Below are 55,168 nucleotides of genomic sequence, written 5' to 3'. Positions count from 1 at the left end.
GACCGCGCCGCCGCGCAGATCAAGACGCAGCGTTTGCTGGCGACGGTCGCCGTGGCCCGCTCTTTGGGTGCCGGCTGGCAGCCGGATGGCGAGCTGGCCAAGCTGGCATCCGCGCCCGCCGCGAAGGTTCAATAAGGACCCTGGTTACGTGAGCGTGGCCGGTGGCGGTGTCGCCGCCGGCCCGTAGCGTTCCAGCAGAAAATCGATGAAGGTCGTCAGCTTCGGCGTGGGCTGGCGGTCGCGCGGATACAGCACATGCATCAGGCGCGGCGCCGGCACGTAATCGGTCAATAGCGGAACTAGTCTTCCCGCGGCGATATCGTCGGCCAGTAAAATCTCCGCCTGCATGACGATGCCGAAGCCGTGCAGGGCCGCCATGCGCAGCGCCTGCCCATTGTTCGAACGGAAGCGGCTCTCGACTGTCGCGTCATCGTGGCGCGCTTCCTTGCCGCTCAGGCGCCAGCGCATGTGGCGCGCCCACTGCATGAAATCCACGCACTCGTGCCGCGCCAGGTCATCCGGCGTGCGCGGCGTGCCATGTTTTGCCAGGTAGGCGGGCGAGGCGCAAATGACCATCGCGTAGTGCCGCAAGGGCCGCGCCACCATGCCGGAGTCTTCCAGCGCACCGATGCGGATGGCCGCATCAAAACCTTCCTCCACCAGATCCACCATCCTGTCGTTCAGGTTCAGTTCCACGCTCACGTCCGGATACGCGGTCAGGTAGTCGGCCAGCAGCGGCGCGATGCGTTCGCTGCCGAAGGACACGGGCGCCGTGATTTTCAGCTTGCCGCGCGGCGTGGCGCGCATCGCTTCGGCGCCCGTTTCCGCCGCCGCGATCTGCGCCAGGATCTGCCGGCACTGTTCCGCATATTGCCGGCCGATTTCCGTCAGGCTTTGCCGACGCGTCGTGCGCGCCAGCAATCGCGTGCCCAGCCGCTCTTCCAGCTGCCTGATGTGCTTGCCCACCATCACGGGCGAGATGCGGAAGGTCTCGGCGGCCGCAGTGAAACTGCCCTGGTCGACGACGGCGACAAAGATTTCCATGCTGCGCAGCTTGTCCATGGGAGTCGATTCCGAACTGTGGGTTGGTAATCTTGTAAATTCTAGCGTATTTATTCCTTTTTGGAAGCGGCGCATACTGGCTCCATCGTTCAACCCAGACAGGAAAACAGCATGAAAATCGTCATCATCGGCGCCAGCGGCACCATCGGCAAGGCCGTCTCGGCACAACTGGCGCAGCGCCATGAAATCATTGAAGTGGGCAGCCGCACGGGCGCGCACCAGGCCGACATGGGCGACATCGCGCAAGTGCGCGCCCTGTTCCAGCGCATCGGCAAGGTCGACGCCGTCGTCGTCACGGCCGGCAAGCTGCATTTCGGCCCGCTGGCCGAATTTACGCCTGAACAGTTCCAGCTGGGCCTGGACAGCAAACTGATGGGCCAGGTCAACGTGGCCCTGGTGGCACAGGAATACCTGAACGACGGCGGTTCGATCACGCTCACCAGCGGCATCGTGGCCGAGCAGCCGATCCGCTTCGGCGCGGCCGCCAGCATGACGAATGCAGCGGTGGAAGGCTTCGTGCGCGGCGCCGCCATCGAACTGGCGCGCGGCGTGCGCATCAATGCCGTCAGCCCCACGGTGCTGGAAGAATCGCTGGAAGCGTATGGCCCCTTCTTCTACGGCTTCGAGCCGGCCGCCGCCAGCAGGGTGGCGCTGGCTTACAGCCGCAGCGTGGAAGGCGCGCAGACGGGGCAGGTGTACAAGGTCTGGTAGAGCTGCCCTGCAGGCGGGGACGCAGGTGGATTACAATCGCAGGCTGAACAAGGAAGCGGCCGCGCCGTGACAGCGCGGGGCGTTTTCTTGCTGTGAACCATACACCGAGGCCCCATGAAAAACATCCTGATTCCCCTGCTGATGGCCGCCGCTGTCGGCAGCGCCTGCGCCGCGCCGCAAGCTGCGACGCCAGCGAAACCGGCCACCGCCGCCGAACTGACCAGCATGAGCGCCCGTTACGCGCCCGTCGCGCTGACCGCCGATACGGCGCACCTGTCCGCAGGCGACCGCCAGGCCATCGCCAAGCTGGTCGAAGCGGCCAAGCTGGTCGACGTGCTGCAATTGCGCCAGCGCTGGTCCGGCAACGAAGCGCTGTGGGCGGCGCTCAAGAAAGACAAGTCAACGCTGGGCCAGGCCCGCTTGAATTATTTCTGGATCAACAAGGGTCCGTGGTCGGTGCTCGACGCGCACGCCTCGTTCATGCCGGCCAGCTATGCGGGCATCGCCATTCCCGCGCACAAGCCGGAAGCGGGCAATTTCTATCCGCAGGGCGCCACCAAGGCCAGCGTGGAAACGTGGATGAATGGCTTGCCGGCGGAAGACAAGCAGCAGGCGCAATGGTTCTTCACGACGATTCGCGCGGGCAAGGACGGCAAGTACCAGACGGTCAAGTATTCCGATGAATACAAGGTGGAGCTGAAGCAGCTGGCCAAATTGCTCGATGAAGCGGCGGCCGCCACGGACAACGCATCGTTGAAGAAATTCCTCACCCTGCGCGCCAAGGCCTTCCTCGACAATGACTATTTACCCTCCGACTTTGCCTGGATGGATCTCGATTCGCCCGTCGACATCACCATCGGCCCGTACGAGACGTACAACGACGAGCTGTTCGGCTACAAGGCCGCGTTTGAAGCGTATGTGAACATCCGCGACCAGGCCGAGACGCAAAAGCTGAATTTCTTCGCCAAGCACATGCAGGAGCTGGAAGACAACCTGCCGCTCGACGCCCAGTACCGCAACCCGAAAGTGGGCGCGCTGGCACCGATGGTGGTGGTGAATCAGGTGTATGGCGCCGGCGATGGCAACATGGCCGTGCAGACGGCCGCCTACAACCTGCCCAATGACGAGCGCATCATCAGCGCGCGCGGCTCCAAGCGCGTCATGCTGAAAAACGTGCAGGAAGCCAAGTTCAAGGCCACCCTGACGCCGATCTCGAAGCTCGTGCTGACGCCCGAAGCGCAGCAGGACGTGGATTTCAATTCCTTCTTCACGCACATCCTCGCGCATGAAATCATGCACGGCCTGGGCCCGCATGCAACCGTCGTCGACGGCAAACCATCGACGCCGCGCCAGGACTTGAAGGAAGCCTATTCCACCATCGAGGAAGCCAAGGCCGACATCACGGGGCTGTTCGCTTTGCGCTACATGATGGACAAGGGACAGCTGAACGATACCCTGGGCCAGGGCGACGCGGCCGAGCGCAAGCTGTACAACACCTTCCTTGCTTCGGGCTTCCGCACCCTGCATTTTGGCCTGACGGATTCGCATGCGCGCGGCATGGCCATCCAGATGAATTACATCCTCGAAAAGGGCGGCTTTGTCTCGCTGGGCGATGGCAAGTTCGGCGTCGACTTCGGCAAGATCAAACAGGCCGTGATCGACCTGGACCGTGAGTTCCTGACCATCGAGGCGACGGGCGACTACGCGCGCGCGAAAGAGCTGATGACCAAGTACGTGGTGATCCGTCCGGAAGTGCAGGTGGCGCTCGACAAGATGAAAGCCGTGCCGAACGATATCCGCCCGGAATTCGTCACGGCGCGCGCGCTGGACCAGGCGGCGAAGGCTAAACCATAAACAGTGTGACAGGCAACTGTTGTCAGTGTAAAAAGCCGGTGCCACGCACCGGTTTTTTTTCGTTTTTTTCCTGAAAAGTTGCCAGTTTTTCCTTGTGGAAATATTTTGACCGCTTACTCTGCAGTAGCAACGTCCACTCTCTTGCCCGCCGATCCCATGTTGAAACTGCTCTCGCTGATGAGCTTGCTCATCGTTTTATTTCCTTTGCCCGCCGTGGCTGCCGCCAGTCTGACTGAACTGGAAACGCGCTGGCTGCAGGCGGGAAAGCCGGTCATCGAGTACGCGCGCGGTCAGGGCTTGCCCATCGATATCATCGTGCAGCCGCAGGAAGCGCCCGGCGCCGTGCCGCTGGCGCTGGGCTTTGACCAGGGGCGCTGCAAGCTGGTGCTGTCCCTGCGCGGCAATGCCATGGCGGAGTCCATCCTGCAGGGCGTGCCGCCAGCGCGCCAGGGCGTGATGATCGAAGCGATGACAGCGCATGAGATCGGCCACTGCCAGCGTTATGCGCAGGGCGACTGGCATGCCTTGCCGCGCGGCTTTGTCGAACGCGGCAATGCACAGCGGGGTCAGCAGCAGCAGCAGGCGCGGGAGCTGCGCGAGACGCGCCGCGAGGAAGGCTATGCGGACCTGGTGGCGCTGGCGTGGATGCATGCGCGGCGCCCCGGGCAATACCGCGAGGTGCTGGCGTGGATGAGGGCGCTACGTGCCGGCGGCGCGGCGACGGGCGGTACGCACGCCACCCAGGCATGGCTGGCGCTGGCGGAAGGCGAGCGTGCATTTGACGGGTCTGCTTCTTTATTTGAACAGGCGCAAGTTTTATGGCGGATGGGCTTGATCGGCGACAAATGAAGGTAGATTTTTTGCGCGGATGGCTTGCCAGCGTGTGCTGTCGCACGGAGCTTTGCGCGCGGCAGCGGTCTAATCTGGGCATCAACTAACCAGAGAGGAACCATCATGAACAAAATGATCGCACTCGTACTGGCCGCCAGTGCCAGCGCCCTGTTTGCCGCCACGCCCGCGTATGCGCAGGATGCCTCGTACAAGAGTTTGACGGACAAGGCGACTGCCGACTACAAGCAAGCCAAGGCGGCCTGTGACAGCCAGAGCGGCAACGCAAAGAAAGTCTGCATGGAAGAAGCCAAGGTGGCGCGCGCCAAGGCCGATTCGGATGCCGTGGCCCAGTATCGCAACACGCCGCGCGAGCTGGGCAAGGCCCGCAAGGATGTGGCCAATGCCGAGTATGACCTGGCCAAGGCCAAGTGCGGCGACCGCACGGGCGCCGACAAGACCACGTGCATGAACGATGCCAAGGCAGCGAAAACGGCGTCCCTGGCCGACGCCAATACGGGCGCCCGGGATGGCACCAACGTGGCGCAGAATCCGCCTGCGACGACGAAGGAAAATTGCGATGCCATGGATGCGACTGCCAAGGCCGCCTGCATGACGCGCAACGCGGCCGGCAGCACCAAGGTGGCAGTGGAAGACTCCGTCATCACCACCAAGATCAAGGCCGATCTCGTCAAGGACAATGACCTGAAAGCCCTCGATGTGCACGTGGAAACCGTGAATGGCGTCGTCATGCTCAGCGGTTTCGTGCCGTCCCAGGCGCAAGTGAAGAAAGCCGCCGACCTGGCCCGTGGCGTGGAAGGCGTGACGGACGTGAAGAATGGCTTGAAGGTGAAGTAATGGTGAACTAGCGTCAGGATGGGCCAGGCCGCCGGGAGGGGCATGCGTGTCAGTGAAACGCATGCCGATCACGCAGTGACTGGCCCATTTGCACGCTGTGCCGCCAGGACCGGAGCCGCGCCTGAGGACGTGGCTCCGGTTTTTTTGATTGTATAAATTACGATCATAATATAACATGGGAAAAATCGCGCCTGCCAGTGCCGGTCGGTATTACTTTTTCTCACGAGGACAGCATGCTTTCCTATCCCTTTTCGCAATGGCTGGAGCGGCGCGGCATCCACTTTGCCTGGGTCATTGTCGCCATTACCTTCCTTACGGCGCTGACTTCGTCCGCCGCGCTGGGCTTGCCGGGGGCCTTGATGCAACCCTTGAGCCGCGAGTTCGGCTGGGATGCCGAGCAGATTTCCTCGGCCCTGGCCGTGCGTTTCGTGCTGTTTGGCCTGATGGGGCCGTTTGCCGCCATCCTGATGGAGCGCTTCGGCTTGCGCAACGTCATCTGCGTGGCCCTGGGCCTGATCGCGGCGGGCATGCTGCTGGCCACGCGCATGACGCAGTTCTGGCAGCTGGTGGCCCTGTGGGGCATCTTGCTGGGGCTGGGTTCGGGCATGACGGCGCTGGTGCTGAGCGCCGTGGTGGCCAACCGCTGGTTCGAGACGCACCGGGGCCTGGTGGTGGGCGTGCTGACGGCCAGCTCGGCCACGGGCCAGCTGCTGTTCCTGCCCGTGGGGGCCTGGCTGATCGAGCACTTCGGCTGGCGCACGGCCGTCATGCCCGTGTTTGCCAGCTGCGCCATCGTCGCCGTGCTGGCTTTCTTTTGCATGCGCAACCGTCCGCAGGACCTGGCCTTGCGCCCGTACGGCGCCGACCCGGCCACGCAATTGACAGTGCCGCCGGCGGCAAAAATGACCTTTGCCACGCCCTTTTTGATCCTGCGCAGCGTGGCGGCGAACCGCACCTTCTGGATACTCTTCGGCACGTTTTTCATCTGCGGCCTCAGCACCAACGGCTTGATCCAGACACACTTCATCTCCCTGTGCGGCGATTCGGGCCTGTCCGCCGTGCCGGCCGCGTCCGTGCTGGCCATGATGGGCGCCTTCGACCTGTTCGGCACCATCCTGTCAGGCTGGCTGTCGGACCGCTATGACAACCGCAAGCTGCTGTTCTGGTACTACGGCTTGCGCGGACTGTCGCTGTTCTGGCTGCCGTATTCGGAGTTCACCTTGTACGGCCTGTCCCTGTTCGCCATGTTCTATGGCCTGGACTGGATTGCCACCGTGCCGCCGACCGTGAAACTGGTGGGCGCCACCTTCGGCAAGGAGCGCGCGGGCATGGTCTTCGGCTGGATCTTCGCCGGCCACCAGCTGGGCGCCGCCGTGGCCGCGTATGGCGCGGGCCGCATCCGCACCCTGATGCTGACCTACAACCCGGCCCTGTTCGCGGCCGGCGCCGCCTGCCTGGTGGCCGCCCTGCTGGTGCTGCTGATCCGGCGCCAGAAGGCGGTGGTGGCCGCCGCCCAGCCCGCATGAAAAAAGCCAGGCCCGCATGCGCGGCGCCTGGCTTTTTCATTTTTTCAAGATTTCAAGAACGCCTCAGAACACGTTCAGGGCAAGGCGCATTGCCGAAGGCAGTACGAATAGTACGACTAGGCAATGCAACGCCGCCATGGACTGTTCTGTGGTGTTCTTATTTTAAGTATTTAGCCAGCCAGCCCTCAACCTCGCTGTAGAAGAAACGGCTGTTCTCACCCTTCAGGATCCAGTGGTTTTCGTCCGGGAACACCAGCAGTTTCGCCGGCACGTTCAGGCGCTGCTGCACGGCAAAGTTCATCAGCGCATTGTTGGCCGGCACGCGGTAGTCGAGCTCGCCCACGGTGATCAGGATAGGCGTGGTAAAGCCCGTGCCTTTTTCATGATTGCCCGCTTGCATGACGGGACTTTGATCGCGCCACACGGGCAGGTTCGACCAGACTGGGCCGCCTGCATTCGTTTCACGGCCGAAGCCCCCATCGCTGGTGCCCCATTGCATGATCAGGTCCATTTCGCCCGCATGCGAGACGATGGCCTTGTAGCGCGTGGTGGTTGCCTGCAGCCAGTTGGCCAGGTGGCCGCCATAGCTGGCGCCGCCGGCCGCCAGCTTCGTGCTGTCGATGAAGGGATATTTCTTGATGGCTTCATCGACACCCTGGTTGACTTCATCACCCGGGCCCTTCAAGGGATCGAACTGGATCGAGCGCGAGAATTCCTCGCCATAGCCGGTGGAACCCTTGTAGTCGGTCAGCAGCACGACATAGCCTGGCTTGGCCAGCAAATGGTAATTCCAGCGCAGCACGAACTGGTCGCGCCACATGCTGGCCGCGCCGCCATGGATGACGGTAAACAGCGGATATTTCTTGTTCGGATCAAAGTTTGCCGGCTTGACGAGCATGTTATGGATTTGGCGGCCATCGGCCGTGGTGAACCAGAAGTGCTCGGGCGCCTGCCAGTCGATCTTGCTGGCCTTGTCCGTGTTGAAGGCCGTCAGGCGCTTCGGCTGCTTGCCGTTGAAGGCATAGATTTCCGGCGGGTTGATGCTCGACTCCCACACGCCCACCAGGGCCTTGCCGCCGCTGCTCAGCGAGCCGATGCTGCCCGTCGGCAAGGATGGCTCGTCGCGCACCTCGCCGCCTTTGGTATCGATCGAGTACAGCTTTTCCAGGCCCGCATGCTCATAGCTGAAGATGACGCGCTTGCCGCCTTCCGGCAGCACGTAGCGCGAAATCGAACGGTCCAGCTTGGCCGTCAGGATGGTCGGTGCGGGGTTGGCGATCGGCCAGGCGAAACTGGCCAGGCGCTTCACGTCATACACCTTGCCCGGCGTTTCCGCGTCGCTGAGGGCGAACAGGGTCTTGCCGTCGGCGGCAAATTTCAGGCTGCCATAGCTGTGCTTGTCTTGTGTCAGACGCTGCGCTTCGCCGCCCGCCACGGGCAGCAAATACAGCTGCGAGTAGACGGCTTCGCGCTGGGCCGCATCGCGGTTGGTGGCCGCGTTGAAAACGACGGCCTTGCCATCCGGCGTCCAGATGGCGTCCAGCGATTGCCCTTCATCGCCCTGGCCGCCGCCAAAGCCCGGCAGGGCGGCCAGTTGCGTGCCCGACAGGATGTCGCGTGGCTTGGCATCGGCTTGCGCATCGACGACGAACAGGCGTACCTGCTTGTCGGTCAGCCATTTGTCGAAGTAGCGCGGTGCCGTCGTTTCATAGGAGCGGGCGCTGTACTTGCGGTCCTTGCGTTCCTTCGCGCTTTGCTTGACGTCGGCTTCAGTCTTGTTGCCAGGATAGATGTCGCTGATGAACAGCAGCTGCTTGCCGTCCGGGCTCCATTTCGGCATGCGCGCGCCCATGGTCAGCGAGGTCAGGCGCTGTGCTTCGCCGCCAGCGGCCACGTCGAGGCGGTAGATCTGGCCCGCATCATCGCCGTCGCGTTTGGCAACGAAGACCAGCTGGCGGCTGTCCGGCGACCAGGCCACGGCGCTTTCGCCGCCCTTGGTCGAGGTCAGGCGGCGCGCGGGACTGTCGTCGCCAAGCGACTTGATCCACAGGTCAGACCATTGATCCTTGCTGTCGTAGGCGCTGTCGACCACGGAAAACACGGCCCACTTTCCGTCCGGGCTGGCGACGGGCGCGCCGACCCGTTTCATCAGCCACACGTCTTCATGCGTGATGGCGTGTTTGGCGTTGGCTTGTGTGGCGGCAACTGGCGATGCCGGCGTGGTATCGGCGGCGTGGACGGTCGTTGCCAGCGAGGCGCAGGCCGCTGCGATCAGCAGGGAGCCGAGGGAACGGCGAAGACGGGGTAAGGTCATGGGCGTGGTCCGGAGAATTAAAAAGAGTACAGCGGGCAACATTATTGCCCATGCTTTCCCGCGCTGCCAAGGCCATGAACCGTTACTTACCGGACGCGACGGCCACGTATCGGGCGGGCGCGGCCTGGCTGATCAGTTAAACTTGTTCTTTTACTGACACTGGCGCCGGCCAACCATGAAAATTAGTCTATCTTTATTGAAAACGCTCTTGCTGGGCGCGAGCTGCCTGCTGGCCGCCCCGGTTGTCGCCGCTGCGGCTGCGCCCTACCCGAACACCAGCGCCATGGGCGTGGGCCACGCGGAAAGCACGGCCTGGTATGCGGGCTGCCTGAAGGTCAAGGACGCCGCGCCGCCACCGGCCGACCTGCCGGCGCCGTCTGCCGCTGCTGCCCTGCAGTAATGTTCGGCGACGGACCTGTATTACGATACCAAGAGTATGTCCTCGCCCAAGCCGGCCGACTGGCGTCCCGTGCGCCATTGCGCCATGGCTACGCAGAACAGCGCCGTGCTGATGATGTTGTACCAGAACGGACTGGGCGTGCAGAAAGACCCGCTGCTGGCGCTGAAGTACGCGTGCAGCATCGATGCGGCGCCGGCCGAGATGCAGGGCCGCATCGAGCACCTGCAGCAGATCAACGCCAGCGGACGCGGCATGATCGACCTGTGCGACGACATCACCAGTGGCTACATGATGGGCGTGTGCAGCGCCATCGAAGCACGGCAAAAGCAGCGCGTGCGGGCGCACACGACGGGCAAGCTCAGCGAAGGCTGGCCTGCGGCTGCGCAAGCGTCGCTGCAAAAACTGCAGGCGGCGGCAAGCAAGTTTGCCGATGCGCGCGCGGCCCATGAAACGGACTTGAGCGGCACGGCGCGCGCCGCCCTGAGCATCGCCGCCCGCACGGCCGAGCTCGATCTGCTGGCGCAGGACTTGCGCGAGTACGAGGCGGGCAAGCTGCCTGCCAGCATGACGAAGGAGCAGGCGGCGGCGCTCGACAAGGAGCTCAACGCCATCTACGGCAAGCTCATGAAGAAGCCGGCGGAAACCTATGCGGGCGCCGTCAGCAAGGACGGCATCCGCGCCACCCAGCGCCTGTGGCTGGCGTACCGCGATGCCTGGATGAATTTCGGCGCCGTGCGCTATCCATCCGTGACCAGCGAGACCTGGGCCGGCCGGCTGACGGCGCGGCGCAATGTGCAATTGCAAGATTTGCTGGGGAACTGAAGCATGCGGGAAGCGTACTACCACGAAGATGATTTTTGCATGATCGAACTGTTGCCGTTGGATAATCTACAGCACTGTTTGACGCAGATGGGCGAACAGCAGGCCTTTGCCGATGCGCACCGCAGCGGCGCCGGCTGGAAGCAGATGTACGTGCCCGAGGCGCCGCCGTCGCAGATGCGTGCGCTGGGTCTCACTGCCGATCAGCTGCGGCTGGTGCTGGCCGGCAGCTTGCCGCCCTACGATGCCGTCTACACGGGCTACAGCAGTTACCGCGTGGAATGCAAGAATGTGCTGGCCTTTGGCGGCGAGAAGACGGAAACGCTGTTCGCCGGCCTGGACGACGAGGGCATGGTGTGTGACCTGTGGTGCAGCGATGGCATGCCTGAACTGTTGCTGCTGCCGCTGAAAGAACAGTTGCTGCTGGCCGACTGGGGCGCGGGGTTTGCGTGTCCGCTGGCCGATGGCGACCTGTTCGCCGCCTATCTGCGCGAATACGAACTCGGCTGATTTATTCGCAGGCGATGGCGTTCGGCTGCGCCACCTTGACCACCGATTGCAGGCGCGCCATGTCGTTGCCATCGCCTTGCTCCAGATACGGCTGATAGGTATCGATGATGATGCGCGCCCGTGCTTGCCAGCCGCAATTGTCTTCCTGGCGCGGGGGCACGCGCAGCAGCCGGCGTGCCTCGGCATCGTTGCTGAAACAAAACCACGCATCGTGCGTAGCGGCAGGGCGGGGCAAGCGGCCCCACTGCGCCTTGTCGGGCGCAAAGCAGACCCGGTTGCCGATCAGTTCCAGACTCATCTCGTCCGTGCGCTGGGTGTACATGCCATCGAGCACGATGGGCGGTTGCGGCTGTGCCTGGGCAGACAGGCTGGCGCTGGCAAGCAGCAAGGTGGCGGCAAGTTTCATGCGTTTCTTTCAGGGCTGGCAAGACGAATAGCCAGTATAACCGCGGGGCGGGAAACGAAAAAAGCCCATCCGTGAGGATGGGCTTTTTAGTACTGCGCATTCGTGGTAGGCCGTGCGGGATTCGAACCTGCGACCAACGGATTAAAAGTCCGCTGCTCTACCAGCTGAGCTAACGACCCGAAAGAGGCCGCATTATATATCAGTTGAAAAAGAATGCAAAGCCTTCCTGCAAGAAAGTAATGACGCGTCAATGCAGGGCCGCCGTGAGCTTCAGCACTTCGTCGATGCTGGTGGTGCCGTCGATGACTTGCTGCGCGCCGGCGAGGCGCAGGGGTGTCATGCCGTCGAGGATGCTTTGCCGGCGCAGCGCGTGCAGGTCGGCGCCGGATTTGACCAGCGCGCTGAACGCCGGTGTCACGGCCAGCAATTCGTAGATGCCGGCGCGGCCACGGTAGCCGCTGTGCCGGCACAGGGCGCAGCCGACGGCACGGTAGATGGCGCCGGGGCGCGCCAGCTGGCCGCTTGTCAGGCTGTGCCATTGCGCTTCGCCTGGTGGCGCGTCGGGCTGCTTGCAGTCGGGACACAGGCAGCGCAGCAGGCGCTGCGCCAGCACGCCGGCCAGGCACGCCTCCAGCAGATAGGCGGGGATGCCCAGTTCCAGCAGGCGCATGACGGCGGACGGCGCGTCATTCGTATGCAGGGTCGACAGCACCAGATGCCCGGTCAAGGCCGCCTGGATGGCCATCTCGGCCGTGGCCAGGTCGCGGATTTCTCCCACCATGATGATGTCGGGATCTTGCCGCATCAGCGCCCGCACGCCGTCGGCAAACGACAGTTCCAGGCCGGCCTGGAACTGCACCTGCATCTGGTTGAAGGCCGGCTCGACCATTTCAATCGGGTCTTCCACCGTGCACACATTGACGGTGCTGCCGGCCAGTGCCTTCAGGGTGCTGTACAGGGTGGTGGTCTTGCCCGAGCCGGTCGGGCCTGTCACCAGCACGATGCCATGCGTGCGCGCCGTCAACTGTTGCCAGCGCTGCGCGTCGGCGGGCGGAAAACCCAGGTCCGCCAGGCTTTTGATGGCGATCTCGGGATCGAAGATGCGCATGACGAGCTTTTCGCCAAAGGCTGTCGGCAGGGTCGACAGGCGCAGCTCGATTTCCTGGCCCTGCGCATTGCGCGTCTTGATGCGGCCATCCTGCGGGCGGCGCTTTTCCACCACATCCATGCGCCCCAGCAATTTGATGCGCGCCGTCATGGCCAGCAGCACCACGGGCGGCACCTGGTAGGCCTGGTGCAGCTGGCCGTCGATGCGCAGGCGCACCAGGCCCGCATCGCGCTTCGGTTCCAGGTGGATGTCCGAGGCGCGCTGGGCGAATGCGTATTGCCACAGCCAGTCGACGATGCGCACGACGTGCTGGTCGTTGGCATCCAGGCTGGTCTTGTTGCGTCCCAGTTCCACCAGTTGCTCGACATTGTGGCGCAGCGCCAGGTCTTGCGTGGAAGCCAGTCTGGCCACCTTGACGGAACTGGCCAGGCTGAAAAACTGCGTGATGGCGTCGGCGATATGCCGGGGGTTGGCGATGACGAGGCTGAGCTTGCGCGGCGCCACGCTGCCCAGCTCCGCCTGCCAATCGAGCGCATACGGCTGCGCCGTGGCAATGACGATGCGCTCTGGCGTGCATTCCACGGGCAGGATGTTGAAACGGGCCGCATAGCCGGCCGTCATCACGTCGGCCACCTGGCTGAAATCGATATGCAGCGGGTCGATGCGCACATACGCCAGCCTGGTCCGCTGTGCCAGCCAGGCGCACAGGGCATCGAGCGTCAGCGCGGGATGGGCGACGTGGCACAGCGGATGCAGGGCGGGGGCGGGCAGCAGGGCGGCCTGGGCGAGGGTGGCGGCCGCTTGCGCGGCGTCGAGCATGCCGTCTTCCTGCAGCCAGGCCAGCAGTTGCGGCAAGTCCAGCGTGGTGCCGGCTGGAGGCGGGAAGGGGGAGGGCATGGCCGGGGCCTTTCAGGGCTGCCGGCCTTGCATGGGCGTACCGGCGCTTACAGCGTGCTGGCGATGCCCTTGACCCAGCTCTTCGCGGGCAGCTTGGTGTCGGCGACTATCTGCCTGGCGCGCTCGAGCAGGGCAGCTTGTGCCTCGGCATCGAGCGGCACCCTGGTCTTGAAGGCGATTGCCACCACGTTCCCATCATGGACTTCCGGCAGGCAGATCACCTGTTCAAACGCAAACTTCATCGCCTTGATGTTCTTGGCGTAGCTGGGATGGTCGCCAAACAGGTTGACCGTCATGATGCCGTGCGGCGCCAGGCAGGCGCAGCAGGCAGCGTAGAACTCGGCACTGTCGAGCACGGGGCCGCGCGCCGTGGCGTCATACAAGTCCACTTGCAGGGCGTCCAGGGTGCCATGGTTGGCGTCGTCGTTGACGTAGTCGAGCGCATCCATTTCGCGCACGTGCAGGCGCTCGTCGTTGGGCGGCAGCTTGAACATCGAGGCGCAGATGGTGATGACGGAAGGATTGAGTTCGATGGCCTCGACCTGTGCTTGCGGAAACTGGCGGTAGCAGAACTTGGTCAGCGCAGCCGTGCCCAGGCCCAGCTGGGCGATGCGCTGCGGTTCCCGTATCCACAACATCCACGCCATCATCTGCTGCGCGTATTCCAGCTCCGGCCAGTCCGGCTTGCGGATGCGCATGGCGCCCTGCACCCATTCCGTGCCGAAATGCAGATAGCGCACGCCATCCATTTCCGACAGGGTGACGGGGGCGTAGCGGGGTTTGCGCGCCGGGCGCGAGGATTCGACTTGTTCGATGGATTTTCGTTTGATAAGCATAAGGCGGCCTGAAAGTGTGGCGCATTATAGCCCGTGGTTGGGCGCCATAAAAAATGCCGGCTCCATGAGAAAGACATGGGGCCGGCATTTTAGTACTGAGCAACGACGCTTGGCAGAAGCGTCGCGAGCGGAAGGCAGAGGTGGCCGAGAAGCGCAGCCTTACTAGAATACGGTGAGTATCGCTGGCCGCCTGTGCCGACGCGCAGCAGCTTATGTCAGGCGTTACTGTTGAGCTGGCTCGATCGAGACGCGCAGGCGGATGCGTTCGCCTGGATCGTAGGACATGATGCTCGTGTAGTTGCGGCCGCGGTAGTCATACGTGACCTGGTAGCCCGTGTTGCGCGATTCCCAATGGTCGACCTGGCGGCATTGCTTGACGGCTTGTTCCTGCACGCCGCCCTGGTAGTTGTTCTGGTTGTCGACGCGGTCGCCAACGACGGCGCCGGCAATCGCACCGGCTGCCGCGGCAGCCGTGCGGCCATTGCCGCTACCGACCTGGCTGCCGAGCAGGGCGCCGGCGATACCGCCGACGATGGAGCCGCCCGCGCTGCGCTGCTGTGGCGGTGCCTGGACTTGCACGTATTCCGTGCGGCATTCCTGGCGTGGACGATTGATCTGTTCCACCTGTGGCACGACGCGCACGACCTTGCCGAAATCTTCAAAGTCGGCGGCCTGGGCGAGTGGCAAAGCACCGATACAAAGGGCTGACATCATCAATTTGGCTTGCAAGTTCATTTTGTAACCTCGTTATCTAGAGAATCTTTCAGGGTATTTTTTACAACTTGGGACTATAGTAATCCCGCTGGACTTTGGCTTGTGTTTCGCCTGGCAACAAAATGTAACAGCCAAGGACCCTTGCCCCACAGTCTGTAACATGCACTTTCAATCGATACACGATGTTGAATGACTTGAAAGGGGTGGTTTGTAACAAATCTTGCGTTTGACATCATATTCGGGTTGATTCATGCAGGACAACACGTTACCCTAATACGCGTATGGCTTATATAAAATCGCACTGAATCGCATAAAAGTTGATACAGATCGAATCACCGCGTGCGCATTGACCCGCGTGCGGGGATGCAATAAGAAGAGCAACTAGAAGAGATCCATACATAACAGGTCGATTTGAGGGAAAAATGAGTTTGTTACTAACCGTGCCGCCCAACCTTGTCCAGTCCATCCGTGCCTTTCGCGTGACCGAATTACAAGACGAGGCGATCCGTCTCGGGCAGCACTTTTTATATGCGCATTGCAACGCTGGACAGACCAAACAACAAGTCATCGGCATTATTGCAGAAGCATTCCTGTTTCCAAAAAATCTGGCGAAGAATTTTGATGCGTTGCGCCTGTGCCTGACCGATACCATGTTCAAGGCCGGTCCGCAGACGGGTTTCCTGGTGGTGCTCGAGCAATTGCCAAATACGCAAAAATTCGACAAGGAAGCGCGCGAGATCCTGCTCGACGTGTTCCGCGATGCGGCCGACTACTGGGCCGAGAAGAAAGTGCCCTTCCGCGTCTTCTATTCGTTCGAGTAAATACTTACTCTCGTTAAGGTAGCGTAAAAACAGCCGTTCGCCAGCGTGGCGGGCGGCATTGCCCGGTGGTGGCCGCTGCCGCGCAGCCATGTTGCGTCGCAACAATAATGCCGGCCTTTCTTGGTTCACATCGCCATAGCGGGTACAATGCGCGCTATGAAAAATATCGTTATCCTCATTTCCGGACGCGGCAGCAACATGGAAGCGGTCGTGCGCGCGGCGCAAGCCGAGCAATGGCCTGCCCGTATTGCCGCCGTCATCAGTAACCGGGCCGATGCCCAGGGACTGGTGTTTGCCGCGGAACACGGGATAGCGACCGCAATCGTTGCCAACAAGGATTATGCCAGCCGTGAACAGTTCGATGCGGCGCTGCAAGCCGTGATCGACGGTTTTGCCCCCGACCTGGTGGTACTGGCCGGTTTCATGCGCATCCTGACGCCGCCCTTCGTCGAGCATTACGCTGGGCGCATGCTGAATATCCACCCGTCGCTGCTGCCGCTGTTCCCGGGCATGGCGACGCACCGCCAGGCGCTCGAGGCGGGTGTGACGGAACACGGCGCGACCGTGCATTTCGTGACTGCCGAGCTTGACCATGGTCCGGCCGTGGCAAGCGCCACCGTCCCCGTCTTGCCGGGCGACACAGAAGACAGCTTATCGGCGCGCGTGCTGGTACAGGAACATCTGCTTTACCCGCGCGCCATCCGCCTGTTCATTGACGATAAACTGTCAGTCGAGCATGGCCAGGTCCGCGTGGACCCTCAATAAAATATTACAGGAAAAATAACAATGAGATTGCCACCAGCGATACTTGCCAATGCTGAAGAAGTATTGCGCGAAATTTTACGTTTCACGGCCCCGGCCGATACCACGCTGTCGCGCTATTTCCGCGACCATCCGCGCCTCGGTTCGCGCGAGCGCGGTGCCATCGCCGAAGGCATTTATGCCGTGCTGCGCAACAAATCGTTCTTCACGGACTTCGCCGAAGCGGGCAGTGGCCCGACCATGCGCCGCCTGACCATCCTCGGCCTGGCCGAAGCGGTGGGCGCCGATTCGCTGGGCGGCCTGACGGAAGAAGAAGTGGAATGGCTGGAACGCATCACGCAGATCGACCGCAGCCTGATGCCGTCCAACATGCGCGCCAACATGCCGACCTGGCTGTTCGACAAGCTGATCGCCCAGTTCGGCGAGGCGGAAACCATGAAGCTGGCCGATGCGCTGAACGCGCCGGCGCCGCTGGACCTGCGCGTCAATTCGCTCAAGGCCACGCGTGACGACGTGATGCTGGCCCTGGCCGAAGCACCGATCCTCAGCACGCCGACGCCGTATGCCCCGCTGGGCTTGCGCGTCATCAAGAAGCCATCGTTGCAAAACCTGCCCCTGTTCCAGAGCGGCGCCATCGAAGTGCAAGATGAAGGCAGCCAGATCCTGTCACAGATCGTCGGCGCCAAGCGCGGCGAGATGGTGGTCGATTTCTGCGCCGGCGCGGGCGGCAAGACGCTGGCACTGGGCGCGCTGATGCGCAACACGGGCCGTTTGTATGCGTTCGACGTGTCGGAAAAACGCCTGGCCAAGCTGAAACCGCGCATGGCCCGCAGCGGCCTGTCGAACGTGCATCCGGTGCAGATCGCGCATGAGCGCGATGCCAAGATCAAGCGCCTGGCCGGCAAGATCGACCGCGTGCTGGTCGATGCCCCATGCAGCGGCCTGGGCACCCTGCGCCGCAATCCGGACGTGAAGTGGCGCCAGCAGCCGAACTCGATCGTCGAGCTGCAAGCCAAGCAGGCAGCCATCCTGGCCGGCGCGGCGCGCCTGGTCAAGGGCGGCGGTCGCCTGGTGTACGCCACCTGCAGCTTCCTGAACGAAGAAAACGATTTTATCGCCGAGCAATTCCTGGCCGCCCATCCGGACTTCACCCTGGTGCCGATGAATAAGGTGCTGGCCGAGCAGAAGATCGAGCTGGAAATGGGCGACTACCTGAAATTGCTGCCGCACCTGCACCAGACGGACGGCTTCTTCGCCGCCGTGTTCGAGCGCAAGGTCATGCCGAAAAAAGTCTACGCCGATGAAAAGCCGGCCGACGACGTTGACGCTGAACAAGCCGAGTAAGTCGACACGGGCCGCCGCTGCGCCTTGCAGCGGTGGCCATGCAATGCCGCCGGCCCGCCTGGCGGCATGGGATTACTTCCCATCCGTACCATCTTCGTCCCACCTGTCTCACCTTCCGGACCGCATCCGCCATGAATGAAACCCCACTGCTGAACCTGATCACTGACTTTGTCGACGATTTCCGCCAACCGGCCATCCTGTGGCAGGCGCTGGTCATCGTCGCTTGCCTGGCCCTGAGCTGGCTGCTGGTGCGGCAGTTGCGCGAATTCCTGCACAAGCGGGCGGAAGCGGCGACCACGCCGGCGAATCCGGAAACCCTGCAGCGCACGGACAGCTTCATCCGCATCCTGACGCCTGTGCTGGCGGCCATGCTGCTGGGCATTGCGCAACACTTTCTGGCCAAGTTCCAGTCGGTAAACCTGCTGAGTATTGCCATTCCCCTGTGCACGTCGATGGCGCTGGTGCGCTTCGGTTTTTATGTGCTGCGCCGCATCTTTGCCCGTCATGGCGAGGTCAGCCCCACGATGTTGCTGCTGGAAAAAATCTTCACGGTCGTGGTGTGGGCCGGCATGGCCATGTACATCACGGGCTTGTGGCCGGAATTGCATGCATTCCTGGAAGGTATCATCGTGCCGCTGGGGCGCAACAAGGTTTCCGTCGCCGCCATCTTGCAAGCGGCCATCTCGGTGGCCGTGCTGCTGGTACTGGCCATGTGGGCCGGCACGTCGCTCGACGAGCGGCTGATGAAAATGCAGGGCTTGCACACCTCCTTGCGCGTGGTGCTGTCGCGCATGGGCCGCGCCGTGCTGATCCTCGTTTCCGTGCTCGTCAGCCTGTCGCTGGTGGGCATCGACTTGACGGTGCTGTCCGTGTTTGGCGGCGCCTTCGGCGTGGCGCTGGGCTTCGGCCTGCAAAAGATCGCCGCGAACTTCGTCTCCGGCTTCATCATCCTGCTCGACCGCAGCCTGACCATTGGCGACATGATTACGGTTGGTCAGTTTACGGGCAAAGTCACGCAGATCAATACGCGCTATACTGTGTTATTGGGTGGCGACGGCGTTGAATCCATCGTGCCGAATGAAATGCTGATTTCCGGCGGCGTGCAGAACATGTCGCTGAGCAACCGTATGGTGTGGCTGTCGACCACCGTGTCGGTGGCGTATGAAACCGATCTCGATGCCATCTTCCCCTTGCTGGAAGCGGCCACGGCCAAGGTGCCGCGCGTATCGCAAAGCAATCCGCCATCCGTCACGCTCGTGCGTTTCGGTGCTGACGGCCTGGATCTGCAGATCGGTTTCTGGATCGCGGACCCGGAAAATGGCACGGGCGGCGTGAAGTCGAATGTGAACCGCGCCATCTGGCGCACCTTGCAGGAACATCAGGTCTCTGTACCTTTCCCGCAACGTGAATTGCGTATTGTAGGTACGCCTCCTGCACCGCTCATCAGTGCTGCAGATGGTGATTCCGCGCCTTCCGGCACGCAGCCTTAACCTCGCTGCCCGCCTCCGTTTTTGCCTGACCGCACCCATTAGGGCGTACAATCACGCCTAAAATTAACTCTGCCGGACCTCCAGAACGACTGGAGCGACCGTGCGCATGACCTGTCCACTTGGAGTAGTAGTAATGACATTGAGTTCCGTTTTACACGACGTTTTGCAGTTCATGGCCACTGGCATTACCGATCTGTCCGCATGGCAAGTTTTTCTGTACACCATGGTGGTCACGCACATCACGATCGCCAGCGTCACGATTTACCTGCACCGCCACCAGGCCCACCGCGCGCTGGAATTGCATGCGATTCCCAGCCATTTCTTCCGTTTCTGGCTGTGGCTGACGACGGGCCAGGTCACCAAGGAGTGGGCTGCCATCCATCGCAAGCATCACGCCAAGTGCGATACGGAAGAAGATCCGCACAGCCCCGTGACGCGTGGCATCAAGAAAGTCTTCTGGGAAGGCGCCGAGCTGTACCGCGCAGAATCGAAGAACATGGAAACCATGGCCAAGTATGGCCACGGCACGCCAACGGACTGGATCGAGCGCCACCTGTACACCAAGTACAGCTGGCTGGGCGTGGTGATCCTCTTCTTCGTGAACTTTGCCTTGTTCGGCGTGATCGGCATTTCCGTGTGGGCCGTGCAAATGATGTGGATACCGATTACGGCGGCCGGCATCATCAACGGCATTGGCCACTACTGGGGTTACCGCAACTACGATTGCACCGATGCCGCTACCAACATCATTCCCTTCGGCATCCTGATCGGTGGCGAAGAGCTGCACAACAACCACCATACGTATGCGACGTCGGCCAAGCTGTCGTCGAAATGGTATGAAATCGATATCGGCTGGGCGTATATCCGTGCGCTGGAAATGCTGGGCCTGGCCAAGGTGAAAAAGCTGGCGCCGGCACCGAAGTTCTCGCACGGCAAGCTGGAAGCGGACTTCGAGACCTTGCAATCGGTGATCGCCAACCGCTATGACGTGATGGCCAAGTATGCGAAATCGATCAAGCATGCCTGGAAGGAAGAGTTGGAACACCTGAAGCACAAGGCCGAGCTGGAAAAGCGCTTCCTGAAATCGTCGCGCAAGCTGATGCAGCGCGAGCCGGGCAAGCTGGCCGATGCACACCACGAGCAGCTGTCGGAATTGTTCCAGCACAGCAAGGCACTGGAAACCATGCACCACATGCGCGTGGAACTGGGCGCCATCTGGGAACGTTCGCACTTTACACGCGAGCAATTGCTGCAGAAGCTGCAAGACTGGTGCACGCGCGCCGAAGCGTCGGGCATCAAGTCGCTGCAAGACTTTTCACTGCGCCTGCGCAGCTACGCATAAACAGCGTTACCGCCACGCGCAAGGCCCTGGTTTCCAGGGCCTTTTTTTCGTCCGTATACAACGGGCGAGGGCGCAGGCGTAAAAATCAGGACGAAAAAAAACCGCTCATCGGAGCGGCTCTTTTTACAGAACACAATATCAATTACTTGATCTTGGTTTCTTTGTACGTTACGTGCTTGCGTGCTTTAGGATCAAATTTCATGATCTCCATTTTCGCAGGCGTCGTACGCTTGTTTTTGGTGGTCGTGTAGAAGTGACCCGTACCGGCGGTCGATTCTAACTTGATTTTGTCGCGGCCTGATTTTGCCATGATAGCTCCCTTATTCTGCTAATTAGACTTTTTCGCCACGAGCGCGCATATCGACCAATACGGCGTCGATGCCGACTTTATCGATGACGCGCAGACCGGCGTTGGACAAACGCAGGGAGACCCAGCGGTTTTCAGATTCAACAAAAATACGACGATTCTGCAAGTTAGGCAAAAAACGACGTTTGGTTTTGTTGTTTGCATGGGAAACATTGTTGCCGACCATCGGCTTCTTCCCAGTGACTTGGCAAACACGTGCCATGGCGCACTCCTTAAAGATATTCCAAATTGGAAAAACGAGAGTATATCCAAAATAAGCCGATTTATCAATGACTTGCGAAAAACAATTGTGTCATGTTGTTGTGATTTAATTTAACAATTTGACTTTTGCCCATCTTCATAGGGGAAAAGACTTGTAAACAGCCTTGTTTACTGCTAGACAAGACTCTTGACGATGTCACGTATGTCCTTGTTTACACATGGTTAACTGTATATTTGCCGCTGCCGGGCCGCCGCTGCGCTAGATCTGGCCGTGCTCGGCAAACGAATGCACTTGCCGCCCGGCCACGACGAAATGGTCGAGTATGCGCACGTCCACCAGCGACAAGGCCTGTACCAGCGCGCGCGTGAGTAATAAATCCGATTCGCTGGGCTCGGGCGTGCCGGACGGGTGGTTATGCGCCAGCATGACGCTGGCCGCGTTGTGCAGCAGCGCCTGCTTGACCACTTCGCGTGGATAGACGCTGGTGTGGGTGAGAGTGCCGCGAAACATTTCCTGGCTGGTGATCAGGCGGTTCTTGACGTCCAAAAACAACACATGGAAGGCTTCATGCGCCAAATGGCCCAGGGTCAGGCGCAGATAGTCTTTGACCGCATGCGGGGAGTTGAGGGCCTGGCCCGCCTGCAAGTCCTCGATGATGGCGCGCCGCGCCAGCTCCAGCACCGCTTGCAGCTGGGCAAACTTGGCGCTGCCCATGCCATGCACGGCGGAAAAACTCACCAGGCTGGCGCCAAACAGGCCCCGCAGGGAGCCGAAGTGCTCGACCGTATCGCGCGCCAGCTGCACCGCGCTCTTGCCGCGCACGCCCGTGCGCAGGAAGACGGCCAGCAATTCCGCGTCCGACAGCGAGTGCGCGCCATCCTCGATCAGGCGCTCGCGCGGCCGTTCACCGGCCGGCCAATCCTTGATGCCCATGCTGTTCTCCTGTTTTGCCCGGGGAGCGCGCCAACATGGCCTTCTTTGACGATGCCATGGGGCAGGCGCGGCCAGTGTGGCTTACAATATCGTTTTGCATCAGCTACTTGAAAACTCACTATGTCCAACGAGCAACCAGCAGTCGTCACCGAAGCGGCTTATCTCACCCTGCATTATCGTCTTGCTACTGTTGACGGTACTGATATTGTCACTACCTTTAGCGGAAATCCCGCCACGTTGATGCTGGGACAGGGGCAGCTGGCGCCATTCCTCGAACAGCGTTTGCTGGGCTTGCCTGAAGGCACGCACCAGACCTTCGAGCTGGCCGCAGGCGAAGGCTTTGGCGAGCGCAATCCAGAGCTGGTGCAATCTGTCTCGCGCGCCACCCTGGACGAGAATTCCGTGCCCGGTGCCGACTACAAGATCGGCGACCTGGTCGACTTCGCCGCGCCGGGCGGCGGCCGCTTTGCCGGCGTGCTGCGCGAAATGCGCGACGATTCGGCCCTGTTTGACTTCAATCATCCGCTGGCCGGCCAGCCGCTGCGCTTTGAAGTCAAGCTCATCTCGGTCCTGTAAAGAAGGAGTAGCGATGGATAAAGAACTGTTACTGGCCCAGCCCCGCGGTTTTTGCGCTGGCGTCGACCGGGCGATCGAAATCGTCGAACGCGCCTTGCAGCAATTTGGTGCGCCGATCTATGTGCGCCATGAAATCGTCCACAACGCCTATGTGGTGGCCGACCTGCGCAACAAGGGTGCGATCTTCATTGATGACCTCGATGATGTGCCTGCTGGCAATACGCTGGTGTTTTCCGCACATGGCGTGTCGAAAGCCGTGCGTGCCGAGGCGGAATCGCGCGGCCTGAGCATCTTTGACGCCACCTGCCCGCTGGTCACCAAGGTGCACATGGAAGTGGGCAAGATGCGCCGCGAAGGCCGCGAGATCATCATGATCGGCCATGATGGCCATCCCGAAGTCGAAGGTACGATGGGCCAGGCCGAGATGGGCATGCATCTGGTGGAAACGCTGGAGGATGTAGCAACCTTGCAGGTCGCCAATCCGGACAGCGTGGCCTATGTTTCGCAGACAACGTTGTCAGTTGACGACACTCGCGACATTATCGAGGCCTTGAAAGCGAAATATCCGAATATCGCCGAACCGAAAAAGGGCGACATTTGCTACGCCACCACCAACCGCCAGGAAGCCGTGAAATTCATGGCGCCGCAAGTGGAACTGGTGATTGTTGTCGGCAGTCCAAACAGCTCGAACTCGAACCGCTTGCGTGAAGTGGCCGAGAAGATGGGCACGCCTGCCTACATGGTCGACAATGCCTCGCAAATCGACCCGGCCTGGCTGGAAGGCAAGCTGCGCGTGGGCGTGACGGCCGGTGCGTCGGCGCCGGAAGTGCTGGTGCAAGCCGTCATTGACCGCTTGAAAGAATGCGGCGTCAGAAGCGTGCGTCCGCTCGACGGCGTGCAGGAAGCCGTCACCTTCCCGATGCCGAAAGGCCTCGATGGCATCAAGCGCGATGTTGCCTGAGGCTCTATGGCTGCCGGGTATCGATGAAATAGTTGCCTCAAAACCGAATTTAATTCGGAAATGATTAATTTATTCCAAGTTTAGTTTTTGCAAAAGATCGTTATGATTGCCTCAAGCTTGAATATGTTGTCGTTATGACTAAGCAAGGTCACGCCCATTTTTAGTGCGTGCACCATGCTGGTGAGACGGTCCAGGGATGGCACTGCAGGAATTTTTCCTCCGGTGCCGTTTTTGTATCAGCGATGACGGTTCTGGCGGAAGTTGTTCCCGACAATGTAGATTTGATAGGGCAATCTGACCATGGATACATTCATCCAGCAAATCATCAACGGCTTGGTGCTGGGCAGCATGTATGCCCTGGTGGCCCTCGGTTACACGATGGTGTACGGCGTCTTGAACCTGATTAACTTCGCCCATGGCGACGTGCTCATGATCGGCGCCATGGTGGGCTTGAGCATCCTCAAGCTGCTGGGCATTTATGTGCCGGACTGGCCCGGCTATTTGAAACTGGCCACCGCCATCCTCGGCGCCATTCCCATCTGTATTCTGGTCAACATCATCATCGAGCGGGTCGCCTACCGCCGCCTGCGCAACGCCCCCCGCCTCGCTCCCCTGATTACCGCCATCGGCGTCTCCATCCTGCTGCAAACCTTTGCCATGATGATCTGGACACGCAATCCCTTGCCCTTCCCGCAACTGCTGTCGACCGATCCCATCAACATAGGCGGCGCCGTCATTTCGCAGACGCAAGTCTTGCTGCTGGCCCTGGCCGCGCTGTCGATGGGCGCGCTGGTGATCCTGGTGGAAAAAACGCGCATGGGCCGCGCCATGCGGGCCACGGCGGAAAATCCCCGCGTCGCCGGGCTCATGGGCGTCGATTCCGACAAGGTCATCGTGGCGACCTTTGCCATCGGCGCCTTGCTGGCGGCCGTGGCGGGCGTGATGTGGGGAGCCAATTATTCTTCCATTCAATATTCGATGGGCGCCATTCCCGGCCTGAAGGCCTTTTGCGCGGCCGTGCTGGGCGGCATTGGCAATATTTATGGCGCCATGCTGGGCGGTGTCCTGCTGGGCATTATCGAAAGCCTGGGCGCCGGCTACATCGGCGACTTCACGGGCGGTTTCCTGGGCAGCCACTACCAGGACATCTTCGCCTTCGTCGTACTGATCATCGTGCTGACCCTGCGCCCGTCCGGCATCATGGGCGAACGCGTTGCCGACCGCGCCTGACGTGACACTGGGAGAATAATCATGGCACTACTCGATTTCGACGTCAAAAAGAATCCTGCCAAGGCGTACGCCGGCATGCTGGGCCTGGCTGCGCTGCTGCTGATCTTCCCGTTTTTTGCCGCCCAGTTCGGCAACTCGTGGGTGCGCATCATCGACATGGCCTTGCTGTACATCATGCTGGCCCTGGGCTTGAACATCGTCGTCGGCTTTGCCGGCCTGCTCGACCTGGGCTACATCGCCTTCTATGCCGTGGGCGCCTACCTGACGGCCTTGCTCGCTTCGCCGCAGTTCGCCATCCTGCTCGAATCGGTGGTGAACCAATATCCGGTACTGGGCGAGGCCCTGGTGCAACTGCTGGGGCCGGAAATCCGCGAAAACGGCATCCACCTGTCGATCTGGGCCATCGTGCCGCTGGCCGCCTGTGTTGCCGGCCTGTTTGGCGCACTGCTGGGCGCGCCCACCCTGAAGCTGCGCGGCGACTACCTGGCCATCGTGACCCTGGGCTTTGGCGAGATCATCCGCATCTTCATGAACAATTTGAACGACCCCATCAATTTCACGAATGGCGCGCAAGGCATCAATCTGATCGACCCCATCCGCATCTTCGGCGTCAACCTGGCAGGCGAGGCGGGCACCAACAGCACCGTCATGGTGGGCGGCTTTTCCATGCCGTCCGTGAATGCCTATTACTTTTTGTTCCTCTTCCTGTGCATTGCCGTCGTGTTCATCACCAAGCGCCTGCAGCATTCGCGCCTGGGCCGTGCCTGGGTCGCCATCCGCGAAGACGAGATCGCCGCGAAAGCCATGGGCATCAACACGCGCAATGTGAAACTGCTGGCCTTTTCCATGGGCGCCTCGTTTGGCGGCGTGGCCGGCGCCATGTTCGCCTCGTTCCAGGGCTTTGTCTCGCCGGAATCGTTTGCCCTGACGGAATCGATCGCCGTGCTGGCCATGGTGGTGCTGGGCGGCATCGGGCATATTCCCGGCGTGATCCTGGGCGGCGTGATCCTCGCCTCGATACCCGAGGTGCTGCGCCACGTTGTCGAGCCGACCCAGCAGGCGCTGTTCGGCCACGTGGTGATCGAGGCGGAAGTGCTGCGCCAACTGCTGTACGGCCTGGCGCTGGTCCTGATCATGCTGCATCGCCCAGCCGGCCTGTGGCCATCGCCGAAGCACGAGGACCGGCCGGACCATGATGTGGACCAGCCGAACAAATCAACCGGCGTCGTGTCCGCCTAGCCCAGGGACGAGGAGCACCATGAGCGAACAGATCATTCTCAATATCGCCGGCGTGAATAAGCGTTTCGGCGGCCTGCAGGCGCTGACCGACGTGGGCATTACCATCAAGCAAGGTCAGATCTACGGATTGATCGGCCCGAATGGCGCCGGCAAGACCACTTTTTTTAATGTCATCACCGGCCTGTACCAGCCCGACACGGGCACTTTCGAGCTGGCCGGCAAGCCGTATTCGCCGTCGGCGCCGCACAAGGTGGCCAAGGCGGGCATCGCGCGCACTTTCCAGAACATCCGCCTGTTTGGCGACATGACGGCGCTGGAAAATGTCATGGTGGGACGCCATGTGCGTTCGCGCCAGGGCGTGTTCGGCGCCATTTTCCGCCACAAGGCGGCGCGCGAGGAAGAGGCGTCCATCCGCCAGCGGGCCATGGAACTGCTCGACTTCGTCGGCATCGCCCAGTTCGCCAACCGCACGGCGCGCTTCCTGTCGTATGGCGACCAGCGGCGCCTGGAAATCGCCCGCGCGCTGGCCACCGATCCCACCCTGCTGGCCCTCGATGAACCGGCGGCCGGCATGAATGCGACGGAAAAGCTGGCCCTGCGCGAACTGCTGGTGAAAATCAAGGCCGAAGGCAAGACCGTGCTGTTGATCGAGCATGACGTGAAGCTGATGATGGGCCTGTGCGACCGCATCACGGTACTCGAATATGGCAAGCGCATCGCCGAAGGCTTGCCGGCCGAAATACAACAAAACCCGGCCGTCATCGAGGCTTACCTGGGGGGATCGCACGCATGAGCAACAATGGATTGAACCGGAATGTCTTGAAGATTGCGGGCCTGCACGTGGCCTATGGTGGCATCAAGGCCGTGAAAGGCATCGACCTGGAAGTCAATCAGGGCGAGTTGATCGCCCTGATCGGCGCGAACGGCGCTGGCAAGACGACGACCCTGAAAGCCATCACGGGCACCTTGCCAGCGTGCAAGGTCGAGGGCACGATCAGCTATATGGGCGAGTCGCTCAAGGGCACGAAATCGTTTCACTTGGTGGAAAGGAAACTGGCCATGGTGCCGGAAGGGCGGGGCGTGTTTACCCGCATGTCGATCCGCGAAAACCTGATGATGGGCGCCTACACGCGCACGGACAAGGTGGGCGTCGAGAACGATATCGCCAAGTGGTTCGACGTGTTTCCTCGTCTGAAGGAGCGGGCGGCGCAGATGGCCGGCACCCTGTCGGGCGGGGAACAGCAGATGCTGGCCATGGCGCGCGCGCTGATGTGCCACCCGCAGTTGCTGCTGCTCGACGAGCCGTCGATGGGCCTGTCGCCCATCATGGTCGAGAAAATCTTTGAAGTGATTCGCAAGGTGTCGTCCGAAGGCATCACGATTCTGCTGGTCGAACAGAATGCCCGCCTGGCCCTGCAGGCGGCGCACCGCGGTTACGTGATGGATTCCGGCCTGGTGACCATGAGCGGCAACGCGGCCGCCATGCTCGACGACCCGCGCGTCAAGGCGGCCTATCTGGGAGAGTAGGCGGCGAGACGCAGTGGAAAAAGTCAGCAGGCATAAAAAATGCCCCGGCTAGGCCGGGGCATAATGGCATCCGTGGGGGAGTAGCGGGATGGATGCCTGGAGGAGCTGGTGAGACGGGAGCGCCGTGGCGCTCCTTTGACAATTACTTGGCGGCAGCGCGTGGCACGACTTTTTCAGCCGCTTGCGTGAACTGGTTCACGGCCGATGCCAGATTCGCTTCGATGGCTTCGACGGCTTGCTTGCTGGTTTTCGAGAATTGCTCGTAGCCTGCATTGGCGTTGCCGATGGCGCTTTTCAGGATGGCAACTGCGTTTTCCGAGCCGGCTGGCGCGTTCTTGGTGACTTCTTCCACCAGCGAAATCACTTTACGGTTGGTTTCAGCGATTTGCGATTCAGCCGCTTTGCTGAATTCAGCTTGCGTGCCGGACGTGATGGCAGCCAGGTGACGGCCGTAAGCGATGGCTTTCTCGGCGCTAGGCTGGGCTTGCGCGGCGCTCAGCGAGAAAAATTCTTGTGGATCTTTTGCCGACAGCAATTGCTTGGCGGCGGCGGTCGATTCTTCCAGGGTTGCCTTGGCGGCGGTCAGGTTCAGTTCGACGATCTTTTCGATGCCTTCGAAGGCCTTGCCCGTCAGCGACGAGAACAGGGCGAATTGGGCTTCCAGGTTGGCTTTGGTAGCGGACGAAAACTGCTCAGGAATTGAAAACATATAAATCTCCAAAAATATCGAATCTGGTTAATTTGATGCTGCGTGTACCGTTTGGGGAAGCAGGTGAATCTAAATTTTTCAAGCTGAACAAGAATTGTGCAACGCAACAAACCCTATTCTACGGTGAAAAAAAGCGAAGTCAAGCGAATTTTGTGCGATGCAACAATTGAATAGATTTGCATCAAAAGCCGTTGTTTCTAAAGAGAAATATTTGATTTCTGACTGTTAATGGTTTAATCCTAAACTTTCATTTCCCCGCCTTTCGGGACGGGTGCGGCGCAGCATGCTAGACTTTGGCTCCCGTACCGGCGCAGTGCCCCGGTGTGTATCCTGTTTCCCGAGCCGATACCATGTCCAATCTTCCCGCCGCGGCTGACGCCAGCGGCAAATCCTCATTGCTTGCCACCCTGACACCGATGGCCTTGCCTGCTTTCTTTGTGTTGTTGTGGAGCACAGGTTTTATCGTGGCCAAGTTTGGCCTGCCGTACGCGCCGCCGCTGACCTTCCTACTGCTGCGCTTCCTGGGCGTGCTGGTGATCCTGCTGCCGCTGGTGCTGATTCTGCGCGCACCGTGGCCCGTGGGCCAGTTCCGCCAGATCGCCGTGGCCGGCATATTGATGCAGGCGGGCTACCTGGCCGGCGTCTGGTGCGCCATCAAGCTGGGCATGCCGGCCGGCCTGTCCGCCCTGATCGTCGGCATGCAACCCGTGCTGACGGCCTGTGCCGCGCCGCTGATCGGCGAATCCGTGCGTCCGCGCCAGTGGCTGGGCCTGTTCTTCGGCCTGCTGGGCGTGGCCCTGGTCGTGTATGCGAAGATCAACCTGGTGGGCTTGACGGTGGAAAGCGTATTGCTGTGCGTGTTTGCCTTGCTGTCGATGACGGCCGGCACCATGTATCAAAAACGCCATTGCCCGCAGTTTGACTTGCGCACCGGCACGGTGGTGCAGTTTGCCGCTTCCATCGTCGTGGTCTTGCCATTTGCCCTGTATTACGAAGGGCTGGACATGCACTTTAGCAATGTGCAGTGGACAGGCAATTTCATCGGAGCCCTGCTGTGGTCGGTACTCGTGCTGTCCATCGGCGCCATCTTCCTGCTGTTTGCCCTGATCCGCCGCAGCGATGCGACGAAAGTGACGGGCTTGCTCTACCTGACCCCGCCGACGACGGCCGTGATGGCCTGGCTGATGTTTGGCGAAGCGTTTAATATGCTGGGCATTGCCGGCATGCTGGTGGCCGTCGTCGGCGTGGTATTTGTGGTCAAGAAATAAGAACGCGCAGAGAACAGCAGGAGAGCAGGGCAGTGAACAAACACGTATCTGGAGTACCCGAAGAATATACACAGCAGCAGGCCGTGGACGCGGCCATCGTGTCGCGCCGCTCGATCCGCGCCTTTTTGCCCACGCCGGTGGCGCCGGCAGACATCGCGCGCATCCTGGAAGTGGCGGCGCGCGCGCCGTCCGGTGCCAACATGCAGCCGTGGAAAGTGTACGTGCTGACGGGCGAAGCGCGCCAGCGCCTGTCGCGCCGCATCCTTGATGCTTATCAAGCACCAAAGGCGCCCGACGCACCGGCCCGCACGGCGTCGTATACTTATTACCCGCGCCAGTGGACGGCGCCATTCATCGAGCGCCGGCGCAAGATCGGCCTGGATCTGTATCAGTTGCTGGGCCTGGAGCGGGGTGACACGGCCGGCATGGCAGCCCAGCACGGGCGCAATTTCCAGTTTTTTGATGCCCCTGTCGGCCTGATCTTTACCATCGAGCGGGTGCTGGAGCAGGGTTCCTGGCTCGACTATGGCATGTTCTTGCAAAACATCATGCTGGCGGCGCGCGCGCGTGGACTCGACACCTGTCCGCAAGCCGCGTTCATCCATTACCATGACATCATCCGCGACGAACTGGGCGTTCCCGCCAATGAAATGGTGGTGTGCGGCATGGCGCTTGGCCATGCCGATCCGGACAAGGTCGAGAACCGCTTGAGCACGCAACGCGAGCCGCTCGATGGCTTTGTTAAATTCATGGACAAATAAACACTGCGATCGATTGGCACAGGCAAATAGGCCATTAAGGATGAGCTTGTTTGCTGATCACCAACGATTTGTATTCCATTACTGCAATAAATACTGTCTTAACTGTTAAATAGGCTTGCGATTACTCTGCATTTCGCTACACTGCAATAAGGCAACAGCTTCACGGGGAATTATCGAATGGCTAAGTTTAAACTTGCGCTGGGTGTCCTGGCTTCCCTGTTGTTTGCACTGGCGCCGGCTGCGGCCGTGCACGCCAAGGAAGCGAACGGCAAATCCTCAGCCGCCAAGAAACAAAATACCAAGAAAATCAAAGTCGTGCTGCGCAAGGGCGCGGCGGCCGCGCCGCGCGAAAAAACCGTGCGCCGGGTCGTCACGGTGCGCGGCAAGCGCAAGGTCGTCTATCAAAAAGTCACCAGCGTCGCCGTGCCCATGGCCGCGCCGATGCCCACCATGGGCGACCTGGCTGGCCTGAACCTGACGCGCGATCCGCTCGACCTCAAATCAAGCGTGGCGCTGGTGCTCGACCAGAACAACGCTGAAGTGCTGTTTGAAAAGAATTCCAATGTGGCCTTGCCCATCGCCTCCATCACCAAAATGATGACGGGCCTGGTGGTGGTCGAAGCGCGCCAGGACATGGAAGAGCTGCTGACGGTCACGGACGAGGATGTCGACCGCGCCAAGTTCAGCAGTTCGCGCCTGAAAGTGGGCTCGCAGCTGACGCGCGGCAACATGCTGCACATCGCCCTGATGAGTTCGGAAAACCGCGCCGCCTCGGCCCTGGGACGCAACTATCCGGGCGGCTTGCCCGCTTTTGTCGACGCCATGAACAGCAAGGCGCGCCAGCTGGGCATGATGGATACGCATTACGTCGATTCCAGCGGCTTGTCGAAAATGAACGTGGCCAGCGCGCGCGACCTGGGCAAGCTGGCCATGGCTGCGCTCCAGCATCCGCTGCTGCGCCAGTACTCGACGGACCCGAAAGCCATTGTCGAAGCCAGCGGCCAGCCCATGCAGTTTGGCAATACGAATCACCTGGTGGCCAATCCGGGCTGGGACATCGGCTTGCAGAAAACCGGCTTCATCAACGAGGCGGGACGTTGTCTGCTGATGCAGACGGTGATCGAAGGGCGTGCCGTGATCATGGTCTTCCTCGATTCCAAGGGGAAACAATCACGAACGGCGGATGCGGGCCGCATGCGCAAGTGGCTGGAAGCGCTGAAGCCTGCCAACATGAGTTTGCCTGGCGGTTAATGCAGAAGGCTGTCATTACGACGCCTGACAAAACCGTCGCGAGCGGTAGTGATTTGTGGCCAAGAAGCGCAACCGTACTCCAGTTCTAGCTCAGTTCTAGCTCTAGTACGGTGAGCATCGCAGGCCGCAAAGCGCGCCGCGCAGCAGGTTTGGTCGGGCGTTCTCAGTCTTGGGGGATAAAACCCAAAGTAAGCGAAATCTGGTTCGCCGTTTCCACCAGGTCGACCAGCCACTCATCCTGCAAACGGTCGGCGGGCGCCGAAATCGACAATCCCGCGATCAGCTTGCCGGAGTCGTCGCGGATGCCGGCGGCCATGCAGCGCACGCCCAGTTCCAGTTCTTCATTGTCACGCGCATAGCCGCGCTCGCGCACCAGGCTCAGTTCGCGTTCGAGCTTTTGCAGATCCGTGATGGAATTCTTGTTATGCCCGGCCAAGCCCGTGCGCGTGGCATAGGCGCGGATGGCTTTCGGCTCATCGACGGAGAGGAAGAGTTTGCCTGTCGAGGTCAGGTGCAGCGGACCGCGTCCGCCGATGGCGCGCACCACCTGCATGCCCGAGCGTTCGGAAAAGGCGCGGTCGATGTAGACGATCTCGTCGCCCTGGCGCACGGACAGGTTGATGGTTTGCTGGGTTTTCTTGTGCAGCTGGCGCATGAAGTCCAGCGCCGCTTCGCGCACGCTGAGGCGGCTTTTCACCACATTGCCCAGTTCCAGCAGGCGCATGCCCAGGCGATACGTGCCCGGTTCGATGCGGTCGACAAAGCGCGTCAGCACCATATCGTTGAGAATGCGGTGCGCCGTCGAAGGATGCAGGCCGGACACTTTCGACAACTCCTTCAGGCTGACCGGGTCGGAATATTTGGCCAGGGCATCGAGCAGGGCGACCATGCGCTCGATCACCTGGATCGTTGTCTTCGGGGCAGCGACCGGTTCAATTTTCATGATGGATTTGGTGCAATGCAGTATTCATCCTTCTTTATACCATGATGTGAAAAAATAGTGAAATGTTCCGAGATATTCAGCGAAAAAATTGTCACAATCCCTATGCCGGCCATCATAATGTGGCCATGTGTGTCACTTTGGAAAACCATGCAACCTGTAAATGAATTCAAGAGCAAGAGTGGCCTGAAACGCATTGTCTCCGCCTTTTTCTACTCGCTCGACGGCTTGAAGGCCGCCTGGCGCCAAGAACACGCGTTTCGCCAAGAACTGGGCCTGTTCGTCGTCGGCACGGTGATTGCCTTGCTGCTGCGTATCTCCGCCTTTGAAAAACTGGTGCTGATCGGCGTGCTGCTGCTGGTATTGATCGTCGAACTGATCAACTCCGCGCTGGAAGCCGTGGTCGACCGCATCTCGCTGGAGCGCCATCCGCTGTCGAAGAATGCCAAGGATTTCGGCAGCGCGGCCGTGCTGCTGACCTGTATTCTGGCCTTTGCCACCTGGGCGGTGGTGTTGTTCAACCGTTTCTATTAACCGTTCAATCCCCGCAGCGCGCTGTCCATATGCGAAAAACGCATATAAAACGGTGAAACGCTTCGTTCTCTTTATGGTCGTCGGGCCGTAATCTGGTGGCTCTGAAAGTTCAACCACCGGGGATCTTAGATGCTGTCGAAAAAAATCATCATTGCCGCCGTCATCAGCGCGTTTGCCGTCCTGCAAACGGCGCAAGCTGCCGATATCACCCTGCTCAACGTGTCGTATGACCCGACGCGCGAGCTGTACCAGGATGTGAATACGGCGTTTGCCAAGGAATGGAAAGGCAAGACGGGCGACAACGTCAAGATCAAGCAATCGCACGGTGGTTCCGGCAAGCAGGCGCGTGCCGTCATCGACGGCCTGGAAGCGGATGTGGTGACCCTGGCCCTGGCCTATGACATCGACGCGCTGGCCGAGCACAAGCTGCTGGCCGGCGACTGGCAAAAGCGCTTGGCGCACAACAGCTCGCCGTACACCTCGACCATCGTTTTCCTGGTGCGCAAGGGCAACCCGAAAGGCATCAAGGATTGGAACGACCTGATCAAGCCGGGCGTGTCCGTCATCACGCCGAACCCGAAAACCTCGGGCGGCGCCCGCTGGAACCACTTGGCAGCCTGGGGCTACGCCTTGCGCCAGCCGGGCGGCAACGAAGCCAAGGCCAAGGACTTCCTCGGCAAACTGTATAAAAACGTGCCCGTGCTCGATTCCGGCGCGCGCGGCGCCACCACGACTTTTGTCGAACGCGGCATCGGCGACGTGCTGATCGCCTGGGAAAACGAGGCGTATCTTGCCGTCAAGGAACTGGGCCCGACCAAGTTCGACATCATCACCCCGTCCGTCAGCATCCTGGCCGAGCCGCCGGTCGCCGTGGTCGACAAGTTTGCCGACAAGCACGGTACGCGCAAGGTGGCCGAGGCTTACCTGAACTACCTGTACACGGACGAAGCGCAAGACATCATCGCCAAGAACTATTACCGTCCTGCCACGGACAAGGCGGCGAAGAAATACGCGTCGCAGTTTGCCAAGGTCAACCTGTTCACCATCGACCAGGTCGCCGGCGGCTGGACGGCCGCACAGAAGGCGCACTTTGCCGACGGCGGCATCTTTGACCAGATCTACCAACCTAAGTAATACCGGATGGCAATCGGCAACGATTGCCACACCGTGACTGAAAGGCAATCATCATGGCGCTGCGCAGCTTTTCCGATTACCGGGTACTGATCGTGCCGGGCTTGCATAACAGCGGTCCCGAACATTGGCAGAGCCGCTGGCAGCGCCTGTATCCGCAATTCGAGCGGGTCGAGCAGGATGACTGGTCGACGCCCGACCTGGCCACCTGGTCGGCGCGCCTGGATCGGGTGCGGCGGCAGGATGCGCGTCCGACCCTGATCGTTGCCCACAGTTTCGGCTGCCTGACGACGGCGCACAGCCTGGCGCGCGATCCGCACGGGGTAGCCGGGGTGCTGCTGGTGGGGCCGGCCGATCCGGACAAGTTTGGCGTGGCGAAAGCCTTGCCGCAAAAGCGCCTGCCTTGCCCCGGCATCCTGATCGCCAGCCAGACGGATCCCTGGATGACGGCCGAGCATGCCACGCAATGGGCGCGCCGCTGGAATTGCAAATACATCGATGGTGGCGAGCTGGGCCACATTAACGCGGAGTCGAACTTGGGCGACTGGATCTATGGCCAGGCACAATTACAGACGCTGTTTGATCTGGCGCAAGGAGAGCGCCGCCACCGCCAGGCCGCTTGAGTATCTGGCCTAAGCTACTGCGGATATTGCGGCTGCTGCGCCTGGCGATTTGCGGCCTGAGATGCTCGCCGTGCTGAGCACGGTTGCGCTTCCTGGTCACTACTCGCTGCCGCTCGCTACGCTTCTGTCAGATACGCATTACTATATTATTATTGAACGCCTACCACTCATTGAGGAGATCACGATGACTTTACGCCTGGGCGATGTCGCCCCTGATTTTGAACAAGACAGCTCCATCGGCCCGCTCAAGTTCCACGAATGGGCTGGCAATTCCTGGGTGGTGCTGTTCTCCCACCCGGCCGACTTCACGCCCGTATGCACGACGGAACTGGGCCTGACCGCCAAGCTCAAGCCGGAATTCGACAAGCGCAACGTGAAGGCCATCGCCCTGTCCGTCGACGCGGCCGAATCGCACAAGAGCTGGATCAAGGATATCGAAGAAACGCAAAACACCGTGGTGGGTTTCCCCATCATCGCCGACGTCGACAAGAAAGTGTCGGTGCTGTACGACATGATCCACCCGGAACAGTCCGTCACGGCAACCGTGCGTTCCGTCTTCATCATCGACCCGAACAAGAAAGTGCGCCTGATCCTCACGTATCCGCTGAGCACCGGCCGCAACTTCAATGAAATCCTGCGCGTCATCGATGCCCTGCAATTGACGGACGGCTACACGGTGGCTACGCCAGGCAACTGGAAAGATGGCGACGATGTCATCATTCCATTGACCGTGCAAGACCCGGACGTGATCAAGCAGAAATATCCGAAGGGCTTTACGGCAGCGAAACCATATTTGCGCCTGACGCCGCAGCCGAACAAGTAAGAGCACCGAAAAAACGTCCATGGCGTCGTTGCATTGCCTCGCCGTACATTCGTACTGTCTTCGGCAACGCGCCTAGCCCTGAACGTTTTATTCGGCACTCTTGTTCCTACAAAAACGCACCTCGCCGGTGCGTTTTTTTTCGTCCAGCGTTTCCATTACTAAGTATGCAAAATCCATCTAAGCAAATGAGAAATGGTTAGTTCTTTTTATAACGATTGCATGTGAATATTGCGGCCTATAACTCAAAAATGTAATAAGAAGGAGTGTCCGTATGTCTGCAGTAGCACCGGTCAAGGCGCGCGGAGCGCCGTTTCGGGTCATGCCAGGGTTTAAGCTGTCACTGGGCTTCACGCTCTTTTACCTGGCGTTGATCGTCCTCATCCCGCTGTCGTCGGTGTTCCTGAAAACCTTCACCATGACATGGGACGCCTTCTTCAGCGCCGTCACGTCCGACCGCGTGATGGCGTCGTACCGTTTGACGTTCGGCGCCTCGCTGATCGCCGCCCTGTTGAATGTGGTGTTTGGCGGCATCCTGGCCTGGGTGCTGGTGCGCTACAAGTTCCCTGGCAAGCGCATCATCGACGCGTTGGTCGACTTGCCGTTCGCCTTGCCCACGGCCGTGGCCGGTATCACCCTGACGGCGCTGTACTCCTCGAATGGCTGGTTCGGCCAGTTCATCGAAGGCGTGCTGGGCATCAAGGTGGCGTTCACGCCGCTGGGCGTGGTGGTGGCGCTGACCTTCATTGGCTTGCCCTTCGTCGTGCGCACCGTGCAACCGGTGCTGGAAGACGCGGAAAAGGAACTGGAAGAAGCCGCTGCCAGCCTGGGTGCCAACTCCCTGCAGACGTTTATCCGCGTCATCTTTCCCACCATCCTGCCATCGTTGCTGACGGGCTTTGCGCTGGCTTTTGCGCGCGCCACGGGCGAGTACGGCTCCGTGATTTTTATTGCCGGCAACATGCCGATGGTGTCGGAAATCACGCCGCTGTTCATTATTACCAAGCTGGAGCAATACGATTACGCGGGTGCCACGGCCATCGCCGTGGTGATGCTGGTGGTCTCCTTTTTGCTGCTGTTGACGATTAACCTGCTGCAAGCGTGGACGCGCGGAAAGGCCAAGAAAACATGAGTACGAATATCACTGCCGTCGCCGGCGTGGACAATGCCCTGCCCAAAACGCGCCGCATCGAACCGAATATCGGCCCCGTCGTGCTGGAGCCATTGTGGGTGCGCACGGTCCTGATCACCATCGCCCTGCTGTTCCTGACGACCTTCCTCATCGTGCCCCTGGTGGCCGTGTTTGCCGAAGCGTTCAAGAAGGGCTGGGAAGCGTACATCGCCGCCATCATCGATCCGGACGCGATTTCCGCCATTAAATTGACCCTGATCACGGCCGCCATCGCCGTGCCGCTGAACCTGGTATTCGGCGTGGCCGCTTCTTGGTGCATCGCCAAGTTCGAGTTTCGTGGCAAGAGCATCCTACTGACCCTGATCGACTTGCCGTTTTCCGTCTCGCCCGTCATTTCCGGCCTGATCTATGTGCTGATGTTTGGTGCCCAGGGCTGGTTCGGCCCGTGGCTGCAGGCGCACGATATCAAGATTTTGTTTGCCGTGCCCGGCATCGTGCTGGCCACCATCTTCATCACCTTCCCGTTTGTGGCGCGTGAACTGATCCCGCTGATGCAGTCGCAGGGCAGCGAAGAGGAAGAGGCCGCCATCGTGCTGGGTGCATCGGGCTGGAACACGTTCCGCAGGGTCACTTTGCCGAACATCAAGTGGGGTCTGCTGTATGGCGTGATCCTGTGTAACGCCCGCGCCATGGGCGAGTTCGGTGCCGTGTCCGTGGTGTCCGGCCATATCCGTGGCGAAACCAACACCATGCCGCTGCAAGTGGAGATTCTGTACAACGAGTACAACTTCGCCGCCGCGTTTGCCGTCGCCTCCCTGCTGGCCTTGCTGGCCCTGGTGACCCTGGCCCTGAAAGCTTTCATTGAGTGGCGTTTGAACGAGAGCGACGCCGACGATTCCGCCTTACGTTCTACGGAGCACTGATCATGACCATCGCAGTTAAAAACATCAATAAACGTTTCGGCGATTTCGTCGCTCTCGACAATATCTCGCTGGACTTCCCCGCCGGCGAACTGACGGCCCTGCTGGGCCCTTCGGGTTGCGGCAAGACCACCTTGCTGCGCATCATTGCCGGTCTGGAACATCCGGACAGCGGGCAAGTGCTGCTGGACGCGGAAGATGCGTCGAACCGCCACGTGCGCGAGCGGCAAGTCGGTTTCGTGTTCCAGCACTATGCGCTGTTCAAGCACATGACCGTGTTTGAAAACGTGGCCTTCGGCTTGCGCGTGAAGTCGCGCAGCGAGCGTCCTTCGGAAGACCAGATCCGCCGCAAAGTGAAAGATTTGCTGGAACTGGTGCAGCTGGACTGGCTGGCCGACCGCTATCCGCCGCAATTGTCGGGTGGCCAACGCCAGCGCATCGCCCTGGCGCGCGCCCTGGCTGTCGAGCCGCGCGTGCTGCTGCTTGACGAGCCGTTCGGCGCACTCGACGCCAAGGTGCGCAAGGAATTGCGCCGCTGGCTGCGCCGCCTGCATGACGACTTGCACGTGACCAGCATTTTCGTCACGCATGACCAGGAAGAAGCGCTGGAAGTGGCCGACCAGGTGGTGCTGATGAACAAGGGCACCGTCGAGCAACTGGGTTCGCCAGAACAAGTCTACAACCACCCGGCCTCGCCGTTTGTGTATGGTTTCCTGGGCAACGTCAACCTGTTCCACGGCCGCGTGCATGACGGCGTGATGGCCACCGGCGACGCCAGTTTCGAGGTGCCCGATTATGCGGGCGTGAGCGACAGCAAGGGCACGGCCTATGTGCGTCCGCACGACCTGGAAATCGACCGCTATACGCAGGGCGCGGAAGGCATCGTCGTGAAACTGAGCCGCGCGCACGCGATCGGCCCGCTGGCCCAGCTGGACTTGCAGCGCGTCGATAACAGCGAACTGATCGAAGCGGTGATGTCGAATGAGCGTTTTACCCATTTGCAGCTCAAGGAAGGCGAGACCCTGGTGGTCCGCCCGAAACGCCTGCACGTGTTCGTCGAACCAACAAGAACCTAAAAGGCTGGAACCACCATGAATTTTCAACAACTGCGTTCCATCCGCGAAGCGGCCCGCCGCGGCTATAACCTGACGGAAGTGGCCAACGCGCTGTTCACGTCGCAGCCGGGCGTGAGCCGGCAAATCCGCGAACTCGAGGATGAGCTGGGCGTGGTGATTTTCGAGCGCAACGGCAAGCGCTTGACGGGCTTGACGGAGCCGGGCAAGGGCATTTTGAAAATCGTCGACCGCCTCTTGATCGAGGCGGAAAACCTGCAGCAGGCCAGCCTCGAATACAGCGGCCAGACCAGCGGCACCCTGTCGGTGGCGGCCACGCACACGCAGGCGCGCTATGCGCTGCCGAAAGTGGTGCAAAGCTTCCGCGCAGCATTCCCTGACGTGCGCATCGCGCTGCAGCAGAGCGCGCCCGAGCATATCGCGGAATGGGTGCTGTCCGGCAAGACCGACATCGGCATCGCCACGGAAGGCCTGAGCCAGTTCCCCGACCTGGTGTCGTTCCCGTGCTACCGCTGGAGCCATCTGATCGTCGTGCCGGACGGCCATCCGCTGCTTGAGCACTCGCCGATCCGCCTGGAAGACCTGGCCAAGTACCCCCTGATTACCTACGACAAGGGTTTTACGGGGCGCGGACATATCGACGACGCGTTTGCCAAGGCGGGCGTGGCCACCGACATCATCCTGACGGCCATGGATTCCGACGTCATCAAGCAATACGTGGCGCTGGGCCTGGGCGTGGGTATCGTTGCTTCGATGGCATTCGACCACGGCCGCGACAAGGGCTTGCGGGCCGTGGAAGCGTCGCACCTGTTCGCCACCAACACGACACGCCTGGCCGTGCGCCGTGGCGCCTACCTGCGCTCGTATGCCTACGAATTCATTTTGCAGCTGGCGCCGGACCTGACGCGCGAAGATATCGACCGTGCCATGGCGGGCGAGGAAGCCCTCTAGGGCGTGGCCGCCCGCTGCGCCCGCGTCAGGCTGGCCACGGCGCGCGTGTACGAATCGTGCACCAGTTCGGCCAGATAGTCGGCGGGGAACCGCGCCACGTCGACGATGGTCACCCAGTGAAAACGGCCCATGTAGCGGGCCGGTTTCACGCCGGGCATGTCCGTCAGCTCGATAAAACGTTCGGCGCTGGCGCGCAGGCTGAAGCGCCACTGTTCAGGCGTGCTGGTCTTGAAGTAGGCAAACTTCTTGCCGCTCACTTCGTACACGAGGATGTTCGACGGCGGGCCGTACAGGACGGCCTGCGCGCCGGGCAGGGCCGCGCATAGTTCCTTCAATGCGGCGACCTTCATTCTTCGACCGCCACGAACTGCTGCGTGTTATGGTCAAAAGCAAACGCCGCACCGGCGGGTGTATCCAGCAGCCTGATAAAGCGGTCATCCACGCTGAGCACGGCGCCCAGCGACACCAGAGCCACGTTGGCGCTGTCGTTCATGTAGGCGTCGCTTTTGTCATTGGCCGTGAAGCGCCAGCCGCTGTCGCTGTCGTTGTCCGCTACCTCGCGGTACAGATAGCCGACAGGCGCGCCGTCTTCCAGCACTTTTTTTGTCACGAAGCACAGGCCCGCATAGCGGTTGACGAGGTTGTCGTCATCGTCGTGCTGCGTATTGATGATGTGGCAGGCCGCGAAGGTGATGGTGTCCTTGGCGTGCAGATCGGCGATGTAGCGGGGCATGTTGTCGAGCTTGCCAGTGAAGCGGCCATGCGCTTCCACGGTATCGACCAGCACCCACATGCGCTCGGCGCCCGGTGCTTGCGGGGCGTCGCTGTGGAAGGCGAAGATCAGCTTGACCACCTCGCCGGGGCGCACCTGGGCGATGGCTTCGGGTGGGGATTTGTAAAAAGTGTAGGGGTGGCGCGCCGCCAGTTCGGCAGCGTCGGCCAGGTGCCAGCTGGGCATGGTGATCCGTCATCGGAGTGGAAGAACTCCCATGGTAGCTGATTGCCCGCCTGCCTGGCCACCGCGCTGCGATGTTCAGGCCGCCTTGCGGGTGAACAGCCTGGCAGCCAGCAGCACGCCGGCCGCGCCCATGATCCAGGCCGTGGTACTGCTGGAAAAGCCGAGCAGCGTATTGGCGGCGATCTTGCCTGCCTGCGGCTTGATCAGCGCCATGCGGCGTTTCGTCATCTGCACGCCCAACTCGCTCAAGCGCTTTGTCGTCAGCCGCGCCTCCGCTTCCGGCAGCAGCACGGTTTCTTCATCGGCCACATGGTGCAGCACATCGCGCATCAGCTCCAGCAGCAGGGCGTCATGCTGGGAGGCGGCGGCATCCGTTGCGCGCAACTGCGCGATCAAGCGGCGCATTTGCTGGTGCTCCGGCACGCTTTTCTGCATGACCGCGGCATCGCCAACGAGTTGGCGCATCTCGGGGTAGAAGATTTCCTCTTCCAGGCTCGCGTGGATTTCCAGCGCGCTGCAGATGGTTTCAGCCAGGGCCTTTTTGACGGCGTGCTTTTTGTTGATGGTGTATTGGTGAAAGGCCAGCAGCACATGGCTATGGTCGAAGCGGATCATGTCGGTGATGGAGGGGCTCAACTTGTTCAAAGTCTGCATGGCGTGCTCCGTGATGGATGTCGGCAGGAGCAAGCATGATAGGACGCGGCCAGGCGCCGTCCGGCAGCAAACATGGCGATTGTCTGCGCTGGCGCAATATGGCGCGCGATAATGTCGGATGGGCTTGTTTGAATAGCGCATGCGCGAGTGCGCATTAACAACACTTCACTCCAGCCCGCCCAATTCGCGCTCCAGTTGCACGCAGCATGACACTGCGCAAAGCAGACTCATACAATCAATGCATGAGACCGATTGGAATTTTCAATGGCCGAGGATGTTTCTTTTATTGCATTTTGATTTCCTGAATGATATCTTTTGTCCAAGCGCAAATAAATGTGACAAAAATATAATTAACATTGCAAATTTTGAAATTAATCAATAGGGGAAACCATGAATAAGACTAAACATGCTGTGCTGGGTCTCTGCCTCGCCGTGTCGGCTTGCCTGGCGCCGCTGGCGCAAGCGGCCAGCTGGGTAGAAATCAGCAATCCTGCCAAGGGCGGCTTCAAGGTGGGCGGCAATACCGTTACCTATGGCCCTATTGCTGCCGAGTCAGTCTGGGTATATGACGGTGCCAACCCGGCCGGCGCACAAAGCGCGGCCGCGATCAAGAGCCTGGTCACCACCCAGTTCGGCTTGCCGACCAGCGGCACCGGTTCCCTCGTGCTGGCTTCCCAGGGCGACCTGGCCAGCAGCAAGTCCGGTACTTTCAGCATCAATTCCAGCTTCGACTATCTGGCCATCCATTATGGCCGTGGCGAATTGCTGTTCCACTGGGATAGCCCGGTCGCGGCCAACACGGTGTTCAATTTCGGCAACCTGCCGCGTGGCATCAGCAACTTCCGCGCCTATAGCGCCGTGTCGGCCGTGCCGGAACCGGCCACCTACGGCATGCTGCTGATGGGCCTGGGCTTGCTGGGCTTCATGGCGCGCCGCCGCCGGGGCTAATCCCGGGATAGCCAGACGCAAGTGCTGATAAAAAAAGCCCGGAGGCGCATCGCGTCTCCGGGCTTTTTTATATGCCGGCGTGCCGCTTACCAGCTGTAGCCAGCCTTGGCGTAGTAGTAGCGGCCGTTGAAACCGTTCGGCGCGAAGATGCTGTACGGCTGCGTGCCTGCCACGTTCAGGTTGCCGGCGCTGGTCACTTGCGCCGGGTAGCGGTTGGTGACGTTGTCGATGCCGGCCACCAGGCGCCAGTTCTTGCCCAGCTTCACGGAACCGGACACGTCCAGCACCCATTGCGGGTCATACGTCTGGTCCAGCTTGACATCGTTCTGCGGCACCGTGAAGCTGCCGTAGCGTGTCACCAGGCCATGTACGTTCCAGATGCCGAAGCCATAGTCGGCGGCCAGGCTGAACTTGTCTTTCGGCGACGTCACGGTGATGCGGTCGATACTCTGGCGGTCGATCAGCTTCAGGTTGTTGGCCGTCAGGATGGCCGGATTGTCGGCGATTTTCTGTACCTTGCTCTTGTTGTGGTTGTAGGCCACGGTAAAGTCCAGGCGGTCCTTGTCCTGCAGGTCGATGCGGTAGGTGCTGACGATGTCGACGCCTTGCGTGCGCGTGTCGACGGCATTCGTGAAGTAGCGCGCCGCGCCCACCGGCGTGCCTTGCGCCGCCAGTTGGGACTTCAGCGCATCGTTCAGCGCCAGGTTGGCCGAGAACAGGATGCGGTTGTCGATGTCGATGCGGTAGGCGTCGATGCTGGTGGTGAAGTTGCGGTTCGGCTGGAATTGCAGGCCCAGGCTGTAGTTGCGGGCTTTTTCCGGCTTCAGGTCCTGCGCTCCCAGGGCGCGCGCCTGCGGCGTGTTGACGGCGAAGGTACCCGTCTCGATCGGCGTGTTGACGCCGTTGATGACCTGGAAGTTGGTGGTGGTGATGGTGTAGTACTGCTGCGCCAGCGACGGCGCGCGGAAGCCGCTCGACATCGTGCCGCGCAGGGACAGCGCATCCGTGAAGGCATAGCGGGCCGAACCCTTGGCCGAGGTGGTGCTGCCAAAGTCGCTGTAGCGCTCATGGCGCAGGGCCACGCCGCCGGACAGCTGCTTCGTCACTTCCGCTTCCAGGTTCACATACAGCGATTCGTTGTGGCGCGAATGGCTGCCCGCGTTGGCCGGGCGGAAACCGGCAAAGCCTTGCGAGCCGGTGCCGATGTACGACGCCTCGTCGCCGGCACCGATGCTGTATTTCTCGCGGCGCGCTTCCGCGCCGACGGCCACCGTCAGCGGACCCGTAAAGTAAGACACGGGGAATTCGCGCGCCGCGTCCAGGTTGAACACGGTCTGCTCGTTTTTCAGCGAACCGGCATAGAAATGCGTGGGGCTGTTCGCGCCCTGCACGCCGATCGACAGGTTGATCGTGTTATCCAGGTCCAGCTCGAATTTGTTGCTGCCGTAGTTCAGGCTGGCATCCCAGCGCCAGCCGGCCGCTTCGCCGCGCAGGCCCGTGACGATGGACTGGTCCGTCAGGGTGCTGTTTTGCAGTGGCAAGAAGCCTTCCGGGTACACGGGCGTGCGCAGGGCGGTGCCGTTGTAGGCCGTGCGCCAGGTGGCGGCGGCCGACGTGTCGCGCTTGCCATAGTTGCCGAAGGCATACCAGTCGATATTGTCGTTGATGCGGTATTCGCTGTTGACGAAGACGGTGGCTGGCTGGGTTTCTGCGTCGCCATAGCGCTGGTTGACCTTGCCGTAGCGGGGCTCGGCCGGGTTGCGGAAGTCGGCACCGGCGCGGTTGGTCGGGTCGCGGTCTGCAAACTCGGCCGAGATGCGCACCCAGCCGTCGTCGCCCAGCTTGAAGCCGGCCGAACCCTTGATGCTTTTTTGCTTGCCGTCATGTTCCTGAGTCTGCGCATAGCCCACTTCGACGTCGCCGCCGGCCGCGCCCTTTTTCAGGATGATGTTGATCACGCCGGCAATGGCGTCGGAACCGTACTGGGCCGCCGCTCCATCGCGCAGCACTTCCACGTGGTCGATGGCGGCCAGCGGGATGGCGTTCAGGTCGACGGGTGCAGAACCGCGGCCCAGCGAACCGTTGACGTTGACGATGGCAGACGTGTAGCGGCGCTTGCCGTTTACCAGCACCAGGGTCTGGTCGGGCGACAGGCCGCGCAGCTGTGCCGGACGCACGGCGTCGCTGGCGTCGGCGCCCGTGGCGCGGGCGAAGTTCAGCGACGGCAGCAGGCGGCTCAGCACGGTGGCCAGTTCCGTCGATCCCGTGCTTTGCAGGTCGCGCGAGGTGAGGATGTCGATCGGCGATTCGGAATCGATGGTGCGGCGGTTCTTCGCGAAGGTACCGGTGACCACCACCGATTGCAGTTCGCCATCGGCCGGCAATTCCTGCTGCGCTTGCGCTTGCATCGGCAAGCTGAAGCAGGCGATCAGGCTGGCGGCGAGGACGGTTTTCACGGGGAGGGCGGGAATGTGGGTGCGGGCGGTGCTTGAACTCATCGACAATATCTCTCGGTTAGGGGATGCGCGGACCATGGCGGTCCGGTGATGACATCAGAGTAACAGTGGGCTTGGGGCGTGCTTACGAATAGTTGTGTCTATCGATATGCAATAAATATCTGAACCACGGCCAAATGGCGCGGGTAGCGCATATGGCCTTGTTTCCAGCATACGACCGGGCATGGCAAGGCTGCAATGCTGCACGGCAGTAAATTGCGAGGTGTTGTATAAATGCGACTATGCGCGGTGAGAGTTGGTCGTCTGGCCTTGCATCATGCTGCACTGCACCGCCAGACGCGGCCGCTTACTGTCCCGGGTTGGGCAGGCTGGCGTGGATGGCATCGACGGCCGCCACCAGTTCCGGCGACAGGGTGATGTGCCAGGCATCGATGTTCTGCTGCAACTGCTCCAGGCTGGTGGCGCCGATGATGGTCGAGGCGACGAACCAGCGCGAATAGCACCAGGCCAGCGCCAGTTGCGCTGGCGTCATGCCATGCGCGCGCGCCAGCGCCGCATATTGCCGCGCCGCTTCGACGGTGGCGGGGCGGATGTAGCGGGGGCTCCAGCCGGCGGGGAAGATGGTCAGCCGTCCCTTGGCTTGCGGATCGTCGAGGTATTTCGCCGTCAGCTGGCCGAACGCCAGCGGGCTGTAGGCCAGCAAGCCCACGTTCTCGCGGTGGCAGGTTTCGTCCAGCAGGCTGGTTTCAAAATGGCGCGCCGTCAGGTTGTACAGGTTCTGGATCGAGGCGATGCGCGGCAGGCCTTTGATTTCAGCCTGCTTGATGCATTCGGAAACGCCCCACGACGATTCGTTCGACACGCCGATGTGGCCGATCTTGCCTTCATCGACCAGCTTGCCCAGCACGGCCAGCGTGTCCTCGATGGCCACCGACGCGTGCTCCTTGCGCGGATTGTAGACGCTGGCGCCAAAGATGGGCAGGTTGCGGCTGGGCCAGTGCAGCTGGTACAGGTCGATGTGCTCCGTCTGCAGCCGGCGCAGGCTGCCTTCGACGGCGGCGCGGATGTTTACCGCGTCGTGGTCGGTCTTGCCATTGCGGATCCAGTGCATGCGCGAGTTCGGCCCCGCTACCTTGCTGGCCAGGACGATGTCGCCGCGCTTGCCGCTTTTCTTCAGCCAGCTACCGATGTAACGCTCGGTGCTGCCCTGCGTCTGCGCGCTGGCCATGACCGGATACATCTCGGCCGTATCAATGAAATTGATGCCGCGTTCCAGCACGTAATCGAGCTGGCTGTGCGCTTCCGCTTCGCTGTTCTGCTCGCCGAAGGTCATCGTGCCCAGGCAGATTTTACTGACTTCCAAACTGCTGGCGCCCAGCTTGATCTTTTCCATGCGCCTTCCTTAGCGGGCCTGCTTGCCGCGCAGCGCGCGGGCGCAATCCTTGATCAGCGCAGGGCCGGCGTAAATCAGGCCGCTGTACAGCTGCACCAGCTGCGCGCCCGCTTCGAACTTGGCCACGGCGTCGCTACCCTGCATGATGCCGCCCACGCCGATGATGGGCAGCGCATCGCCCAGTTCCGCCTTCAGCAGGCGGATGACATTATTCGACAGTTCGAACACCGGTGCGCCCGACAGGCCGCCCGCTTCGGCGCCGTGCGGCATGCCTTCCACGGCGCTGCGCGACAGGGTCGTGTTGGTGGCGATGACGCCGTCGATCTGGTGGCGCGTGAGCGATTCGGCGATGCTTTTTACCTGTTCGCCATCCATGTCCGGCGCGATTTTCAGGGCCAGCGGCACGTAGCGCTTGTGCTTGTCGGCCAGGCGCGCCTGCGCCTCTTTCAGCTGCGACAGCAGGGCGTCGAGTTCCGATGCGCCCTGCAGCTGGCGCAAATTCTTCGTGTTCGGCGAGGAGATGTTCACCGTCACGTAGCTGGCATACGGGTAGACTTTTTCCAGACACAGCAGATAGTCGTCGGCCGCCCGCTCGATCGGCGTGTCGGCGTTCTTGCCGATGTTCAGGCCCAGCACGCCGGCGCGGTTCTGGTAGAACTTCGACGCCTGCACATTGGCCACAAAGGCGTCCACGCCGCCATTGTTAAAACCCATGCGGTTGATGATGCCCTGCGCCTGCGGCAGGCGGAACATGCGCGGTTTCGGATTGCCCGCCTGCGCGCGCGGCGTGACGGTACCCACTTCGATCGAGCCAAAACCCAGGTCGGCCAGCGCGTCGATGTAGGCGCCATCCTTGTCCAGGCCGGCGGCCAGTCCGACGGGGTTCGGGAAGGTGATGCCCATCACCGTGCGCGGATCGGCCGCCGGCTTGCCGGACAGCCTGGTCAGGCCCAGCGCGCTGGCGCGTTTCAGGGCCGGCAGGGTGAAATGGTGGGCCGCTTCGGCATCCATCGAGAACAGCAGCGGGCGGGCGAGGGAGTACAGGAATTTTTCAGACATGGGGCGCTTTGAGTAGGTGTGCGGGCCACTGGGAAGAGCTGGTGGCCGGCGATGTAATTGCCGGTATTTTACCGTGTTCCGCGCTGGCTCCGGTGTATAGTTGCCATTGGCCTCAAGCAACATTGAGTCCGACCCGGACCGTTGACATCCTCTGCTTCCTTACATCATAAGTGAGACATCGATTGAAAAAGACACGCATCTTGACCGCCATCGCGGCCGCCAGCGCACTGCTGCTGAGCCACCCGGCCCTGGCCCTGCCGAATACCCAGGACACCCGCATGCTGAGCGAACCTGCCGTCTCCAGTCGGCACATCGCCTTCATCTACGCGGGCGATTTGTGGCTGTCGAACCTGGACGGAGGCGGCGCGCGGCGCCTGACCTCCGACCTGGGCGACAAGTCCAATCCCGTGTTCTCGCCCGATGGCAGCCTGATCGCGTATAGCGCGAATATCGATGGCAATGTCGACGTGTATGTGATCGCGGCGGCGGGCGGCGTGCCGCGCCGCCTGACCTTCCACCCGGGTGCCGACCTGGCGCAGGCGTTCACGCCCGATGGCCGGTCCGTGATGTTCACCTCGCCCCGCGCCGCCTTCAACAACCGCTTCCAGAAATTGTTTACGGTACCGGTGGCGGGCGGCGTGGAAACGCAGCTGGAGATCCCCAATGCCTCGCGCGCCGCCTATTCGCCCGATGGCAAGCGCATCGCCTACAACCCCCTGATGCCCGCCTTCAAGCAGTGGAAACGCTACCGTGGCGGCACCAATTCCTGGCTGTGGCTATTCTCGTCGTCCGACAAGTCGATTGAAAAAATCCCCCAGCCGACGACGCGCTCGAACGACGTCGACCCCATGTGGCTGGGCGACACCGTGTACTTCCGTTCCGACCGCAACGGCGAATTCAACCTGTTTGCCTATGACGTGAAGACCAAGGCCGTGCGCCAGCTGACGCAGCACACGGACTTCCCCGTGCTGAACGCCTCGGCGGCGAACGGCAAGATCGTCTACGAACAGGCCGGCTACCTGCACGCGTTCGACATCGCCAGCGGCCAGGCACACAAACTGACCATCGGCGTGGCCAGCGACCTGGGGCAGACGCGCCCGCGCTGGGTCAAGAATGCGAAGTACATCCGCGACGCTTCCATCTCGCCATCGGGCGCGAGGGTCGCGTTCGAGTACCGGGGCGAGATCGTCACCATCCCCGCCGACAAGGGCGATGTACGCAACCTGACGCAGACGGCCGGCGCCAACGAACGCTCGCCGATCTGGTCGCCCGATGGCCGCTCGGTCGCGTATTTCTCGGACGAGTCGGGCGAGTATGAATTGCATGTGCGCTCCCAGGATGGCAAGGGCGCGGTGCGCAAGTTCAAGCTCAATGGCAGCGGTTTCTATGACAACGCCGTCTGGTCGCCCGACAGCAGGAAGATCGCCTTTGCCGACAATGGCTGGAGCATGTATGTGATCGATGTCGGCACGGGCAAGGTGCAGAAGATCGCCACGGAACCGATGTATGGCGTCGACAAGAGCATGCGCGCCTCGTGGGCGCCCGATTCGCGCTGGCTGGCCTACACGCTCAATTCGCCCACCTATACGCGCAGCGCCTACATCTATTCCATCGAACAGAACAAGTCGATGCCGGTGACCGATGGCCTGTCCGACGTGGCCCAGCCCGTGTTCGACAAGAGCGGCAAGTACCTGTACTTCTTTGCCTCGACGAATGCCGGCCCCAGCAACAACTGGTTCTCGCAGCAGAACACGGACAACCTGGTGACGCGCACGGTATGGATGGCCGTGCTGCGGCGCGACTTGCCGTCGCCGCTGATCAAGGAAAGCGACGAGGAAAAGGCTGCCGGCGCGGACGCCAAAAAAGACACGGCGAAGGCGGAAGCGGAGCCGAAGAGCGAAGCGAAGATCGATCCGAAAACGGGCCGCGACGACCCGAAAGTGACGGTGCTGCCGGTGGCGCCCATCCACATCGATTTCGACGGCATCGCCACGCGCATCGTCGACTTGCCGCTGCCGGCCGCGCAGTTCTCCAACCTGACCGCTGGCGCCGCGGGGCAGATCTTCCTGCTGCGCGAAAGCGATGGCAAGAAGGCCGTGCAGCGCTTTGATCTGAAGGAGCGCAAGGCGGAAACGGTGGTGGCGGAAGCCGATGATTTCGACATTTCAGCCGATGGCAAGAAGCTGCTGTACCGCCAGAAGGATAACTGGGCCATGGGGTCCGCCACGGGCAAGCTGCTGGCGCCAGGCGAAGGCAAGGTCAAGGTCGACGCCATCGAAGTGAAGGCCGACCCGCGCGCCGAATGGACGCAGATTTTCAACGAAGTGTGGCGCATCAACCGCGATTACTTCTATGACCCGGGCATGCATGGCGTGGATTGGAAAGCCATGCGCGACAAGTACGCCGTGTTCCTGCCCGAGCTGTCCAGCCGCGCGGACCTGAATCGTTTGATTCAATGGATGTGCAGCGAGCTGGCCGTGGGCCACCACCGTGGTGGCGGCGGCGATGATTTCATCGAGGCGAAGAAGGTGCCGGGGGGCTTGCTGGGTGCCGACTACGAAGTGAGTGACGGCCGTTACCGCTTCAAGAAGGTGTACGGCGGCTTGAACTGGAATCCTGAACTGCGCGCGCCGCTGACGGAACCCGGCCTGAACGTGAAGGCCGGCGAGTACCTGCTGGCCGTCGACAGCCGCCCCTTGGCGCCGCCGACGAATATCTACAGCGCCTTCGAGAATACGGCCGGCAAGGCCATCGACCTGACCGTCGGTCCTTCGGCCGATGGCAGGGGCGCGCGCACGATCACCGTGGTGCCCGTGCCAAGCGAGGACGCCTTGCGCAACCGCGACTGGATCGAAGGCAATATGCGCAAGGTGAACGCGGCAACCAATGGCAAGGTGGCGTATGTGTACGTGCCCAATACGGCAGGCCTGGGCCACACCTACTTCAAGCGCTATTTCTTCCCGCAGGCGGACAAGCAGGCCATCATCGTCGATGAACGCTTCAATGGCGGCGGCAGCGTGGCCGATTACTACATCGAGATATTGCAGAAGAAGGAAATCGCCTGGTGGACCATGCGCTATGGCGCCGACATGAAGACGCCATCGGCCTCGATCCAGGGGCCGCGCGCCATGCTGATCGACGAGACGGCCGGCTCGGGCGGCGACCTGCTGCCGTGGATGTTCCGCAAAAATAACATGGGTCCGCTGATCGGCAAGGCGACCTGGGGCGGCCTGGTGGGCATCCTCGGCTTCCCCGTGCTGATGGATGGCGGCACGATCACGGCGCCGAACCTGGCCTTCTGGACCCGCGAGAATGGCTGGGGCGTGGAAAACGAAGGCGTGCCGCCCGATATCGAAGTCGAGCAAACGCCGGCCGACGTCATCGCCGGCCGCGATCCGCAGCTGGAAAAGGCGATCGAGGTGATCCAGGCCGAGCTGGCGAAGAACCCGCCCGTGCGACCGGCGCGTCCGGCGTTTCCGGACAAGAGCAAGTAAAAACGGCAACCCCGTTGCAAAGACTGGTGTCGGACCCTGAGGGTCCGACCCCGGCCCTTCGCCGTTGGGTTTAATTTACAGTATCACCGACTGCCCCTTGATGCGCGCTTCCAGCGGCTTGAAGTTGATTTTATATGCCATCTTCGGGCTTTGCTCGATCCAGTAGCCCAGGTAGAGATGTAGCCGGGTAGGTCGGATGAGCGGGGTAACGCCCCGCGTAATCCGACGCCATTGTCGGCGCCGCGGGTGGTGTCGGATTACGCGCCTTGCGCTAATCCGACCTACCATGCTTTGTTCGATCGGCCGGGTAGCCGCGTAGGTCGGATTAGCGGAGCGTAATCCGACACCATTGTTGGCTTTGCAGGGGCGGATTACGCGCTTGCGGCCTCGGCACCCGCCGCCAATCCGACAGCATTGTTCGACCCTGGGTTTACAGTATCACCCACTGCCCCTTGACGCGCGCTTCCAGCGGCTTGAAGTTGATTTTATATGCCATCTTCGGGCTTTGCTCGATCCAGTAGCCCAGGTAGATGTAGGGCAGGCCCAGCTCCTGTGCCTGGGCTATTTGCCACAGCACGTTGTAGGTGCCGTACGAGGCACCCGGCACGTCCGGATCAAAAAAGGTGTAGACGGACGACAGGCCGTCGGCCAGCACGTCGATGATGCTGACCATGCGCAGGGTGCCGCCGGGATCGCGAAATTCCACCAGGCGCGTGTTGACCCGGCTTTGCAGCAGGAATTGCGCATACTGGTCGCGGCTGTCCTGGTCCATGCCGCCGCCCGCGTGGCGCGTGCTCTGGTAGCGCAGGTACAGCTCGTAGTGCTCGTCCAAAAAGGAGAGGGTGGCCACGCCCGCTTGCAGCTCGGCGTGCCGGCTCCACGCACGGCGCTGGTTGCGGTTCGGCGTGAACGACTGCGTCACCACGCGCACGGGAATGCAGGCCTGGCAGCCGTCGCAATACGGGCGGTAAGTAAAAATGCCGCTGCGGCGAAAACCGTTGCGCACCAGTTCCGAATACACGTCGCTGTTGATCAGGTGCGAAGGCGTGGCCACCTGCGAGCGGGCCTGGCGGTCGTCCAGGTAGCTGCACGGGTAGGGCGCCGTCGTGTAGAACTGGAGGGTGGCAAACGGTAGTTCGTTCAGGTGCGTCATGCTGATCCTGTCTGGTCTGTCCGCGGCGGTGTGCCTGGCGCTGTGCCTGGAGCTATCATAACTTTTTTATGCCGGTGCTGCAGATTGCCAGTCCGTGATTTGCGCTGCTTCAATGGCGCTTCGCAGATGGGCCAGGAAACGCGCGCGCGAAATGGGCGCCGCGCCCAGCGAGGCCAGGTGCCTGGTTTCCTGCTGGCAGTCGATCATGGCCACGCCGCGCGCCTTGAGGAAACGCACGAGGTGCGCCAGCGCGATCTTCGAGCCATCCGTCACGCGCGCGAACATCGATTCGCCATAGAACATGCGCCCGATCGACACGCCATACGCGCCGCCCACCAGTTCACCGTCGAGCCACAGTTCCGAGGAGTGCGCGTAGCCCAGCTTGTGCAAGCCCGTGTAGCCGGCGATGATCTCGTCGGAAATCCAGGTGCCGGGACCGTCCTTGCGCGGCGCCGCGCAGGCGCGCATGACGGCCTCGAAATCGCTGTCGAAGCGCAGCTGCCATCGCCCGTCGGTGGCGGCGCTGCGCTCGACCTTGCGCAGCGTCTTGGCCAGACTGTCGGATACCTTGAAGTCGTCCGTCATCAGCACCATGCGCGGATCGGTGCTCCACCACAGGATGGGCTGGCCTTCGGAAAACCAGGGGAAGATGCCGTGCCGGTAGGCGTCTAGCAGGCGCGCGGGCGACAGGTCGGCGCCGGCCGCCAGCAGGCCGGGCGCCTCGCCGGTCAGGGCGCGCGAGACGTCGGGAAACGGGGTATGAATGTCGAGCCAGGGAATCATGCAGTATCGGTGATGGCGGTGGCGGTGGCGGCGGGGTCAGGCAGCGTGTCCGGTATCGGCATCGGCATCCGGGCGGGCCATCGGACGCGTGATGTCGCCCGTATGGAAACCGTAGCTGCCGCCTTCGCGGATTTTGACACGGTCGGCAAAGAACAGTTCCAGGGTGGCGCGGATGGTGGGAAAGGCCAGGTCGTCCCAGGGAATCTGCGCTTCCGTAAACAGCTGCACGTCCAGGCTTTCGATGCCCGGCGCGAAGTCGAGGTCGCGCAGACGCGCCAGGTAGAACAGGTGCACCTGATGCACGCGCTGCACGTTCAGCAAGGAAAACAGGGGGCCAAGTTCGATGTTCGCACCCGCTTCCTCCACCGTTTCGCGCTCGGCCGCGTCGGACGTGGTCTCGTCGTTTTCCATGAAGCCGGCCGGCAGGGTCCAGTAGCCGTAGCGGGGTTCAATGGCCCGCTTGCATAGCAGCACCTGCAACTGGCCATCCTGCTCCCATACGGGAATCGAACCGACCACCATTTTCGGGTTCTGGTAATGGATGGCGTCGCAGTTGGCGCAGACATAACGCGGACGGTTGTCGCCTTCCGGGATGGAAAGGCTGACAGGATGGGCGCATTCGGAGCAGAATTTCATGGGCAGGCTAGCAATAGGGATGGCATCGGTAAAGTGATAGTGTAGCGCTTACTGTACACCGATTGCGTGCCGTGTGGCGTGATGGGCGGGCACAATCCCCACTGACGATCGGCCAAACGTTGAATGCGCTTCCTGGCGCACTTTTAATAAAATGGCTCTATTGCAGCAGAATTTGAGATAGCTATTGCCTAAGTCCCCCGTTTGCGCATATAATTCGTCTGCGGGGTGGAGCAGTCTGGCAGCTCGTCGGGCTCATAACCCGAAGGTCACAGGTTCAAATCCTGTCCCCGCAACCAATACCGGAAAGCCGCTGATTCTTGCAAAAGATCAGCGGCTTTTTCATTTCTGGCTGACGCTATGCCTCGTCCACCCATCGGCAATCCGCGCGCGCCGGTCCTGCAGTGGAATTGTCAATTCTTGCCCTTTACGCCGCGCAACAATCTGGTATATAATTCTTGTGCGGGGTGGAGCAGTCTGGCAGCTCGTCGGGCTCATAACCCGAAGGTCACAGGTTCAAATCCTGTCCCCGCAACCAATTCGAAGCCGCTGATTCTCGCAAGAGGGTCAGCGGTTTTTTCGTTGTGCGCAGCGCTTCACTCCTGCGCCTGGCGTGCGTACACCACCAGCCGCAGATGGCGGTCGGCGTCGATCGTCAGCGAGGTGTGCTCGTAGGCGAGCTGCGCGCCATCGACGTCCAGGTGGCGCACGCCTTCGCACGGCGCATGCACGTCATGGCGGCGCCACCACAGCTTGAACTCGGGCGAGACTTTTTCCAGTTCCTCCGCCAGCGCGTGGATGTCCGCTTCCTGCGTGGCGCGCGCGTAGTCGCGGCGAAAGCTCGACAGCATCAGCGGCGCCTGCTCTTCCCAGCCGACCAGGCGCTGGCGCAGCAGCGGGTCGGTAAACAGCAGCCATAGCAGATTGCGCCGCGCGGCGGCATGCGCGCCAAAGCCAAACAGGGCATCGGCGTGCGCATTGAACGCCAGCACGTCCCAGCGCAGGTTGAGCACATAGGCCGGATGCGCCAGTTCGTGCAGCAGGCGGCGCACCAGCGGCGGCACCACGCAAAACGTCTTGCCCTCTTCGGCGGGCGGACGCGCGTGCGCCAGCAGGAACAGGTGGCGCCGTTCCGCCGCATCGAGCTTGAGCACTTCGGCCAGCTTGTCGAGGAAGGCGCTGGAGACGCCGATGTCGCGCCCCTGTTCCAGCCAGGTGTACCAGGTCAGCCCCACGCCAGCCAGTGCCGCCACCTCTTCGCGGCGCAAGCCCGGCGTGCGCCGCCGGCCGCCGCCGGGCAGGCCCACGTCTTGCGGCAAGAGCCGCGCGCGCCGCGCCTGCAGGTAGGCGGCCAGTTCGTGGCGGGTGCGTTGCAAGCTGCGCATGGTGCTGTCTTTCAGGTGAGCCTGTTGCTGCCAGTAATAGCATAAACAGTTAAATTGTAATTGTTTATATTGTATTCCAGAATGCCTGCTTTCTTCCTGAAGGCTGTCCATGCTTGATTCCTCCTCTTCCATTTCGCGCGCGCCCGTCGCTGCCACCACTGCGCTGCCTGCCACTGTCTACCTGATCGCCATGGGTGCCTTTGCGCTCGGCATGGCGTCGTACGTGACGGCGGGCCTGATGCCGATGATCGCCAGCGCCTTTGCCGTCTCCGTGGCGATGGCCGCCCAGCTGGTAACGGCGTTCACCTTGGCCTACGGCTTAGGTTCGCCGCTGGCTGTGGCCTTGCTGCCGGCGCGCGCGCAGCGCTCCGGCTTGTTGTGGGCGCTGGCCGTGTTCGTGCTGGCGAATGGGGCCAGCGCGCTGGCGCCAGGCTTTGCCAGCTTGCTGGCGCTGCGCGCCGTCGCCGGCATCGGCGCCGGCGTCTACCTGGCGCTGGGGATC

54 protein-coding genes, 3 tRNA genes and 2 pseudogenes (1 of these 59 cut by a window edge) are annotated in these 55,168 nt (G+C 61.4%); 36 read left to right on the top strand and 23 right to left on the bottom strand.

The genetic code is table 11. From position 1 onward, the window contains the following. Positions 1 to 135, top strand: the 3' portion of a protein-coding gene (locus JaAD80_RS02150) for an efflux transporter outer membrane subunit (RefSeq protein ID WP_258002770.1). Its footprint begins 1,344 nt before the window's first position; the window shows 135 of its 1,479 coding nt (coding positions 1,345-1,479); its start codon lies off the left edge, out of view; its stop codon occupies positions 133 to 135. Between the two features lie 9 nt (positions 136 to 144). Here the strand turns inward: JaAD80_RS02150 and JaAD80_RS02145 are convergent, their stop codons facing one another. Continuing rightward, positions 145 to 1,062: a LysR family transcriptional regulator gene (locus JaAD80_RS02145; protein ID WP_102292670.1), complete on the bottom strand. Its 918-nt coding sequence runs from the start codon at positions 1,060 to 1,062 to the stop codon at positions 145 to 147. A 111-nt stretch (positions 1,063 to 1,173) separates the two neighbouring features. On the opposite strand from JaAD80_RS02145, the gene JaAD80_RS02140 reads away from it, so the two are divergent. The 5 genes from JaAD80_RS02140 to JaAD80_RS02120 all read left to right on the top strand — a co-directional run bounded on the left by JaAD80_RS02140 (position 1,174) and on the right by JaAD80_RS02120 (position 6,839). Beyond that, entirely contained in the window at positions 1,174 to 1,773 is a 600-nt protein-coding gene (locus tag JaAD80_RS02140) for a short chain dehydrogenase (RefSeq protein ID WP_102292669.1), read from the top strand. Positions 1,774 to 1,887: 114 nt separating this feature from the next. Further along, positions 1,888 to 3,627, top strand: a complete 1,740-nt coding sequence (locus tag JaAD80_RS02135) for a hypothetical protein (protein WP_102292668.1) — start codon at positions 1,888 to 1,890, stop codon at positions 3,625 to 3,627. A gap of 156 nt (positions 3,628 to 3,783) precedes the next feature. Further along, entirely contained in the window at positions 3,784 to 4,476 is a 693-nt protein-coding gene (locus tag JaAD80_RS02130) for a hypothetical protein (RefSeq protein ID WP_102292667.1), read from the top strand. Between the two features lie 105 nt (positions 4,477 to 4,581). Beyond that, on the top strand, positions 4,582 to 5,313 hold the full coding sequence (locus JaAD80_RS02125; RefSeq protein ID WP_102292666.1) for a BON domain-containing protein: 732 nt from the start codon (positions 4,582 to 4,584) through the stop codon (positions 5,311 to 5,313). A gap of 233 nt (positions 5,314 to 5,546) precedes the next feature. After that, positions 5,547 to 6,839 (top strand): MFS transporter, encoded by a 1,293-nt coding sequence (locus JaAD80_RS02120; RefSeq protein ID WP_102292665.1) that lies wholly within the window; start codon positions 5,547 to 5,549, stop codon positions 6,837 to 6,839. Between the two features lie 157 nt (positions 6,840 to 6,996). On the opposite strand, the gene JaAD80_RS02115 is transcribed toward JaAD80_RS02120, so the two are convergent. Beyond that, positions 6,997 to 9,153 (bottom strand): S9 family peptidase, encoded by a 2,157-nt coding sequence (locus JaAD80_RS02115; protein ID WP_102292664.1) that lies wholly within the window; start codon positions 9,151 to 9,153, stop codon positions 6,997 to 6,999. A 175-nt stretch (positions 9,154 to 9,328) separates the two neighbouring features. On the opposite strand from JaAD80_RS02115, the gene JaAD80_RS02110 reads away from it, so the two are divergent. From JaAD80_RS02110 to JaAD80_RS02100, 3 genes are read left to right on the top strand one after another with little or no spacing between them, the layout of a single operon-like run. Further along, positions 9,329 to 9,553: a hypothetical protein gene (locus JaAD80_RS02110; protein ID WP_146012232.1), complete on the top strand. Its 225-nt coding sequence runs from the start codon at positions 9,329 to 9,331 to the stop codon at positions 9,551 to 9,553. Positions 9,554 to 9,589: 36 nt separating this feature from the next. Beyond that, positions 9,590 to 10,375, top strand: a complete 786-nt coding sequence (locus JaAD80_RS31160) for a lysozyme inhibitor LprI family protein (protein ID WP_219726768.1) — start codon at positions 9,590 to 9,592, stop codon at positions 10,373 to 10,375. 39 nt (positions 10,376 to 10,414) lie between these two features. After that, positions 10,415 to 10,882: a hypothetical protein gene (locus JaAD80_RS02100; protein ID WP_146012231.1), complete on the top strand. Its 468-nt coding sequence runs from the start codon at positions 10,415 to 10,417 to the stop codon at positions 10,880 to 10,882. 1 nt (position 10,883) lies between these two features. Here JaAD80_RS02100 and JaAD80_RS02095 read toward each other — a convergent pair whose 3' ends face one another. From JaAD80_RS02095 to JaAD80_RS02075, 5 genes are all read right to left on the bottom strand, one after another. Then, positions 10,884 to 11,288: a hypothetical protein gene (locus JaAD80_RS02095; protein WP_102292661.1), complete on the bottom strand. Its 405-nt coding sequence runs from the start codon at positions 11,286 to 11,288 to the stop codon at positions 10,884 to 10,886. A gap of 103 nt (positions 11,289 to 11,391) precedes the next feature. After that, positions 11,392 to 11,467, bottom strand: a tRNA-Lys gene (locus tag JaAD80_RS02090). A gap of 68 nt (positions 11,468 to 11,535) precedes the next feature. Next, complete coding sequence (locus tag JaAD80_RS02085) at positions 11,536 to 13,293, bottom strand: GspE/PulE family protein (RefSeq protein WP_102292660.1); 1,758 nt, start codon at positions 13,291 to 13,293, stop codon at positions 11,536 to 11,538. 47 nt (positions 13,294 to 13,340) lie between these two features. Then, entirely contained in the window at positions 13,341 to 14,129 is a 789-nt protein-coding gene (locus tag JaAD80_RS02080; RefSeq protein WP_102292659.1) for a spermidine synthase, read from the bottom strand. A 222-nt stretch (positions 14,130 to 14,351) separates the two neighbouring features. Next, on the bottom strand, positions 14,352 to 14,864 hold the full coding sequence (locus tag JaAD80_RS02075) for a glycine zipper 2TM domain-containing protein (protein ID WP_102292658.1): 513 nt from the start codon (positions 14,862 to 14,864) through the stop codon (positions 14,352 to 14,354). Between the two features lie 401 nt (positions 14,865 to 15,265). Here JaAD80_RS02075 and JaAD80_RS02070 point away from each other — a divergent pair, with 401 nt between their 5' ends. The 5 genes from JaAD80_RS02070 (at position 15,266) to JaAD80_RS02050 (ending at position 20,602) form a co-directional block, all read left to right on the top strand. After that, a complete protein-coding gene (locus tag JaAD80_RS02070; protein ID WP_086146799.1) occupies positions 15,266 to 15,664 on the top strand; it encodes a barstar family protein in 399 nt (132 codons plus the stop codon). 156 nt (positions 15,665 to 15,820) lie between these two features. Next, complete coding sequence (purN, locus tag JaAD80_RS02065) at positions 15,821 to 16,429, top strand: phosphoribosylglycinamide formyltransferase (RefSeq protein ID WP_102292657.1); 609 nt, start codon at positions 15,821 to 15,823, stop codon at positions 16,427 to 16,429. Positions 16,430 to 16,450: 21 nt separating this feature from the next. After that, entirely contained in the window at positions 16,451 to 17,770 is a 1,320-nt protein-coding gene (locus JaAD80_RS02060; RefSeq protein WP_102292656.1) for an RsmB/NOP family class I SAM-dependent RNA methyltransferase, read from the top strand. A 131-nt stretch (positions 17,771 to 17,901) separates the two neighbouring features. Then, the gene (locus JaAD80_RS02055) at positions 17,902 to 19,260 is read left to right on the top strand and encodes a mechanosensitive ion channel family protein (protein WP_102292655.1); all 1,359 of its coding nucleotides are present in this window, start codon (positions 17,902 to 17,904) and stop codon (positions 19,258 to 19,260) included. Positions 19,261 to 19,393: 133 nt separating this feature from the next. Next, entirely contained in the window at positions 19,394 to 20,602 is a 1,209-nt protein-coding gene (locus tag JaAD80_RS02050) for a fatty acid desaturase (protein WP_102292654.1), read from the top strand. 142 nt (positions 20,603 to 20,744) lie between these two features. On the opposite strand, the gene rpmG is transcribed toward JaAD80_RS02050, so the two are convergent. From rpmG to radC, 3 genes are all read right to left on the bottom strand, one after another. After that, positions 20,745 to 20,912, bottom strand: a complete 168-nt coding sequence (rpmG, locus tag JaAD80_RS02045) for a 50S ribosomal protein L33 (protein WP_010400929.1) — start codon at positions 20,910 to 20,912, stop codon at positions 20,745 to 20,747. Between the two features lie 22 nt (positions 20,913 to 20,934). Beyond that, positions 20,935 to 21,171, bottom strand: a complete 237-nt coding sequence (gene rpmB / locus JaAD80_RS02040) for a 50S ribosomal protein L28 (protein ID WP_010400928.1) — start codon at positions 21,169 to 21,171, stop codon at positions 20,935 to 20,937. Positions 21,172 to 21,429: 258 nt separating this feature from the next. Further along, positions 21,430 to 22,104: a DNA repair protein RadC gene (gene radC, locus JaAD80_RS02035; protein WP_102292653.1), complete on the bottom strand. Its 675-nt coding sequence runs from the start codon at positions 22,102 to 22,104 to the stop codon at positions 21,430 to 21,432. Positions 22,105 to 22,224: 120 nt separating this feature from the next. Between radC and JaAD80_RS02030 the strand changes: the two genes are divergently transcribed. The 6 genes from JaAD80_RS02030 to JaAD80_RS02005 all read left to right on the top strand — a co-directional run bounded on the left by JaAD80_RS02030 (position 22,225) and on the right by JaAD80_RS02005 (position 27,637). Then, entirely contained in the window at positions 22,225 to 22,680 is a 456-nt protein-coding gene (locus JaAD80_RS02030) for a peptidylprolyl isomerase (protein WP_034785165.1), read from the top strand. A gap of 13 nt (positions 22,681 to 22,693) precedes the next feature. After that, the gene (ispH, locus tag JaAD80_RS02025; RefSeq protein WP_102292652.1) at positions 22,694 to 23,641 is read left to right on the top strand and encodes a 4-hydroxy-3-methylbut-2-enyl diphosphate reductase; all 948 of its coding nucleotides are present in this window, start codon (positions 22,694 to 22,696) and stop codon (positions 23,639 to 23,641) included. Between the two features lie 300 nt (positions 23,642 to 23,941). Then, positions 23,942 to 24,871 carry a branched-chain amino acid ABC transporter permease gene (locus tag JaAD80_RS02020; RefSeq protein WP_102292651.1) on the top strand — a complete coding sequence of 310 codons (930 nt, stop codon included), beginning with the start codon at positions 23,942 to 23,944 and terminating at the stop codon, positions 24,869 to 24,871. Between the two features lie 21 nt (positions 24,872 to 24,892). Then, positions 24,893 to 26,110: an ABC transporter ATP-binding protein gene (locus tag JaAD80_RS02015; protein ID WP_102292650.1), complete on the top strand. Its 1,218-nt coding sequence runs from the start codon at positions 24,893 to 24,895 to the stop codon at positions 26,108 to 26,110. 19 nt (positions 26,111 to 26,129) lie between these two features. Then, positions 26,130 to 26,903, top strand: coding sequence for an ABC transporter ATP-binding protein (locus tag JaAD80_RS02010; protein WP_102292649.1), 774 nt, complete (start codon positions 26,130 to 26,132; stop codon positions 26,901 to 26,903). A gap of 11 nt (positions 26,904 to 26,914) precedes the next feature. Further along, a complete protein-coding gene (locus tag JaAD80_RS02005; RefSeq protein WP_102292648.1) occupies positions 26,915 to 27,637 on the top strand; it encodes an ABC transporter ATP-binding protein in 723 nt (240 codons plus the stop codon). A gap of 142 nt (positions 27,638 to 27,779) precedes the next feature. On the opposite strand, the gene JaAD80_RS02000 is transcribed toward JaAD80_RS02005, so the two are convergent. Beyond that, on the bottom strand, positions 27,780 to 28,346 hold the full coding sequence (locus JaAD80_RS02000; protein WP_046685995.1) for a phasin family protein: 567 nt from the start codon (positions 28,344 to 28,346) through the stop codon (positions 27,780 to 27,782). A 350-nt stretch (positions 28,347 to 28,696) separates the two neighbouring features. Between JaAD80_RS02000 and JaAD80_RS01995 the strand changes: the two genes are divergently transcribed. The 3 genes from JaAD80_RS01995 (at position 28,697) to pbpG (ending at position 31,626) form a co-directional block, all read left to right on the top strand. Beyond that, the gene (locus tag JaAD80_RS01995; RefSeq protein ID WP_374755217.1) at positions 28,697 to 29,614 is read left to right on the top strand and encodes a DMT family transporter; all 918 of its coding nucleotides are present in this window, start codon (positions 28,697 to 28,699) and stop codon (positions 29,612 to 29,614) included. A 32-nt stretch (positions 29,615 to 29,646) separates the two neighbouring features. Next, positions 29,647 to 30,375 (top strand): nitroreductase, encoded by a 729-nt coding sequence (locus JaAD80_RS01990; protein WP_102292646.1) that lies wholly within the window; start codon positions 29,647 to 29,649, stop codon positions 30,373 to 30,375. Between the two features lie 177 nt (positions 30,376 to 30,552). Continuing rightward, on the top strand, positions 30,553 to 31,626 hold the full coding sequence (gene pbpG / locus JaAD80_RS01985) for a D-alanyl-D-alanine endopeptidase (protein ID WP_102292645.1): 1,074 nt from the start codon (positions 30,553 to 30,555) through the stop codon (positions 31,624 to 31,626). Between the two features lie 163 nt (positions 31,627 to 31,789). Here the strand turns inward: pbpG and JaAD80_RS01980 are convergent, their stop codons facing one another. After that, positions 31,790 to 32,569, bottom strand: a complete 780-nt coding sequence (locus tag JaAD80_RS01980) for an IclR family transcriptional regulator (protein WP_102292644.1) — start codon at positions 32,567 to 32,569, stop codon at positions 31,790 to 31,792. A 147-nt stretch (positions 32,570 to 32,716) separates the two neighbouring features. Between JaAD80_RS01980 and JaAD80_RS01975 the strand changes: the two genes are divergently transcribed. The 8 genes from JaAD80_RS01975 (at position 32,717) to JaAD80_RS01940 (ending at position 39,750) form a co-directional block, all read left to right on the top strand. Further along, on the top strand, positions 32,717 to 33,100 hold the full coding sequence (locus tag JaAD80_RS01975) for a diacylglycerol kinase (RefSeq protein WP_102292643.1): 384 nt from the start codon (positions 32,717 to 32,719) through the stop codon (positions 33,098 to 33,100). A gap of 129 nt (positions 33,101 to 33,229) precedes the next feature. Beyond that, positions 33,230 to 34,234: a sulfate ABC transporter substrate-binding protein gene (locus JaAD80_RS01970; RefSeq protein ID WP_102292642.1), complete on the top strand. Its 1,005-nt coding sequence runs from the start codon at positions 33,230 to 33,232 to the stop codon at positions 34,232 to 34,234. 53 nt (positions 34,235 to 34,287) lie between these two features. Next, positions 34,288 to 34,854, top strand: coding sequence for an alpha/beta hydrolase (locus JaAD80_RS01965; RefSeq protein WP_092795819.1), 567 nt, complete (start codon positions 34,288 to 34,290; stop codon positions 34,852 to 34,854). Positions 34,855 to 35,038: 184 nt separating this feature from the next. After that, a complete protein-coding gene (locus JaAD80_RS01960; RefSeq protein WP_034747512.1) occupies positions 35,039 to 35,677 on the top strand; it encodes a peroxiredoxin in 639 nt (212 codons plus the stop codon). A 319-nt stretch (positions 35,678 to 35,996) separates the two neighbouring features. Further along, entirely contained in the window at positions 35,997 to 36,806 is an 810-nt protein-coding gene (cysT, locus tag JaAD80_RS01955) for a sulfate ABC transporter permease subunit CysT (protein WP_102292641.1), read from the top strand. Beyond that, complete coding sequence (gene cysW / locus JaAD80_RS01950) at positions 36,803 to 37,729, top strand: sulfate ABC transporter permease subunit CysW (RefSeq protein WP_102292640.1); 927 nt, start codon at positions 36,803 to 36,805, stop codon at positions 37,727 to 37,729. Before cysT ends, cysW begins: the two co-directional genes overlap by 4 nt. Before the next feature lie 2 nt (positions 37,730 to 37,731). Continuing rightward, on the top strand, positions 37,732 to 38,802 hold the full coding sequence (locus JaAD80_RS01945) for a sulfate/molybdate ABC transporter ATP-binding protein (protein WP_035821525.1): 1,071 nt from the start codon (positions 37,732 to 37,734) through the stop codon (positions 38,800 to 38,802). 15 nt (positions 38,803 to 38,817) lie between these two features. Further along, positions 38,818 to 39,750, top strand: a complete 933-nt coding sequence (locus JaAD80_RS01940; protein WP_102292639.1) for a CysB family HTH-type transcriptional regulator — start codon at positions 38,818 to 38,820, stop codon at positions 39,748 to 39,750. On the opposite strand, the gene JaAD80_RS01935 is transcribed toward JaAD80_RS01940, so the two are convergent. From JaAD80_RS01935 to JaAD80_RS01925, 3 genes are all read right to left on the bottom strand, one after another. Then, positions 39,747 to 40,085 (bottom strand): MmcQ/YjbR family DNA-binding protein, encoded by a 339-nt coding sequence (locus JaAD80_RS01935; RefSeq protein WP_258002769.1) that lies wholly within the window; start codon positions 40,083 to 40,085, stop codon positions 39,747 to 39,749. The two genes, JaAD80_RS01940 and JaAD80_RS01935, sit on opposite strands and share 4 nt — an antisense overlap. A gap of 11 nt (positions 40,086 to 40,096) precedes the next feature. Continuing rightward, the gene (locus JaAD80_RS01930) at positions 40,097 to 40,708 is read right to left on the bottom strand and encodes a DUF2185 domain-containing protein (protein ID WP_102292637.1); all 612 of its coding nucleotides are present in this window, start codon (positions 40,706 to 40,708) and stop codon (positions 40,097 to 40,099) included. A 75-nt stretch (positions 40,709 to 40,783) separates the two neighbouring features. Then, complete coding sequence (locus tag JaAD80_RS01925) at positions 40,784 to 41,362, bottom strand: hemerythrin domain-containing protein (RefSeq protein WP_180979255.1); 579 nt, start codon at positions 41,360 to 41,362, stop codon at positions 40,784 to 40,786. Between the two features lie 390 nt (positions 41,363 to 41,752). Here JaAD80_RS01925 and JaAD80_RS31310 point away from each other — a divergent pair, with 390 nt between their 5' ends. Next, entirely contained in the window at positions 41,753 to 42,310 is a 558-nt protein-coding gene (locus tag JaAD80_RS31310; RefSeq protein ID WP_258002768.1) for a PEP-CTERM sorting domain-containing protein, read from the top strand. An 86-nt stretch (positions 42,311 to 42,396) separates the two neighbouring features. Here the strand turns inward: JaAD80_RS31310 and JaAD80_RS01915 are convergent, their stop codons facing one another. The 3 genes from JaAD80_RS01915 to JaAD80_RS01905 all read right to left on the bottom strand — a co-directional run bounded on the left by JaAD80_RS01915 (position 42,397) and on the right by JaAD80_RS01905 (position 47,218). Continuing rightward, on the bottom strand, positions 42,397 to 44,808 hold the full coding sequence (locus tag JaAD80_RS01915; protein ID WP_102292636.1) for a TonB-dependent siderophore receptor: 2,412 nt from the start codon (positions 44,806 to 44,808) through the stop codon (positions 42,397 to 42,399). Positions 44,809 to 45,112: 304 nt separating this feature from the next. Continuing rightward, positions 45,113 to 46,159 (bottom strand): aldo/keto reductase, encoded by a 1,047-nt coding sequence (locus JaAD80_RS01910; protein WP_102292635.1) that lies wholly within the window; start codon positions 46,157 to 46,159, stop codon positions 45,113 to 45,115. Positions 46,160 to 46,168: 9 nt separating this feature from the next. Next, a complete protein-coding gene (locus JaAD80_RS01905) occupies positions 46,169 to 47,218 on the bottom strand; it encodes a quinone-dependent dihydroorotate dehydrogenase (RefSeq protein WP_102292634.1) in 1,050 nt (349 codons plus the stop codon). 182 nt (positions 47,219 to 47,400) lie between these two features. On the opposite strand from JaAD80_RS01905, the gene JaAD80_RS01900 reads away from it, so the two are divergent. Next, the gene (locus JaAD80_RS01900) at positions 47,401 to 50,712 is read left to right on the top strand and encodes a S41 family peptidase (protein WP_102292633.1); all 3,312 of its coding nucleotides are present in this window, start codon (positions 47,401 to 47,403) and stop codon (positions 50,710 to 50,712) included. A 75-nt stretch (positions 50,713 to 50,787) separates the two neighbouring features. Here the strand turns inward: JaAD80_RS01900 and JaAD80_RS01895 are convergent. From JaAD80_RS01895 to JaAD80_RS01880, 4 genes and pseudogenes are all read right to left on the bottom strand, one after another. Continuing rightward, positions 50,788 to 50,889 (bottom strand): annotated as a pseudogene (locus JaAD80_RS01895) (arginyltransferase); the annotation flags it as partial. 253 nt (positions 50,890 to 51,142) lie between these two features. Further along, a complete protein-coding gene (locus tag JaAD80_RS01890) occupies positions 51,143 to 51,865 on the bottom strand; it encodes an arginyltransferase (protein WP_102292632.1) in 723 nt (240 codons plus the stop codon). A 66-nt stretch (positions 51,866 to 51,931) separates the two neighbouring features. Continuing rightward, the gene (gene aat / locus JaAD80_RS01885; RefSeq protein ID WP_102292631.1) at positions 51,932 to 52,648 is read right to left on the bottom strand and encodes a leucyl/phenylalanyl-tRNA--protein transferase; all 717 of its coding nucleotides are present in this window, start codon (positions 52,646 to 52,648) and stop codon (positions 51,932 to 51,934) included. Positions 52,649 to 52,684: 36 nt separating this feature from the next. Further along, entirely contained in the window at positions 52,685 to 53,284 is a 600-nt protein-coding gene (locus JaAD80_RS01880) for an NUDIX hydrolase (protein WP_102292630.1), read from the bottom strand. 219 nt (positions 53,285 to 53,503) lie between these two features. On the opposite strand from JaAD80_RS01880, the gene JaAD80_RS01875 reads away from it, so the two are divergent. Beyond that, a tRNA-Met gene (locus JaAD80_RS01875) sits at positions 53,504 to 53,580 on the top strand. 162 nt (positions 53,581 to 53,742) lie between these two features. Continuing rightward, positions 53,743 to 53,819, top strand: a tRNA-Met gene (locus JaAD80_RS01870). A 58-nt stretch (positions 53,820 to 53,877) separates the two neighbouring features. Here JaAD80_RS01870 and JaAD80_RS01865 read toward each other — a convergent pair. Further along, on the bottom strand, positions 53,878 to 54,666 hold the full coding sequence (locus tag JaAD80_RS01865; protein WP_102292629.1) for a helix-turn-helix transcriptional regulator: 789 nt from the start codon (positions 54,664 to 54,666) through the stop codon (positions 53,878 to 53,880). Positions 54,667 to 54,775: 109 nt separating this feature from the next. On the opposite strand from JaAD80_RS01865, the pseudogene JaAD80_RS01860 reads away from it, so the two are divergent. Beyond that, positions 54,776 to 55,168 (top strand): annotated as a pseudogene (locus tag JaAD80_RS01860) (MFS transporter); the annotation flags it as partial.

Origin of the sequence: Janthinobacterium sp. AD80, assembly GCF_002878455.1 — a bacterium.
GTDB lineage: Bacteria > Pseudomonadota > Gammaproteobacteria > Burkholderiales > Burkholderiaceae_D > Janthinobacterium.
Note: the sequence above shows the minus strand (reverse complement) of the source record. Positions and strands in the feature narration are given on the sequence as shown.

What these genes read in the sequence shown, in the direction of transcription:
- JaAD80_RS02145 (WP_102292670.1), bottom strand. Translation starts at nt 1,062, where the DNA reads ATGGACAAGCTGCGCAGCATGGAAATCTTTGTCGCCGTCGTCGACCAG.
- JaAD80_RS02140 (WP_102292669.1), top strand. Translation starts at nt 1,174, where the DNA reads ATGAAAATCGTCATCATCGGCGCCAGCGGCACCATCGGCAAGGCCGTC.
- JaAD80_RS02135 (WP_102292668.1), top strand. Translation starts at nt 1,888, where the DNA reads ATGAAAAACATCCTGATTCCCCTGCTGATGGCCGCCGCTGTCGGCAGC.
- JaAD80_RS02130 (WP_102292667.1), top strand. Translation starts at nt 3,784, where the DNA reads ATGTTGAAACTGCTCTCGCTGATGAGCTTGCTCATCGTTTTATTTCCT.
- JaAD80_RS02125 (WP_102292666.1), top strand. Translation starts at nt 4,582, where the DNA reads ATGAACAAAATGATCGCACTCGTACTGGCCGCCAGTGCCAGCGCCCTG.
- JaAD80_RS02120 (WP_102292665.1), top strand. Translation starts at nt 5,547, where the DNA reads ATGCTTTCCTATCCCTTTTCGCAATGGCTGGAGCGGCGCGGCATCCAC.
- JaAD80_RS02115 (WP_102292664.1), bottom strand. Translation starts at nt 9,153, where the DNA reads ATGACCTTACCCCGTCTTCGCCGTTCCCTCGGCTCCCTGCTGATCGCA.
- JaAD80_RS02110 (WP_146012232.1), top strand. Translation starts at nt 9,329, where the DNA reads ATGAAAATTAGTCTATCTTTATTGAAAACGCTCTTGCTGGGCGCGAGC.
- JaAD80_RS31160 (WP_219726768.1), top strand. Translation starts at nt 9,590, where the DNA reads ATGTCCTCGCCCAAGCCGGCCGACTGGCGTCCCGTGCGCCATTGCGCC.
- JaAD80_RS02100 (WP_146012231.1), top strand. Translation starts at nt 10,415, where the DNA reads ATGATCGAACTGTTGCCGTTGGATAATCTACAGCACTGTTTGACGCAG.
- JaAD80_RS02095 (WP_102292661.1), bottom strand. Translation starts at nt 11,288, where the DNA reads ATGAAACTTGCCGCCACCTTGCTGCTTGCCAGCGCCAGCCTGTCTGCC.
- JaAD80_RS02085 (WP_102292660.1), bottom strand. Translation starts at nt 13,293, where the DNA reads ATGCCCTCCCCCTTCCCGCCTCCAGCCGGCACCACGCTGGACTTGCCG.
- JaAD80_RS02080 (WP_102292659.1), bottom strand. Translation starts at nt 14,129, where the DNA reads ATGCTTATCAAACGAAAATCCATCGAACAAGTCGAATCCTCGCGCCCG.
- JaAD80_RS02075 (WP_102292658.1), bottom strand. Translation starts at nt 14,864, where the DNA reads ATGAACTTGCAAGCCAAATTGATGATGTCAGCCCTTTGTATCGGTGCT.
- JaAD80_RS02070 (WP_086146799.1), top strand. Translation starts at nt 15,266, where the DNA reads ATGAGTTTGTTACTAACCGTGCCGCCCAACCTTGTCCAGTCCATCCGT.
- purN (WP_102292657.1), top strand. Translation starts at nt 15,821, where the DNA reads ATGAAAAATATCGTTATCCTCATTTCCGGACGCGGCAGCAACATGGAA.
- JaAD80_RS02060 (WP_102292656.1), top strand. Translation starts at nt 16,451, where the DNA reads ATGAGATTGCCACCAGCGATACTTGCCAATGCTGAAGAAGTATTGCGC.
- JaAD80_RS02055 (WP_102292655.1), top strand. Translation starts at nt 17,902, where the DNA reads ATGAATGAAACCCCACTGCTGAACCTGATCACTGACTTTGTCGACGAT.
- JaAD80_RS02050 (WP_102292654.1), top strand. Translation starts at nt 19,394, where the DNA reads ATGACATTGAGTTCCGTTTTACACGACGTTTTGCAGTTCATGGCCACT.
- rpmG (WP_010400929.1), bottom strand. Translation starts at nt 20,912, where the DNA reads ATGGCAAAATCAGGCCGCGACAAAATCAAGTTAGAATCGACCGCCGGT.
- rpmB (WP_010400928.1), bottom strand. Translation starts at nt 21,171, where the DNA reads ATGGCACGTGTTTGCCAAGTCACTGGGAAGAAGCCGATGGTCGGCAAC.
- radC (WP_102292653.1), bottom strand. Translation starts at nt 22,104, where the DNA reads ATGGGCATCAAGGATTGGCCGGCCGGTGAACGGCCGCGCGAGCGCCTG.
- JaAD80_RS02030 (WP_034785165.1), top strand. Translation starts at nt 22,225, where the DNA reads ATGTCCAACGAGCAACCAGCAGTCGTCACCGAAGCGGCTTATCTCACC.
- ispH (WP_102292652.1), top strand. Translation starts at nt 22,694, where the DNA reads ATGGATAAAGAACTGTTACTGGCCCAGCCCCGCGGTTTTTGCGCTGGC.
- JaAD80_RS02020 (WP_102292651.1), top strand. Translation starts at nt 23,942, where the DNA reads ATGGATACATTCATCCAGCAAATCATCAACGGCTTGGTGCTGGGCAGC.
- JaAD80_RS02015 (WP_102292650.1), top strand. Translation starts at nt 24,893, where the DNA reads ATGGCACTACTCGATTTCGACGTCAAAAAGAATCCTGCCAAGGCGTAC.
- JaAD80_RS02010 (WP_102292649.1), top strand. Translation starts at nt 26,130, where the DNA reads ATGAGCGAACAGATCATTCTCAATATCGCCGGCGTGAATAAGCGTTTC.
- JaAD80_RS02000 (WP_046685995.1), bottom strand. Translation starts at nt 28,346, where the DNA reads ATGTTTTCAATTCCTGAGCAGTTTTCGTCCGCTACCAAAGCCAACCTG.
- JaAD80_RS01995 (WP_374755217.1), top strand. Translation starts at nt 28,697, where the DNA reads ATGTCCAATCTTCCCGCCGCGGCTGACGCCAGCGGCAAATCCTCATTG.
- pbpG (WP_102292645.1), top strand. Translation starts at nt 30,553, where the DNA reads ATGGCTAAGTTTAAACTTGCGCTGGGTGTCCTGGCTTCCCTGTTGTTT.
- JaAD80_RS01980 (WP_102292644.1), bottom strand. Translation starts at nt 32,569, where the DNA reads ATGAAAATTGAACCGGTCGCTGCCCCGAAGACAACGATCCAGGTGATC.
- JaAD80_RS01975 (WP_102292643.1), top strand. Translation starts at nt 32,717, where the DNA reads ATGCAACCTGTAAATGAATTCAAGAGCAAGAGTGGCCTGAAACGCATT.
- JaAD80_RS01970 (WP_102292642.1), top strand. Translation starts at nt 33,230, where the DNA reads ATGCTGTCGAAAAAAATCATCATTGCCGCCGTCATCAGCGCGTTTGCC.
- JaAD80_RS01965 (WP_092795819.1), top strand. Translation starts at nt 34,288, where the DNA reads ATGGCGCTGCGCAGCTTTTCCGATTACCGGGTACTGATCGTGCCGGGC.
- JaAD80_RS01960 (WP_034747512.1), top strand. Translation starts at nt 35,039, where the DNA reads ATGACTTTACGCCTGGGCGATGTCGCCCCTGATTTTGAACAAGACAGC.
- cysT (WP_102292641.1), top strand. Translation starts at nt 35,997, where the DNA reads ATGCCAGGGTTTAAGCTGTCACTGGGCTTCACGCTCTTTTACCTGGCG.
- cysW (WP_102292640.1), top strand. Translation starts at nt 36,803, where the DNA reads ATGAGTACGAATATCACTGCCGTCGCCGGCGTGGACAATGCCCTGCCC.
- JaAD80_RS01945 (WP_035821525.1), top strand. Translation starts at nt 37,732, where the DNA reads ATGACCATCGCAGTTAAAAACATCAATAAACGTTTCGGCGATTTCGTC.
- JaAD80_RS01940 (WP_102292639.1), top strand. Translation starts at nt 38,818, where the DNA reads ATGAATTTTCAACAACTGCGTTCCATCCGCGAAGCGGCCCGCCGCGGC.
- JaAD80_RS01930 (WP_102292637.1), bottom strand. Translation starts at nt 40,708, where the DNA reads ATGCCCAGCTGGCACCTGGCCGACGCTGCCGAACTGGCGGCGCGCCAC.
- JaAD80_RS01925 (WP_180979255.1), bottom strand. Translation starts at nt 41,362, where the DNA reads ATGCAGACTTTGAACAAGTTGAGCCCCTCCATCACCGACATGATCCGC.
- JaAD80_RS31310 (WP_258002768.1), top strand. Translation starts at nt 41,753, where the DNA reads ATGAATAAGACTAAACATGCTGTGCTGGGTCTCTGCCTCGCCGTGTCG.
- JaAD80_RS01915 (WP_102292636.1), bottom strand. Translation starts at nt 44,808, where the DNA reads ATGAGTTCAAGCACCGCCCGCACCCACATTCCCGCCCTCCCCGTGAAA.
- JaAD80_RS01910 (WP_102292635.1), bottom strand. Translation starts at nt 46,159, where the DNA reads ATGGAAAAGATCAAGCTGGGCGCCAGCAGTTTGGAAGTCAGTAAAATC.
- JaAD80_RS01905 (WP_102292634.1), bottom strand. Translation starts at nt 47,218, where the DNA reads ATGTCTGAAAAATTCCTGTACTCCCTCGCCCGCCCGCTGCTGTTCTCG.
- JaAD80_RS01890 (WP_102292632.1), bottom strand. Translation starts at nt 51,865, where the DNA reads ATGACGCACCTGAACGAACTACCGTTTGCCACCCTCCAGTTCTACACG.
- aat (WP_102292631.1), bottom strand. Translation starts at nt 52,648, where the DNA reads ATGATTCCCTGGCTCGACATTCATACCCCGTTTCCCGACGTCTCGCGC.
- JaAD80_RS01880 (WP_102292630.1), bottom strand. Translation starts at nt 53,284, where the DNA reads ATGAAATTCTGCTCCGAATGCGCCCATCCTGTCAGCCTTTCCATCCCG.
- JaAD80_RS01865 (WP_102292629.1), bottom strand. Translation starts at nt 54,666, where the DNA reads ATGCGCAGCTTGCAACGCACCCGCCACGAACTGGCCGCCTACCTGCAG.